This window comes from Pseudoalteromonas sp. BZK2 (genome assembly GCF_014349195.1).
Lineage (GTDB): Bacteria > Pseudomonadota > Gammaproteobacteria > Enterobacterales > Alteromonadaceae > Pseudoalteromonas > Pseudoalteromonas simplex.
This window is the reverse complement of the sequence record NZ_JACSOG010000003.1, coordinates 173,015-221,424: the sequence shown is the minus strand read 5'-3', so window position 1 is coordinate 221,424 and position 48,410 is coordinate 173,015. Positions and strand designations below refer to the sequence as shown.

Genomic DNA, 48,410 nt, shown 5'->3' with positions numbered 1-48,410 from the left:
CTGCGTTAAAAATTTCTCATTTAGAACAACTAAATAACGAAATTTTTGCCTTGTTATCAACGAGGTTTTATTGCCTCAAAATAGACTACTTAATTAAGCTGATTGGTATAATTCTGTGATAAACTGCCAGCAATTCGTTTTTTATTTTGGTTTTTTCTTGTGTCGTCAAATTCGTATTCTTTGTCTTTATTAGCGCATCCTCCTGTTGCAAAAAAACAGCCTCATCCATTAACTACTCATCAACTAACTCGCACCGATAACTATTATTGGATGCGTGATGATGAGCGTGAAAATAAAGATGTATTAGCGCACTTAAACGCCGAAAACGATTATTGCGATGAGCAACTCGCCGATATAAAACCACTGCGCGAACAATTATTTAATGAACTAAAAGACCGCATTGTAAAAGACGACAACACGGTACCCGTGAAAGATGGCCAATATTGGTATCACTCAGAAGTACGTGGCGACGATGAATATGCACGCCATTATCGCAGTAGCTCAATAGAGGCACGCGACAAGCACTTGCTGTTAGATGTAAATCAATTAGCTGGCGATTACGAATTTTATGAATTAGGCGAAGTTGCAATTAGCCCTGACGAGCAGCTACTTGCATACTCTGAAGACACTGAAGGTCGTCGTATTTATACCGTGCGTTTTAAAAATATTGCCAGCGGCGAGATGTTTAGTGATGTGCTGGAAAACACCGAAGGCCAAGTGGTGTGGGCTAATGATAATAAAACGGTGTTTTATGTGAAAAAAGACCTGCAAACCTTATTGGGTTTTCAGGTTTACCGCCATGTTTTAGGCACCCCGCAAGCTGATGACGTACTGGTTTATGAAGAGCAAGATAAAAGCTTCTTTATGGGGCTTGGCAAAAGCCGCGATGAAAGCCTGATCATAATTGACCTTGCGACCACAGAAACAAACGATACGTGGGTGCTTGATGCCAATAATCCAGAAGGTGGATTTAGCGCCTTAATGCCACGCGAAGAAGGCCATGAGTTCGATGTCGATAAGCTAGGTGATACCTTTTACATTGTGACCAACTGGCAAGCGACAAACTTTCGTTTAATGACCGCGACGCAAAGCACCATTGCCGATAAACATCGTTGGCAAGAGCATACAGCACATCGCGAGAACGTATTGTTAGAAGGGGTCGAGATTTTCGATGACTACCTTATCCTCACCGAGCGAGAGCTTGGCCAAACACGTTTTGTAGTGGTGGATCAGCAAGCCGAGCGTCTTACTTTAGAGTTTGATGACCCTTGTTATTATGCTGCAATTGCCATGAATCCAGAGCCGAATGTGAGCTCTGCGCGTATTTACTATTCAAGCTTAACTACGCCAGGTTCTTTGTATGATGTTGATTTAAAAACAGGTAACAAAACCTTATTAAAACAACAGCAAGTGCTAGGGGATTTTAACCCAGAGCATTATCGCTCAGAACGTTTAATGGTTACTGCAAGAGATGGCGAGCAAGTGCCGGTATCTTTGGTTTATCGTATCGACCAATTTAATAAAGATGGAAGTAATCCGCTGTTGCAATATGGCTATGGCGCGTATGGTATTACCATCGATCCTAGTTTTTCAAGTAGCTCACTAAGCTTGCTTGACCGCGGTTTTGTTTATGCGATTGCACATATTCGTGGTGGTGAAATGCTAGGGCGTCACTGGTATGAGCAAGGTAAAAAGCAATATAAGCAAAATAGCTTTAGCGATTTTATTGATGTTACGCATGCGCTTACTGAGCAAGGTTATGCACACCCAGAGAAAGTATTCGCGTCTGGTGGCAGTGCTGGTGGCTTATTAATGGGCGCTGTGGTTAACCAAGCACCTGAGCTTTATTTAGGTATTGGGTGTCATGTGCCATTTTTAGATGTGCTAACCACCATGCTTGATGAGAGTATTCCACTGACGACCAATGAATACGACGAATGGGGTAATCCAAATGATCCTGCGTTTTATGATGTGATTCAGGCTTACTCACCGTACGATAATATTAAGCCACAGGCTTACCCTAATATTCTTGTTACAACCGGGTTTCATGACTCTCAAGTGCAATACTGGGAGCCAATGAAGTGGGTTGCTAAGCTACGTGAGCTTAAAACCGATGACAACATTTTGGTATTTAAAACCGACATGGATGCAGGCCATGGTGGTGCATCGGGTCGCTTTAAAAGCCTTGAAGAAAAGGCATTAGAAATGGCCTTTTTTATTGCTTTATTATCGAATTAAGGCTTAGATAAATAGGTAAATAAATTTTATAAGCGTAAACTTAAGTTGTATTTCAAAGGGGTAAGCATGTTTAAAGCCCATGGTGATTGGCGTTATTTTGTTGAGCCGCCGGTGATTTATGTGGAAATGAGTGGCAGTTTTAATAAAGAAGCCGTTGCTTCATTTAGTATTGAAGTTGCTCAAGAAATCATGAAGTACCCAGAGTTTTCAATTCAGTATGCTGTGGTTAATTTGGAACAATTTGAATTAGCAACTGCCGATAGTATTGAAATTGCTAAGGTATACTTTCAGGCTGTCAAAGCACGAGGCTACAAACGCGTTGATTACATCAAAGCGAATATCATTGCCCGCAATTTATTAGAAACAGTTTGGTCTGGTGTCGAAATGGATATTAACTTTCACCAAGACGCTGAAAGCTTTTTTCAAATAAGACCCGAGTACGATAATTTAAGAAAGTGGTTAAAATAATACCTTCTGAATATAAAAAAGCCCTCAAGAGAGGGCTTTTTCGTGTCAATTCTGAATATTAACCTAGGTAAGCTTTTAACATCCAAACAAGTTTCTCTTGTTCTTTAATGTAGTCGCCCATTAATGATGCTGTACCTTCGTCATCTGCATCACCAGCTTGTGCTAAGATTTCACGCTGCATTTGAATAAGCGTGCTGTAACCTGCTAAAAGGTTTTCTACTGCAGCAGTGCCTTCAGTGATATTTTTAGCTTCACTGATCTTACTTGCTTCAATGTATTCAGAGAATGCATGTACCGGTGTACCACCTAACGTTAAAATACGCTCTGCAATCTCGTCTACTTTCTCAAGTAGTAAGTTATAAATTTCTTCAAATTTAAGGTGTAATTCAAAAAAGTTACGACCTTTGATATTCCAATGAAAGCCGCGTGCGTTCATATATTGAATTTGGTAGCAGCTTAGTAAAGAGTTTAGTGAATTTACGATATCTTCACTTTTTGCGCTGTTTAAACCAATTGCATTTACCTGTGACATAGATTGCTCCTTAAAAAAACCGTTAAGTGTTTACTTGCTAGTGCTTGGTGTTAAGTATTAGCCATCTTGGTTAATCTGTAAAATGGTTTAATTCGAACACAGTGATAGGTTTTACCTATCAAAGGTTGGTGTTGTCCATTTATGCACTATCAATATAACTTTGAATTACTTTTAATAGACTTGGGGCAACTGAGCAAAAAATCTACCTTATTTTACGAATATTTTAAAATTAGGCAGAAAGTATGATCTAAAACAAGGTTTGCACCTGCTGAGAAACACGCTGATTTAGAACTTGATTTAGGTCAAAAAAACAACGAACCAGAAGCGCATAATGACTTTACCGCATTTAACCAGGAGAAGAAAAATGGACGGTAAAACAGTTAAAGAAAACAAAGCTGAAATAGTCGTTGTCGTGATCGCATTACTTGCATTTGTTATCGGTTTGGTAGGTCATCTAGCAGGTGCTAGCTTCGCAAACTTTGATACCTTTGGCTATATTGCAGCACCTGTACCATTGATCTTAGGGATCATTGTTTTAATCTCATATAAAGTGGCTGCAAGTGCTGAAGATTAAAGTGTCACTCACTTTGATTTATAAGCTTAATAATGTAATCCATCACTTGGCGTGAGTAGATCATACTGGTGTGACTCAAATGAAACACCTTATGTTCTGCCATGCCATTGAGTTTGGTTTCATCTATCAAAACTGTACCATCAGAGACACTGCCTTTAGCAATCAGTGGCATTAGCCCTATGGGTAAGTCACCAGCAATACTATAAAGCTTGGCATCAAACGGCCAATCGCCATTTTTAGGTAATAAAAACTCCACGCTATTTTTTAACAGCATTTCAAAGCCCTTCTGCTGCATTTGTTTGGCAATATGGCTGCCTTTATGCGGGGTGCCTAAGGTGATCACCTTTTCGACATGGCGGCTTTGAAGAGAATTGGCCTCTAAGTAAGCGCGAGCAACCAAGCCGCCCATTGAGTGGCAAACTAAGGCGGTAGGTTTACCACCAATAAAGCGATCAATCTTATCGAAAATCGCCGCTCTATCGGGAGAGAGCGTGTTATAGGTCAAATTGAGTATTTTTAGTCCTGACTTTTCAAGACGCGCGCACAGTGGGCGCATCACAAAGCCTGACATATATAGTCCGTGTAATACTACAACTTGCCTAATTGCCATCGCATTCCTTACATTAACTGTTGCGGTTTAATTTCGATATTTGCTGTGTCTGAGCTAACCCATACTTCACCGTCTTGAATGGTAATAGTGAGCTTAATATTACGATCAGCTAAGTCGGCTAAAGCCTGAGTCGCAGCATAATCGAGACTAAAAATACTTAAGTTTTTAAAATCATACAACTTAGGTTGATGTTTTTGCCACCAAATCGCTTGGTTATTTTCACCATAGGTATATAAAACAACTTGCTTCGACTTATTGCAGGCTTTTTTCAGGCGTTTTTCATCAGGTAAACCAAGCTCAACCCATAATTCAATTTCTTCGCTATAGTTAATGTGCCAAAGCTCAGGCTCATCATCGGCGCATAAGCCTTTAGTAAACTCTAAGCCTTCACGGGCATTTAGTGCAAAAGCCAACAAGCGGATCATCAAGCGTTGTTCGGTTTCTGATGGGTGTTGTGCCAGTGTTAAATTGAAATCTTGATAAATGTGGCGATCCATATCGCTTAACGATAATTGCGCTTTAATAATGGTTGATTTAAGAGCCATAACTGCTTACTTGAAAAAATTTGCGTCATTATAGCGCAATTCGTTGCCGAGCCAGTTAAAATACCGTGAAATTATCTTGTAGGAGTTAAAAATGGCCATCCAGTGGTTCCCGGGTCACATGAACAAAGCCCGAAACGAAATTAAAGAAATCATGCCACAGATGGATGTGATCATTGAGGTACTTGATGCCCGTATTCCTTACAGTAGTGAAAACCCAATGGTTACTGCGCTGCGTGGCGATAAGCCGGTGATCAAAATCATGAACAAGGCGGACTTGGCTGATCCTAAGTTAACGCAAGCTTGGAAAGACTACTTTGAGCAGCAAAGTGGTGTGAAAGCGATTGATTTTGGTAATGATAAAGCAGGTGAAGTGCACCGTATTAATGAGCTTTGTAAAAAATTAGTACCGCATAAAGTAGGCGCTGATAAACAAATTAAAGCCATGATCATGGGTATTCCAAACGTTGGTAAATCAACGCTTATTAATACTTTGGCCGGCCGTATCGTGGCAAAAACAGGTAATGAACCTGCGGTAACCAAAGCGCAGCAACGTATTAAGCTTGACGATGGCATTATGCTTTACGACACGCCGGGTATGTTATGGCCTAAAGTAGAGAACGAAAACTCTGGTTATCGTTTAGGGGCAACCGGTGCTATTCGTGATACCGCTATCGACTACGAAGAAGTGGCAAGTTACACCGCTGAATATTTACTGCATGCATACCCAGAGCTTTTAAAAAGCCGCTATAAAATTGATGAGCTACCAGAGTCTGACTGGGAGTTTGTTGAAATGGCAGGTAAAAAGCGTGGTTGTATCCGCGGTGGTAATCAAATCGACACTTACAAAATGTCTGAAATTCTTATCAACGAATTACGCGATGGCATTATTGGTCGTATTACCATGGAAACACCGGCCATGCGTGAAGAAGAAGAGCAAATGGTTGCACAGCTTCGCGCTGCTGCAGAGGCGAAAAAAGCCGCTAAAGAAGAAGAGAAAAAACAACGCCGTGCACGTGCACGTAAGAACCGTCGATAAAGTTAACGCATTAACTTTTAGACATAAAAAAAGCCCTGCAAGGGCTTTTTTAGTTTCATATCTACCGTCACCGATATGAGCAATGTAGCAAGTAAAATAAGTAGGGTCGCTTATATGTCGCCAATATCAAGGGGCGTTGCGATTAGCAACATATAAGCTAAAGCTTTAACGTGGCGACACGCGTTTCTGGGGAGAAACAAATTCAATCTCAACAAGTCATCATACTTCGCTTGGCTTGTTGAGATTAATTATCAATTAGGTTTGTGATGCTGTCAATACTTTTTTTGAAAATAATTCTCATTTAGTTTTGTGACAGGTTTTGTACGAATTTCAGACATAAAAAAAGCCCTGTAAGGGCTTTTTGAGTTTCATATCTACCGTCACCGATATGAGCAATGTAGCAAGTAAAATAGTAGGGCGATCACCTGTTGCCAATATCAAGGGGCGTTGCGATTAGCAACAGGCGATCTTAGCTTTATCGTGGGCCACACGTGTTTCAGGGTCGAGAAACAAATCAGTTTATTCCGAACAAGTCATAACACTTTATTGTCTTGTTAATAGTGATTATCAATTAGATTTACGTATCTGTCAATACTCAATTGAAAATAATTCTCATTTCTTTGTGTTTGTTTTTTAAACTTCCGTAATACAATGCATTAGCACTAAAGTTAGGCTGTAAATTACGTGCAATAAAAACTATGCTGGGGCTATAACAATTAAAATAATCACATGCGATGTTCTCAATTTGGTCAATAAGCCTTCTTGCAATTGTGTATCTGGCAATTTTATTTGCGGTTGCAGGCTGGGCTGATAAAAGAAAAGTATTGCCTTTTAAAGGCTTAACCTATGGTTTATCACTTGGGGTGTATTGCACCTCTTGGGCGTTCTTTGGCACTACAGCACAAGCTGCATACAACGGCTGGTGGTTGGCTCCGACCTATGCTGGCACTATTTTGTTATTCATTTTTGGCTGGCAAGTCTATTGCCGCATAGCGCATATTTGTCGGCAGCAAAAAATAACCTCAATGGCAGATTTTATTGCGACTCGGTATGGTCAGTCGTCGAGTTTGTCTGGACTCATTTCATTGATTTCAGTGATTGCCATTGTGCCCTATATCTCTTTACAGCTAAGTGCAACTGCACAAAGTATCAACTTACTTACCGACCGCGCTGCCACACAAAGCCATGAAGTATGGGCCGATAGTACTTTTTACATCACGATTGTATTGGCTCTGTTTGCTATTTTATTCGGCGCGAGGCGGTTAAAGCCCAGCGAACATAATCCAGGTTTGATAGCCAGTATTGCCTTCGAGTCTGTGGTTAAGTTGTTGGCGTTTTTAGCGGTGGGTTTGTATGTATGCTTTGCTCTATTCGACAGCCCAGTGGCGCTGTTTGAAAAAGCGCATGACCTAAATATTGATCAGCAAGTGGCGGCCACACAAAGTCCAACCTATGTGTATGTTGCTCATACTTTGCTTGGTATTTTGGCGACCTTATGTTTGCCAAGACAATTCCACATGAGCTTTATCGAAAAAAATAACGATAAAGAGCTGGCCTCGGCGCGTTGGCTATTTCCGATTTACCTCTTACTTATTAACCTATTTATTTTACCTATTGCATATGCCGGATTAATTTACTTTCAAGGTCAAGAAGTCGGCTACGACACCTTTGTATTGGCTTTACCTATGGCGGCTGATGATGCCTTTGTGGCGTTATTAGCCTTTTTAGGTGGCTTTTCAGCGGCAACCAGTATGGTGATTGTGTCATCAATTGTGCTTTCAGTGATGATCACTAATGACTTTATTAACCAGTTTATTTTACGCCGCTCGCAACTTACATCGAGCAGTCGCGGGCTTGATAAAAATAACCTATTACATGCGCGAAAAATCGTTATCGTATTGATTTTATTGCTTAGTTACTTCACTCACCGAGTGCTAGGCGAAAGTACAACCCTTGCCAATGTGGGTTTGATGTCGTTCACCTTAGTCGCGCAATTTTCGCCAGCCATGATTATAGGCTTATGGTGGCGACAAGCCTCGTGTCGCGGTGCGCAATTGGGGATTTTAAGCGGCTTTATTATTTGGGGATACACACTTTTACTACCGAATATCGCTGGAGGTTTAGGAAGCGATAGCTTATGGCTTGTGAATGGACCGTGGGGAATAAGCTGGTTAGCGCCAACCGACTTATTCTCACTAGGCATGGAAAGCATTAGCCAAGCTCTATTGCTATCGTTAGGTGCGAACTGTTTAGTGTATTTCTTAGTGCCTTTATTTAGTCGAGCAACCTTAGCTGAACGCTTACAGAGTAATAAGTTTGTTTCCCAGCTGAATGATTCGAAGGTAAGCAATCATCTACAGCCTTTGAGCTACCATGACCTAGGTGCACTATTGCAACGATTTGCCGAAAAAGAAGCGGCACAGTCTTTGGTAAATCATTACTTTCCGGATGATAAAAGTAAGTGGAAACGTCCTGCCAATGTTGAGTTAGAACTATTAGTTGAGCGTGAGATGTCTGCGGTGATCGGCGGCGCATCGGCACGGCTTATTTTAGATGTGGCTAAGAATGAGCAGCGCCAGCCTCTAGAGCAGGTTGCTGAGTTTGTTGACGAAGCAAGCCAAGTGCTTAAATTTAATCGTGACTTACTGCAATCAACAATCGAAAATATTCAACAAGGGATCAGTGTAGTTGATAGTGAGCTGCGCTTGGTAGCTTGGAACCAAGGCTACAAAAACATGTTCGCCTACCCAGATGATGCGCTTTACATAGGCCGCCCGGTTGCCGACATTATTCGTTTTAATGCCGAACGCGGTTTATTTAGCGGCGAGAGCATGACCAGCGAAGTTGAAAAACGCTTAGCCTATTTACGCCAAGGCAGCGCTTATAAATACCAGCGCTCGCACAATGATGGTCGCGTGTTTGAAATGCAAGGTAACCCACTGCCAGGTGGCGGCTTTGTAACAACCTATACCGACATTACCGAGTTCGTAAAACAACAAAAAGCGTTAACCGAAGCCAATGTTAGCCTTGAAGAAAAAGTCGCAGCACGCACCTTGGCATTGACTCAAGCAAACCAAGAGTTGTCGATGGCAAAGCAAGTGGCGGAGCAAGCAACGGTCAGTAAAACGCGCTTTTTTGCCGCTGCTAGCCATGATTTACTGCAACCTTTCAATGCTGCGAGCTTGTTTTGTTCTTTAATGAATGAAAAAGCCCAAGACACCGAACTTAAAGAATTGGCGATGAATATTAAGAATTCATTGGGCAGCGCCGAAGAGTTATTATCGAGTATTTTAGAGTTAACTAAGCTCGATTCGGGCTCGTTTAAAGTACAAATGAGCGAGTTTGCTGCCAGCTCGTTGGTTGAACCATTGCGTAATGACTACGAAGCCCTTGCCCGCGAAAAAGGCTTAAAGTTTATTATTGAAACCTGCGATGTGCGCTTGCATACCGACAAAGCACTGCTGCGACGAGTGCTGCGTAACCTTTTGAGTAATGCGATTCGTTATACCGAGCAAGGTGAAGTGCGCTTAAAAATGCAGTACGACGACGACCATGTATCCTTTATTGTTGAAGACACAGGGATTGGGATTGCATCGAGCGATCAACAAACTATTTTCCAAGAGTTTAAACAGCTTGGTGCAAAGCCAAGCGCCGAGGGGTTAGGCTTAGGGTTGGCAATCACTAAACGTATATGTGACTTACTTAAAATACCCTTAGTGATGGGGTCTGAACTTGGTAAAGGCACGCAATTTACCCTTACCCTGCCTTGTAGAGTGAGTACTGCGCCTGCGCAAGCGAAAGGCGCTGAAGCATCACAAGAAACAGAGCTGGGGCAATTGCGTATTTGGTTGCTTGATAACGACCGCAACGTGTTAGAGGCATTAAAGCAGCTACTCGAAAATTGGGGCTGTGAAATTTCAATAGCCACTAACTTAGCGGAGCTTGAGCAGTTAAAGGCAAGTCAAGCCCTGCCGCAATTGTTGATTATTGATTATCAGCTTGATGATGGAGTAACGGGACTTGAAGTGATTGAGCAAGCGGCACTAACACGCTTACCAGCCATCGTTAATACCGCGAATCATGATGAAGGCATACGTGAGTTAGTGCTCGATGCGGGCTATCCATTGCTTTATAAGCCTCTGAAAGCGCCCGCCTTAAAACGCATGATTAAGCGACTGACTTAATCTGCGTTTTGCTCAGCTGCTAAGGTTGACTCTTTGAGGCGTTGCTTAACCTTGGCAACAAAGCGTCTATCTAGGTCGTCTTCATTGCTTAAGAATAACAGCATCTCATTACCGTCATGATCAATAACGGTAAGTGAAGATGTTGTTAGAGGACTTTTTGCATAGTCTGCTTTCACTTCTTTTATTTCATTAAAGTAGAGCAGATCTTTTTCAATTACACCTTGTTCATTTTTCCAGTAACTAAAAAGCGTATTTTTCGTCATGCCATTGCCATCATCTCTGAAATCAAAAAATGCATCGCTATAAAAATACTCCACATTTTCATCACTAGGCATAATCTCTTGACGCTTTAAAAAGTTAACCTGATAAGACCAAAGTTTGTCACCTGTAACTATGGTTGAATTAGGCAATAAGTATAATTCAGCAATTAGCCCATAAAGTAGTAAAGGCGTCGCGAATACAGAAATTAGCAGCTGTCTTGCACGCCATTTTGAGTTGTACTCTAACGCATCTTTAGGTTGGTTAAGGTTTTGAATGTAGTTAACAATTGGTAGCCACAATAAAGGAATGATTAAGAATAGCCACATACCATAGTCACCTAGTGAACTTGCTATTTCACATACAATAATCATTAGCCAAATTACAAAAGCAACCGCAGTTGGTAATATTTTATTTTTGTTAAAGGTTTGTTCGCTATGTTTTATAAGTTGAAGAAACAGTGCAAAAAAGAATAAAGGCGCAAAAATACCTCGGGCAATGGGCATCATATGGCTGTTTTGTTGCTGCTTAATAAACTTCCAATTGCGATAACTCCAGTAATTAATAAATATGCCCAAGCTGAATAAACTATAAAGGTAAAATTTACTGTTGCTTACAGGGTAAAACTGCGCACCTTCAAATTCTGGACGTTTTCGAACTTCAAAACGCCAAGCCGCGATGAAAAAGATGATTGCCGCTAAGTAACTTAAAATAAAAACGCTATACCAGTTGGTTTCGTCATCTACTGGTGTGGTTGTGGCCCTATTTGTGCCGTATTTAATGATGCCGTAATGGGTCGCGTTATTGAGTTTTTTGCGCTCGCTTAGGTAAAGGTCTATTTGATCGGCTGGAATATGATCCTGCTTAGCACTGTAATCAAAGTATAAGGTCAACACTGAGTCTTTAAATGTTACGCGCTTTTCGAGATGAAAAAATGGGTTGTCGACTGTGACCTGCTCATCATCAAACTGCCAATTAGAGTCCGTAAACGTAACCTTTATGGTTGTTTCGATATTATTTGGGTAACGAAACCACATTGGTGCATTGTTACGCTCTCGCTGTTCCGGCTTATAAACTGAGTTTTGAATTTCACTGGCGTAAAAGTCATTTTGAAAATTATTACCCTCAGGTCGCCAAAAGTCATCAATAGTATAGTGCTCATTGGTAATTAGCTGACCGGTGTCCTCTGGGGATTCAACCAGCATAGGTTTGGCAGTTTTTAAGCCCTTGTAGGTATCTTGATAATATTCGCGGTAATCATCTTCTATGCTTTTTAAGCTGTTTTTAGCGATTGAACTGCGGCGGCTAATTGCTTCAAAATCACCGTATTTATATTGAGTTGAGAAACTAACTGGCTCATCAATACCTTCTGGGATCTGATAATTATCAGAAACCTGTATGCGTTTTAGGGCAGGCTCTGTGAACATATCTGTAAAGCCTGTTTCACCTTGCTTTATTATTAACGCTACATCGTAGTTCGGTTGAGCTAAATTTTCTAAATCGCCGCGCTGATACGAAATGGTCGGATCAAGCCAATAACGCTTACCTTGATGCTCTAAGGTGACAATGACATGGTCAAATAAGCTAGGAGAGACCGGTAAGCTAGCAGTACGTTTTCGGTCTTCAGTGTTAACTAAAGCAGGATGAGCCTCTACCCCGAGCGCTTTAAGTAAAGAAATGAGCAAGACGGTTTTGTCTTTACAGTCGCCATAGCGCAGTGCCAGAGTTTCTGATGCTGGAGTAGGCTGGTGTGAGTTGGTGCCCATTTCTAGGCCCAAATAACGTACTTCGTCTTGGCTAAAGCGCAGGGCAGCCACAATTTGAGACTCTAAATCGGCATGTTGAAACTTAATTTGACGAGCCATTGTTTCAATAGCAGGGCTCACTTCGATGGCAGATTGGTACAAAGGTAACGACCAATTGACTACCTCTTGCCAATTATTTACTTCAGAAAAGTATACTTCCTTGTAAGGCGAATACCAATGCGGTACTTCGCTTGCAGAGCTAAGGGTCGGCTCATTGTGTTGGCTAATCTGGTAGTCAAAGCCCGTATCTAACTTGGTTTTAGTAACTGGCGACTCGCCATTTATAAAGTTGATATATAAGGGCGTAGGCTTTTGCCACTTTACCCGCATAAATTGCTGCACTATCGGCACCGACCAGTTCAGTGTGCGCTTGGTGCTGAAGTGCTGATAAACCGGGTTACTGCCCGAAACCGTATAGCTGTAATCTAAAATATCCATGACCCGCATATCATCAATAATGACATTTAGGCTTAAGGTGCCATTGTATATACGACTTGCTAAGTCAGTCTCGCTTTGTAACACCTGTAGCTCGGCACTATTTAGTTTATCTATATATTGGCCGTCACGAATAATGCCTAAACTATTGAGCGTAAGAGATTGATAATTTGGGTCAAAATCAATATTCAGCTGGCTAATATAATCAACCCCAGACTGATTGACCGCTTGCATTACAGTACGATTAAAGCGTTGCTGTGGGGCTTGCTCAGATACCTGAAGCTGAGTGTCGAGCATCAGGTAGAAAGTCCCGTCTCGTATTTGGTCTCGAGGTATCTCAGGGGTAAGTAACTCATGGTGTTTTACCCAGTTAGCTGCGGGCGCAACTTGATACTCTTCAGCGGCTGCAAAGCAGCTCACAAAGAATAAAAAAACAGCCAGTAGCTTAAGTTGTAAGTGCATCCATTTCATTGTTATTTTCTAATTACGTTTAGCTTTATATGACAAATTACTGAATTTCGCTGCATGAGCCAAATAAAGTTCAATATAAATGCTTCTTTTTAGGTCCAATGCTAAATAAGCGTTAGTTTTCAGTGCCTTCTTTGTCAGGTAAATCTGTGATTTCAACGCGGCTATTTACTTCATAGTATTTTTGCGTGATTTTTTTCAAAATCTCGCGGCGCAGTGGGCTTACCTGACCTATTATTTTACTTGAATTATCACCATAGGTCGTAAAGGCCGTATCCCAACCAACTGCCACAATACTTGGATCGATAACTACTGCATTACCGCCACCGTATGGAATATCGCTACCTAAAATATCGGTAATATCGTAATTATCGATACTAAAAGAGAGGTTTTGCACAACTTGGTTTTTATCTGGCTCTGGAATCACTAATGACTGAAGATGAGCAGCTAAATCTTCTTCAAAATTAGGAAAATAGTTTTTCTTTTCAAGGTACAAAGAAGAAACGCGTGTGCTGTGAGTATCAATAACACTGCCTCGATTTGAATTTACAAATTGCACAGCATTGGTGGTCAGAGCGGTAAATACATTTTTTGCTGTATATGGGTGATCTAGTAAATTTGGGCTGCCAATGTAGCCACGGTAATAGCCGTACATTAGTAGTGGATCGTTGTTAAATAGAGGTGCCACAATGTTGTATTCAATGTCGTTCAATGAATACTGGTTACCATTAAAGTTAAAACGCGGCTTATCAAAAAAACTTGGCTCTTCGTTTATTAGCTTAGATAAGTTTTTTACTGGGTACTGCTGAACTAACTCATTGAGTACCGTCACGTTATAAAGATTGAACCAGTAAGCGAGCAGTTCAGACTTTGGCAAGTTACTCAAGTTAATCTTATTTGGCAGGTCGGCCATTTTTTTTTGCACAACTTGCAAAGCTTGCTTCATTTTAGGGTTTTCTTTATAAGAATCATAATAAAAGCGGTTTGCTTCTGTTGCTGTTGAAGGTTTAGGGTTAGATGACAACCGTGTACCTATAGCAGTGGTGTGTGAGGTGATGCGGTAGCGGTCAGACACGCCTAAATCAATCACCGAAGCACTTAATATTTGCCCATAGCTAGCGTATTCAAGTGTGGAATTTGAGTTTTCATTATATTGATGAAATTGACTGAACTTCTCTTGGTTAATTGCTGTGGCGGCTGTTTTATTAATAGGTGCCGTTGAATTACAGGCCGTTACCAAAATAAGTGACGTTGCTAATGCGATGGGTTTTATGGCGTTTTTCATTTTCACCACCTTCCTTAGTACAAAAAACAAACATATTACTTTTACTTTAAATTGGCAATATCCAGAAAATTAATACAGAAAAAACCAAACTTAAAGCTGGCTATTGCGGCTTTGCTAAGAGTTTTAGTTGGAATTTCAGGGAGGTTAAAGCGGCTCATGGCGAGCCGCTTTAGGATACATTATTTATCTTCAGGTTCTTTAGCGGGTAAGTCTTTTATTTCAACGCGGCTATTTACTTCATAGTATTTTTGCGTGATTTTTTGCAAAATCTCGCGGCGTAACGGGCTTACATGACCGACTTCTTTGGTTAAGTTATCACCATAGGTCATAAAGGTTGTATCCCAACCCATTGCCACAATACTTGGATCGGCGACTATCGCATTCCCTCCACCGTATTCAATATCGCTACCTAAAATATCGGTAATATCGTAATTATCGATACTAAAAGAGAGGTTTTGCACAACTTGGTCTTTATCTGGCTCTTGAATAACTAATGATTGAAGATGGTCAGCTAAATCTTCTTCAAAGTTTGGGAAGTAGTTTTTCTTTTCAAGGTATAAAGAAGAAACACGAGTGCTATGGTTACCTATCACACTACCACGGTTTGAATTAACAAATTGCACCGCATTGGTGGTCAGGGCTGCAAACACATTTTTCGCTGTATATGGGTGGTCTAGTAAATTTGGGCTGCCAATGTAACCACGGTAATAGCCATACATTAATAGCGGGTCATTGTTAAATAGCGGTGCAACAATGTTGTATTCAATGTCGTTCAATGAATACTGGTTACCATTAAAGTTAAAACGCGGCTTATCAAAAAAACTTGGTTCTTCGTTTAATAGTCTCGTTAGGTTTTTAACAGGGTACTGCTGCACTAACTCATTGAGTACTGTCACGTTATAGAGGTTGAGCCAGTATGCGAGTAACTCTGATTTTGGTAAATTACTTAAATTCACCTTGTTTGGCAGGTCGGCCATATTTGCTTGCACTATTTGCAAATCTTGTTTCATCTGAGGATTCTTTCTGTATGAATCATAATAAAAGCGATTTGCTTCTGTTGCGGTAGACGGTTTAGGGTTAGATGATAATCGTGTGCCTATTTTGCTCGTATTATTTGAAATGCGATAGCGGTCTGACATACCTAAATCAATCACCGAGGCATTTAATATTTGCCCGTAGTCAGTGTACTCAAGGGTGATATTTGATTTTTCATCATATTGATGAAATTGGCTAAATTTTTCTTGGTTAATGGCTGTCGTTGCTGTTTTATTAATAGGAGCCGTTGAATTACAGGCGGTAATTAGAATAAGTGATGTTGCTAGTACGATGGGTTTGATGGCGTTTTTCATTTTTATGACCTTCCGTAGTTTAAAAATTAAACATAGCGTGGTTTTTCTGAAAGCGCAACAATCTGTTGTTTTTGTTAAAAGTACTAACTTTTGTGTTTCTCAGGTGGGCACAGTAATTATAGCTTGTGTGCCTTGCTGGGGTTTTGAATTTATCGATAACTCAAAACCTTGGTTGCGCACAAGTTCTCGGGTGATCACAAGCCCGATGCCTGTGCCATTTGCTTTGGTTGAGTAAAATGGTACGAACAAGTTATCGGGGTTTTGAATACCACAACCTTGGTCGCTAATTGCAATATTTAAGTTATCACCTTGCCTTGACCAAGTGAGGGTTGGGGCAGAATTGCTGCCTGCTTCAAAGGCATTTTTTATCAAGTTGATCAATGCTTGTTCTAGCTGACCAAAGTCGGCATTAACATGTAACTCTTCGCTGCTATTTATTACTAGTTCAGGAAAGATAGCGTTTAAACGTGTGTTTAGTTGCTCGCTACTGATTGTTTGTTTTTGTGCGGGTGGTAGCTTGGCAAATGCACTGTAACTGGCTACAAAATCAAGCAAGTGTTGAGCGCGTTTTTCTATTACTTGCAGCATATCTTGGGCGAGATCATCGTGACTGCTAATTTGCCCTTGGCGCTTAAGGGTTTGCAATGACTGACTCATTGAATAAATCGGCGTGAGTGAGTTACGCACTTCATGATTTAACACGCGAATTAAACGTTGCCAAACAAGTTGTTCGTTTTCGCGAAGCTGTTGCTCAATTGAAAAGAAGGTTAGTAATTCAAAGTTTCTGCCGGTCCGCCAAAAAGTCTGCGATGAGATTTGAAAGCGTTGTTTAAACAGCGAGTCACTGTTTTGTTGCCATTCGCCATCATGCAGTGCAATGCCTAAGTCGCTGGCTGATTTACCTTCAATCTGGCGATGACTAATACTGTTTTTAAACGCTTTATTACTAAAGTAAATCAAGCCATGGGGGTCTAGTATAACGATGGGTAAGTCCAGCATGCTGGCAAACTCAAAAACAAACTCTTCTGTTTGCATATAATGGCGTTTGTTCTTGGCTATTTTATTGCTGAGCTTGGCAAAATCTTGCTTAAGCGCTGCGACTCGTCCAGTTTGATAAGACGCTAAATGCCAACTATTACTTTCGTCATTTGCCAATGCATCTAGTTGCAGGCCAAAGCGTTCAACCACATCGGTGATCGCACGGTAGCTTTTAATTAAAGCAAAAGCGCTTATCCCGATAAACGGCAATAATAGGCTGATACTGGCAAACCAATCTAGTTCTAAGCTGAGCGAAAGGGCAATACCAAGTGCTAATAGCACCGCTATAACCATATAAAAATAGCGTCGAACACGCTGCTCTAACGACAACTTGCTACTCATTTAGCGTTCTACTTCTTTTAAATCGAGCTGATGTTTATCAATGCGACGATAAATCGCTGATTTACTTAACCCTAAAAACTCTCCTGCGGCGATAACATTGCCATTAAATTGCAGCAGTGCTTTTTGAATCATTTGTTTTTCAAGCTCTTCAAGGGGCAATAGTGGCAAAGCCTGTTCGGCATTACTATTTGTTTGCTCGCAACTTGGTTGATCTAAAATGAGGTCATTGGCTTGAACATTGTTGTTATCGCTCATGATCACCGCGCGTTCAATGCAGTGACTTAGCTCACGAATATTACCAGGCCAGCTGTAATTTTTTAGCGCCTTTAGGGCATCATTACTGAGCGCCATATTCGCGCGTTGGTATTTTTTACCATGCACCAACAATAAGTGTTCTGCCAAGGGAGCGATGTCGTCTTTTCTGTCGCGAAGCGGTGGAATGTGTAGTTCAATGGTATTGAGTCTAAATAATAAGTCACGGCGGAATTCACCCTGCTCAATGGTCGTAGCTAATTCACTATTGGTAGCAGAAATAATGCGAACATCGGCGGTTTTGGTTTGGCTTGAGCCTAGCACTTCAAATTCTTTGCTTTCTAGCACACGGAGCATTTTACTTTGCAGCTCAAGGCTTAAAGTCGCAATTTCATCTAAAAATAAGGTACCGCCTTCGGCAATTTCAAAACGCCCTAGGCGGTCTTCTTTGGCATCAGTAAAAGAGCCTTTCTTATGGCCAAATAATTCGCTTTCGAATAGCGTCGGCGCAATGGCGCCAACATTCACGCTGACATAGCGTTTATCAGCTCTGAGTGAGTGCTGGTGAATATAATGTGCCAATAAGCTTTTGCCAGTGCCATTTTCGCCGGTAATTAAAATGCTGGCATCGGTTTTAGCTGCGCGCTCAGCTTTGGCAAGCAACAGTTGCATGATTTCTGATTGAGCTATGTAATGTGCTTGTGTGTCACTGGTAAGCGCCTTTAAGCATGCGTTGTCGTGATTACTTTGCTTGAGCTTGAGTTGTTGTTGTACAACGGCGGTTAAGCGCAAGTTATTCCATGGCTTTTCAACAAAGTCGACTGCCCCTAATTGCATGGCTTTAACAGCGACGTCAATGCTGGCCCATGCGGTCATGACAATGACAGGTATGGTCGAACCTAATTGATTTAGTTGCTTTAAAAAGCGTAACCCTTCTTCACCTGAGGTGGTGTCGAGCTTGTAGTTCATATCAAGCAAAATCAGGCTAATATGCTCTGATTTTAATAATTCAAGAGCATGTTCAGGGCCTTCGGCCTCAAGGCAGTGTAAGCCTAATTGTTGTAATGCAACAGTAGCAGCCAGACGTACATCAGCTTGATCGTCTATGACTAAGATTTTGTCCATGATGTTTTCTTATTATCCTGTTGAGGTGGCTTAAATTTAAGCCACCATTTTGTGCTGTTAATCGTTACGTAGTGCAGCCATAGGTTTTGCTTTAAGCAGTAAAACCAAAGGTCTAAAGCAAGCGAATAGCGCAATACATAAGGTTATACTCCAAGCGAGTAATTGCAGTCTTACATCAAGTATCAGCCAAGACATTAGCTGTCCTTGTAACATGTAAAAACCCACTATTACTGCGGCGAGAGCAAACGCAAAGCCAATGAGCACAGGGATAATAGCTTCAACACTCATCAGCTTAAATAAGCGCGCTTTTTTCGCACCTAATGCCATACGAATACCAAACTCATAGCGGCGCAGACCCAGGTTGTAGCTCAGTACCCCAAAAATACCGATTGCTGCTAATAATAGAGTAAATAGCGCTAAGGTACTACACAGAACCACGGTCAGTCGGCTCATGTACAGTAAATTGTCGTACTCTTGTTGCAGGTCATTAAACTGCCACATGGTTAGGTCGCTGTTTTTTTCTTTTAGCGTATTAAGTATTTGTTTATTAGTCAGCTTAACGCCTTCAGAAGCTTTGATAGTAAACATGTAGCTATACGGTGTCGCAGGCCACCAAATGTGACGACCAAACGACTCATCGTAGTATTTAGGGTGATTAAAATCTTCGGTTACACCCACCACTTCATACATCTTTTCTTCTAAGCCTTGGTAGCTCTTGCCGATGATATTTCGATAGTCTTGGCCTGGTAATAAGTTTTCAGCCACGCTGACCGATACCAGTATCTCGTTAGTTTCACCGCGTATTGCTTGTTCAGTAAAGGTGCGGCCAGCGAGAATTTTGGTGTTAACTAACGCAAAGTAATCAGGCCCTACCCACTGACTAGGGAAGAAAACTGAGCTTTTACCGTTTACATCAGTCAAGGTGTTGGCGTTTTGTCTTTGCGAAACCGGGCTATGACCCAGGGCAACATCATCAATGCCTTGGCTATCAAGCAAAACCTGCTTGTATTGCAGCATATGTTCGTAGCGCTCAGCCAATGACATCTGATTATTTGGCTGAAAAAGGTTGGCAAAATATAGGTTTTCGGTATCACTGCCGAGTGGGCGGTTAATCGTGCCCATGGCTTTACTCACTACCATCACTGAAAAGCTAACAAGCAGCGCGGCAACAAACATTTGTGAACCAATTAAAATACGCACTGTACGGCCAGATACCTGTGAAACCCCGCCTTTACCACTGTTCTGCATTTGCGTATTTAGGGTTTTGTAATTCACCAAACGCGCTGTAATTACAGAGAAAATATAAGCAAGAGCAATACACAGTATGATGGCAACAATGACCAACGTGCTATCCACGGCCAAGCTATTAACCAGTGGCAGTCGGCCTTCTGCTAGTACTTTAAATAAACGTATGCCCCATACCGATAAAAACAGCGCAATGCTTACCGATAAGGTCATTAAAATCAGTGACTGTAAAAAGATACTTTTAAATAATGTGCTGCGTTTTGCACCTAACACCGCCTGCAAAGCGAGGGTTTTATGTTGAGCAAGAGCGCGCGAGAAGAATAAAGTGCTTACATTAAGTACTGCAATAATCAGTAGCCCTACTGCACCGGCTAACATCATTAAGCTTAAGTCATCGTTATTACCCAGCTCAACGTCACGATACGGGGTTACTTCAGGTTTTACATCGGTGATCCCCCCGTTGTTTAGCCACTCTGATTTAACCGTATCAATTTGCTGTTTTAAATCGACTTTAACTTGATCTATGGTGACCCCAGGCTTTAAAACTGCAATCAGTTTTAGGTTTTTGAAAGTGTTTGTCCACGGGCTTTGCCAATCGTCATTGTGAAAGAAACGGCGGTCCGCACTGGATGGAAACCACACTTCAACGTCACTTGCTTTAAACATGTAGGGTGGGCTGAATGAGTCATCAACAACACCGACGATACGGTGAACGTAATCGGTTTCACCCGCCATGACTGAAAGTGTTTTACCAATAATGTTCGGGTCGCTGTTGTAATGCTTGCGCCAAAAATTGGCAGATATAACAACGCGGTCATCAGGAGTTTCCAGCGTTTCTCCAAGATCAAAACCTTGTCCCATTAAAAATGGCGTGTTTAATAAGTCAAAATAGTTGCCGCCAACATACAGCACTGGTTCTTTCGGTTCGCCATCTAGGTTTGCAAAGATTTGCTCACCCGCATTGATCATCATACTTTGTTCAAAGCTTTGATTATGCTTAAGCCAATGCACCATCGACTGATAGCTTTGAAAGCCGGTAGCATCGTAGTCATCATAAGTAAGTGATTGCTCAACCACCACCATACGGCTTTCATCGTACACATCAAGGGGCTTTAAAAAGTAGCTGTTAACAAGGCTAAGCACCACAAACAAGGTGGCAAGAGTTAAAGCAAGCGTTGCGATAACCGCAGTGACAAAGCCCGGTGCATTCATTAATGATGCCCACGCTAAGCTTAGTTGGGCGCGTGTTTTGGTTAATTTCATTACATCACCTCGGCGCTTTCGAGTACTTGCTCAGCAGTGTCGCTGCTAGGTGCTTGGCGAGCTTCAGAGTAGGAAACAATTTCACCATCTAGCAATTTAAGTTGCGTTTTAGCACGTCCGGCATAACGTAAATCATGGGTCACCATGCAAATGGTGGTGCCTTTTTTATTCAGCTCATCAAGCAAGTCCATGACGGCATCACCATTTTTTGAATCTAAGTTACCGGTTGGCTCATCCACCAATAAAATGCTTGGCTTGCCAGCCAGTGCACGGGCAATGGCAATACGCTGTTGTTGACCACCAGACAATTGATTTGGTTTATGCTGAGCACGGTGGCCCATTTCAACTTCATCAAGGGCCTGTTTTACCGCAAGCTCTATTTCATTTGGGCTCATGGCTGGCTCTCGGTAAGTGAGCGGCAGTGCCACGTTGTCGAACACCGATAATTCATCAATTAGGTTAAACGACTGAAATATAAAACCAATGTGAAGGTTTCTAAGTTCAGCTTGCTGATCCATATCAAGGGTTTTTGTGTCGACTTCTTTAATGAAATAGTCGCCAGCAGTTGGGCTATCGAGTAAGCCTAATAATGACAGCAGCGTCGATTTACCACAGCCAGATGGGCCGCTAATGCAGATATAGTCACCTTGGTTAATATTCAGGCTGATGTCTTTTAATGCATAGGTTTCAACATTTTGGCCGCGATAAACTTTGGCGATTTTGTTTAATGAGATAAGCGTGTTGGTTTTCATAAACTGTCCTGTTCGATTTTTATTGTTGCCAAATGCTGCCATTTAGAAAGGTCTGAAATGATCAGCTGTTCGCCCACGGTGGCACCGCTCAAAAGTTGAATTTGATTGTCACTGAGTGTACCAAATTCGATATTGGTTGGCGTTGCTAACTGGGTATTTGGATTAAGTTTAAACAGCGTGGCTTCGCTGTGAGCTTGTGCTTTTTGTGGCACGTTAATGGTTAACGCATCAGGAATAATGTTGCTAACGACATAGCCTTCAATGCTTAAATCGGGGCGGGCATTGGCAGGCAGTGTGCCCTGTAAATCAAGTTCGATAATAACTCGACCATCGGTAACAATAGGGTCAATTCGGGTGACTTTGGCATCAACTTCATTGTGGTCTGCTTGGCTAAAAGTGTTTACTTTCGCTGCCATATTGAGTGCCACTTTTTCGGCATCAGCTTGCTTAACGCTTAGCTCTGCTTTGAGTGCTTTATTTGAGCCAACCACCGCAAGGCGGGTACCCGGCACGAGATTTTGGCCAAGTTCAACATTCAATTCTTGTAGCATGCCATCGATGCCTGCTGTTATCTGCAGCTGATCAAAAGCGCGTTGTTCAACCTGATAATTAAGCTCAAACTGGCTTAATAGTTCTTGCTGTATTTTGCTACGTTGTAAGTGCATTGCTTTGAGCTGAGCGAGGCGTTGCTGCTCGATACTTACGCGCTCTGTAAGCTGTGCAACGTTTAGCATGCTTCGTTTGTAATCGAGGCTTGAAACAATTCCTTGCTCGATCAGTTTGCTTTCGGCATCGACTCTAAGCTCTGCGCTTTGCAGCTCACTTTTTAATATGGCGAGATTCGCTTGGCGCTCAAGTAGCTCACTTTGCTGGTTAATTTTTTGCTCATTAACACTGGCTTTTTGGCGAGCAAGTTCTAGCCGAGCGACCGATAAACGCTGCGCTTGTTGTGGGTTGACGAGGCTTAAAATCACTGTGTCTTTTTTAACGATAGTGCCGGGGTATACATGGATAGCTTCGACCATTGCGGTGTCGGTATTGGTTAAATAACGTTGATACTTTGGCTTTAAACGGCCAAAGCCACGTATTTTTACCACAAAATCGGCTTGTTCTACGGTTGCTATTTGCAGCTGGCTTGCAGCAACCACTGTGGGGGTTGTCCATTGATACACCATTAAAGCGCCAAGAGCCGACACGCCAATGGCTGCAACAGCCAGCCATTTTTTAGCTTTTGATTGCTGAGGTTTGCGTTTTAGTGTGCTGTCTAAATCCATGATACTGATAAATTTAAATAATCATGGAATAGCTAAGGCGAATTTTGTGCCAAAAATTAAGGTATTGAAAATCAATAACTTTTTGTTTTTTGGAACGTGAGCTTTTCCCACTACTGGGAAAGCGAGTTTTAAAACTGGGAGTGAATGCTTAAATTAGCTTTCTTCGATTTTGCCAACCTGCGAAAGCTGATTAAACAAAATGCCCGCTTGAGTACGATTATAAACATTGAGTTTGCGTAAAATCGCTGACACATGTTGTTTGATTGTGGTTTCTTGAATCGACATTTCAAAGGCGATTTGTTTATTCAATAAACCGTCGGCAATCATTGCAAGTACGCGGTATTGCTGCGGAGTTAGTTTTTCGAGGTTACGAGCAAATTCGCTTTGTTCGTCGTTGATCACCACATCGGTTAAATCTACTTCAGGTGGTAACCAAGTGTCGCCATTGAGTACATGACTAATTGCTTCACTAATAACATCTAAAGAAGATGACTTAGGAATATAGCCAGCAGCGCCAAGGCTCATCGCTTGTTTGATTATGGCGGGTGTCTCATTGGCAGAGACCATGATTACCAAGATATCAGGGTAGTGGTTACGCAGTTGCGAAAGGGCTTGCAGGCCATTTGCACCTGGGATCGTAAGGTCTAAAAATATCAGTTCAATCTCAGGGTGAGCGCTTAACAGTGCAAACAAACCATCAATGTCACTGGTTTCTTTAATATGTTCTTCTGGCACTGATGTCGCGGCAGCTTGACGCAGCGCACTTCTAAATAACGGGTGATCATCGGCGATTATGGTGTTCACAGCTAAAGACATTCCCTCGATTCTCCAATGCGTTATGTTATAAGTGATTTTGCCTTTTGAAACAAGGTTTGCCTGAGGGGAAGTTTCAGACAAACCTTTCTCACACAAGGATTTAGATTCTATTTTAGAAACGGTAACCAACAGTGAAGGCTACAGTGCGAGGGTCGCCGTAGTAACCAATCAGGGTATTATCACCACCTAAACCTGGGGTGTATTTGCTGGTATCTGTTGGATCTGTTGGATCAGGTGCTACGAACTGGTAACCACCAATCATGTACTCTTCATCCGTTAAGTTTTTACCGTAAAGACCAGCCGTCCAGTGACCATCTGTGCTGTACCAAGTAATACCCATATTAAAGATACCGTAAGCATCTTGCGTTAATAGGCTATCTTCTTCGAATAGCGCGTAGTCGCCTCTGTGGTAGTAGTTACCATTGACAACAAAGTCACCCATTTCTGTGTACATACGGTACGTTGCACCCAGATTAAAGGTTAAATCTGGTGTGTTTGATACCGTAAAGCGGTCTGATTTATCGAATGCTTCACCGGTTTCTGGGTCGTAATCAATTACGTTATCGAAGCTACTATCGATGTAACCCACTGACGCATCAAAGCTGAGTGATTCTGTTGCAACATAGTTTAGTTCAAGCTCGATACCATCTGATGTTGACTCACCAATGTTACCTAAGCGTTGGTTTAGATCTGCTGCGCTGTCACCCGGTAATACCGAAATATATTGACGGTCTTTATGGTCAAGGGTGAATAACGTGACGTTTGCACGTAAGTTGTTGTTCCACTCACTCTTCATACCGATTTCGAATGAATCAACGATTTCTGGTTTTGCGGCAGGCTCTGCAGTGGTTGCACGAGGGTTGAAAGTACCTGACTTAAAGCCTTGCGCGTAACTTGCAAAGAACATGATGTCACGATTGTACTGGTATTCAACGCCAGCACGTGGTGTGAAGCGTGACCATTCTTCTTCATCATCGAGTACAGTTGGTACAAGCTGACCTTCTGGGCGAGTGTAACCTGGCACCCAACCTGATTCTGGGTAAACAATGTCAAAGATTAGGCCATTGTTAACCTGTGCTTCTTTTTTGTCTTTGGTGTAACGTGCGCCGAGTGTCATTGACCATTTATCTGTTAAATCAATCGAGCTTTGGATATACGCTGCTTTACTGTTTGAGTTACTACAGCCGCTTACTTCACGAGTCAGACCCGGAGCACCTAGACTTTGACCTAAGATACCTAAAATAGCCTCAAATTGACCGCAAGATTCACCATCATAGTAGTAAAGACCTGAAACCAATTTGTAGTTATCGCCTTGATGATTTAGCTGCAACTCGTGAGTCGTTTGCTCATCATCGTAAATAGCAGGTACGTCGAAAATTTGCAGTGACGTGTTATCAAAGTCGATATTGGTTGGTGAGTAGCTCTCACGGCTTGAACCGATATATTTAATGCTAGTGCTGTCAGTCATATCCCAACGAGCAGTTAAGCTGTAACCTTCGAGTTCAACTTTATTCCATGTTGGTAAGCTGGTGTAAGAGTCATACACGCTGTCTGGAACTGGTGCATCAGTAAGAATACTTGGTAGTAAACGGTAACCACCTTTTGCGTTTGATTTGTCTTCTGTTTTATCCCACGCGAGGCGGAAGAATAAGTCATCAGTCGGTGTGTATTCGAGTGTAACACGAGCTGCGGTTACGTCTTTGTTGTAGTTTTCGCGGTCTTGGTTATCAAGAGCCGATGTTAAAAACTCACCAAAGCCATCACGGTTAAGCGTTGCAAAACCAAAACCCACGTAAAGTTTTTCGTCAACAATCGGTAATTGGCCAGTGATTTTTAAATCTTTTTGGTTATAGCTACCTACAGTGCCTTGAATATTTAATGTTGCATCACCGCTCATTTCTTTGGTGACGTATTTAATGGCACCACCAATGGTATTTTTACCGTAAAGCGTCCCTTGCGGGCCGCGTAATACTTCGATTTGTTGAACATCAAGTAGATCAAGCACGGCACCTTGAGGGCGAGCAAGATAAACATCATCAATATAGATACCTACACCCGGCTCATAACCCCAAAGTGGATCTTGTTGACCTACACCACGAATAAACGCAGTAATTGTAGAGTTAGTACCACGGCTTGCTTGCAAGGTAGTATTTGGCGAGAACTGCTGAACTTCGGTCATAACTACAATGCCATTTTCAGCCAGCTCTTCAGCACCAATTGAAGTGACTGCGACTGGCACTTCTTGCAGGTTTTCAACAGTTTTACGTGCTGTTACCTGAATACGTTCAAGTTCACCTTTTTTTGCTGCAGGTTCGGCTTGTTCTGCCGCTTGAGCACTGACACCTGCCAAAGCAAGTGATACAGCCAGAGTAAGTGGCGCGACTTTTGGGTTAAGCTTTATCATGTTGTATTCCTTGTTATTGTTGTCATTAGTCTTATGGCCACTCACATCGATGTTGCCGAAGACTGAATAAGATTTGCCCGTGTCACCTGTCAATTAATGTAGAAGATAGTTGCAAAAATTGAATTAGTACCATAGTGCTATACCCGTCACAGCCCTTTATTTATCAAGCAATTAAGCTATTTTTAAAGCAGATAGTACCTTAGTGTTATGTATTTTTTGAACGCTTAGGGTAAGACTGAAAGCATTATTCCGATGTCACCTCATCTGTGTAATAACAATAATTATAGGAATGTCTATGCTGAGCATGATAGGACTGTTAGGCGGTTTAATACTGCTGATCATTTTAACGCTGCGTGGGGTAAATTTATTTATCGCTGCGCCAATCTGTGCACTGTTAGTTGCACTTAGTAGTGGCATGGCCATTTTCCCTGTATCGGCAGATACAAACTTTATTAACGCCTATATGGATGGCTTTGCAGGCTTCTTAAGTGCGTGGTTTTTTATGTTCTTACTGGGGTCGTTGTTCGGTAAATTCATGGAAGACACCGGTGCTGCAGACAGTGTTGCAAGCTACATTGTGGGTAAACTAGGTATGAAGCACGCCGTTCTTGCGGTTGTGATTGCCTGTGCTGTTTTAACCTACGGTGGCGTGAGCGTCTTTATTGTTGCGTTTTCCGTTTATCCAATGGCATTAAGTCTGTTTAAAGATGCAAACTTACCGCGCCGCTTTATTCCAGCAACGCTGGCATTTGGTTCGGTGACCTTTACCATGACTTCGGCAGGCTCGCCAGAAATTCAAAACTGGATCCCGGTTAAGCACCTTGGTACGTCACCCTATGCAGCGTGGGAAGTGAGCTTAGTGGTCGCTATTTTCATGGCGACAGCAGGTTACTTTTGGTTGAACAAGATGATCAAAAAAGCCGTTGCTAATGGCGAAACCTTTGAAGCGCGTGATGATGATCCTGTCATTATTGAACGTCGTCGTCCGCATCCAATTACGGGTGTGATCCCACTGATTGTGGTGCTACTTTTATCATTTACGCTACATGATGTACTGCAGCAAACCGCGCTTATTGTCGCTTTGCTTGGTGGTGTACTGAGTATTGTGATTATCAATTTTAAGCATTTTCACGATATGGGTAACGCTATTAATGTTGGTACAACCGGCGCTTTAGTGGCAATCGGTAATACCGCTGCTGTGGTTGGTTTTGGCGCTGTGGCGAAAGTATCACCGGCATTTACCGCCGCTGTCGATGTGATGACCCATATGCCGGGGAATGAGTTGGTTGGTGCTGCCGTGGCTGTGAGTGTGATTGCCGGCTTAACAGGATCTGCTTCTGGCGGGCAAGCCATTGCATTACCGCTTGTCGCACCGGGTTATTTAGACATGGGTGTAAACCCTGAACAACTGCACCGAGTAGTGGCAATTAGCTCTGGAGCCCTCGATACCTTGCCGCATAATGGTTATGTGGTCACAACAATACGCGCTATCTGTAAAGAAACGCATCAACGAGCGTATTGGTCAATGGCAGCGCTGACGGCGGTCATTCCGCTTATCGGTGTCGCATTGGCACTCGGACTCTTTATTTTCTTTTAAGGAACAGCAATGAAAACCAAATTAATAATTTTGATATGGCTGGTTGTATTTAGTAGCACCGCGTTTGGCGCTGCAAACAAAGCCGACACCATGCTGGTGGAAAAACAGCATTTTACGACAAAAGATTTTACCACCGTGTCTGGTGTGACATTAGAGCAAGTTGATATTGGCTGGGAAAGCTACGGTAAACTAAACGCCAATAAAGATAACGTGATTTTAATCACTCATTACTTCTCTGGTACTTCTCATGCCGCAGGTAAATATAAAGCAGATGATGCCCTACCGGGTTATTGGGATGCGATTATCGGCCCAGGTAAAGCTATCGATACCAATAAATATTATGTGATTAGCTCAGATACCTTAGTAAATGCCAACTGGCATGATGAAAATGTCATTACCACAGGCCCTGCGTCAACTAATCCAAAAACAGGCAAACCTTATGGTTTAGATTTTCCTGTGGTTACGATTACTGACTTTGTGAATGTGCAAAAGCGTTTACTCGACAGCCTAGGTATCACTAAGTTACATGCTGTGATGGGTGCATCAATGGGGTCGTTTCAAGCACTTGAGTGGGCTACTCGTTACCCAGATAAAGTAGAGCGTTTAATTCATGTGATTGGCGCTGCAACGATGGATGCATGGACAGTCGCTGCACTTGAAAAATGGGCGTTACCAATTCGTCTAGATAAAAACTGGCAGCAAGGTAATTACTACGGCAAAGAGCGCCCGTTAGATGGTTTAGCGGCAACCATGCTTAATATTACGCAAGATGCGATGCATCCAATTATTTATAACGCGAGCTTCCCTGACTTTAATGTATTGGATGAAGGTGCATTAAAAGATATTCGTACCTTGCCTAAGTTAAACCAAGTACTCGCTCAGCGCGCAATGGCACGAGCTAAAACCCAAGATGCAAACCATGTACTTTATTTGGTCCGGGCATCACAACTATTTACCGCTGGTATGCAAAGCGATTTAACAACGGCACTTAAAAATGTCTCTGCCAAAACATTATTACTACCCGCAACGAACGACTTACTGCTTCGCCCTGAAAACATGCGCACCGTTTTTGACACCATGAAAGCGGCAGGTAAAGACGTTGAGATTTCAGAAATTGAAGGGGGCTGGGGACACCTTGATGGCATTTTCTCAATCGCCCCGAAAGCGCAGCTTATCAGTGAGTTTTTAGAGGAGTAACCCGATGAGCAAAACAGTTTTAATTACCGGTGCAGCCAGTGGGATTGGTCTATATGTTGCTCAGCAACTGGCGATGCAAGGTCACACTATTATTGTGACTGATTTAAATCAGCAAGCTGCACAACAAGCGGCGGCAGGCATTGTTGAGCAAGGTGGTAGCGCCGAAGGGTATGCGCTTAATGTGGCTGATAGTGATGCAATAGAGCAGTTTTTCACTGAGCTTAATCAGCCAATTGATGTACTTATTAATAATGCGGGTATTCAGCACGTTGCGAAGCTTGAAGATTTTCCTGCTGATAAATGGCAGTTCTTACAGCAAGTTATGCTCGTTGGCCCGGCGATGATGACCAAGGCGGTACTCCCTCGCATGCGTGAGCAAGATTTTGGTCGCATCATTAATATTGGCTCAATTCATGCCATGGTGGCGTCTAAATATAAGTCGGCTTATATCGCTGCAAAACATGGCTTAATCGGCTTTGCTAAAACCATGGCACTCGAAACTGGTGATGCCAACATCACGATTAATACTGTGTGCCCAGCCTATGTAAAAACGCCGCTTGTGGAGCAACAAATTGCCTCGCAAGCCAAAGAACATGGCATTTCTGAGCAACAAGTGATCGACACAATTATGCTAGCACCGATGCCGAAAAAAGCATTTATCGGCTTAGATGAGATCCTGCATACCGTTAGCTTTTTAATGGCCGATGCAGCACGCAATATTACCGCCCAAGCAATCGCCATTGATGGCGGTTGGACTGCACAATAGGAGGAGCCAATGGCAGGTTTTGATAAAGTAGTTACAAGTTATAGCGAAGCAATGGCTGGCCTTGAAGATGGCATGACAGTGATAGCCGGTGGATTTGGCTTATGCGGTATTCCTGAAGGCTTGATTACGCAAATTAAACGTCAAGGCACCCGAGATTTAACCGTGGTATCGAATAACTGTGGTGTTGATGGTTTTGGTTTAGGGGTGCTACTTGAAGACAAGCAAATCAGCAAGATGGTTGCCTCTTACGTTGGTGAAAACGCGTTATTTGAGCAGCAACTATTAAATGGTGAACTAGAAGTTGAGCTGACACCGCAAGGCACCTTAGCTGAAAAAATGCGTGCTGGCGGCGCGGGTATTCCTGCATTTTATACCGCAACGGGTGTCGGTACACCGGTGGCTGACGGTAAAGAAACCCGCAATATTAATGGTCGTGACTATTTATTGGAGCCAAGCATTACTGGCGACTTTGCGATAGTTAAAGCGTGGAAAGCAGATCGTTATGGTAACTGCATTTATCGTCATACGGCGATGAACTTTAATCCGATGGCAGCAACCGCTGGCAAAATTACGGTTCTTGAAGTTGAAGAAATTGTTGAGCCAGGGGAGCTAGAGCCAAGCCAAATTCACACGCCGGGTATCTATATTGACCGAGTGATTAAAGGTGAATTTGAAAAGCGCATCGAGAAAGTTACCACTAAGCAAGAGAATCAATAAGGAGCACGCTGATGGCATTATCACGAGAACAAATCGCTAAACGCGTGGCGATGGAACTACAGGATGGTTACTACGTTAACTTAGGTATAGGTATTCCAACCTTGGTCGCTAATTATGTCCCTGATGGCATCGAAGTGATGCTGCAATCAGAAAATGGTTTACTCGGTATGGGGCCATACCCAAGTGCAGACCAAGTTGATGCTGATATGATCAACGCAGGTAAAGAAACGGTCACCGCTGCAACGGGGGCGGCTATATTTAGCTCCGCAGAAAGCTTTGCCATGATCCGCGGCGGCCACGTTGATTTAACCGTGCTGGGCGCGTTTGAAGTAGACCAAAACGGCAACATAGCCAGTTGGATGATCCCGAAAAAGCTGGTTAAAGGGATGGGCGGTGCGATGGATTTAGTGGCCGGTGCTAAAAACATTATTTGTACCATGACCCATGCCAACAAGCATGGTGAATCAAAACTGCTGACCGAATGTAGTTTGCCGTTAACGGGCGTTGGTTGTATCAATAAAGTGATCACCGATTTGGCACTTTTAGAAATTAAAGACGGTGCATTTCATTTATTAGAGCGTGCTCCGGGTGTTTCGGTTGATGAGATTATTGCTAAGACACAGGGCAAACTTATTGTCTCTGAAGACATTCCTGAGATGACTTTTAGCTAGTTTTGCGATTTTTAAGCAGCTAATTAGCCTAGATTTTATACTAGCCCCCAGTAATGTGCTTTTTGTTCATGGGTTTTATGAACAGAAAGCCATTTATCACCATCAATGCAACTTACCCCCTAAACATTTCGTTAATCTATCGTTAACACTATGCTCCAAACCAGATCGCCATTTGCAGTAGGCCGATCAACGACAACAAATAATTATAATCTGGTGTGGAGTAATTCATGAAAGCAAGTAACACACAGCTCGCTTTAGCCGTTGCAGCGGCGTTAGCAAGTACATCAGCATTCGCACAAAGCGACACTGAACAACTACAGCAACAACTCGATGCACTTCAAAAAGAAGTGGATTCATTAAAAACATCTAGCGGCTTCAACCTAGAATTTGGTGGTCGCGTGCAACTTGATTACAACTATTTCGACGGTGCTTACAATGCCGACAATGATGGCGCTGGAGGCAGCGACTTCTTCCCACGTCGTATCCGTACTTATGTTGAAAGTGAACATGGCAACTGGGATCACAAATTACTACTCGAATTTTCTGAAGGCACGGCTGAAATCGTGTTAGCGCGGGTACGTTATGCATTCGACAACGGCTTAAAAGTAAAAGCCGGTAAAATCCGTGAAGACATGTCGCTCAATGCGCTAACCAGTTCTAAACACATTAATACCATTGAGCGTAGCACCCTTGCTAACACCTTCTCGCCTTTCTTCCGCTGGGGTATATCGGCTTATCAATACTTTAAAGATTCAGGCTTACGTTACGCCGTGGGTGTTTACAAAAACGATGCGTTTGGTGCATCGGGCCATGACGAAGATGACAAACTGACATTGGCTGTAACAGGTCGCTTAACCTGGTCAAGTGCAGCGCCGGGTGATGTGATTCATTTAGGTGCTTGGCACTCTTATCGTGATATGGGCGACAATGATTTAAGCGCTCGTTTTGCCCGTGGTGAAGTGCGTGAAACCAATGTTCGCTTAGTGGATTACGCAGTCGGTGGTGAAGCCGCAGCGCTAAATAGCATGTCGCAAAGCGGTCTTGAGTTTGCCTACCAAGCGAATGCATTCACTCTAGAGGCTGAATATGCCAGCCGTTACCTTGATACGGTTGATAGTAGCAACGAACTTGATGGTGAACGTTTTGATGGCTTTCATGTATCGGCAAGTTACTTCTTAGGCGGTGAGCAGCGCCGTTACAAAGCAGGCTCTGCATTATTTGTACAACCAAAAGGGATTAAAGATGCATGGGAGCTGGTTGCACGTGTGTCACAAATGAACGCTAGCAGCAAACAGCAAGGTACCGACGTAACCACTTATACATTAGGCACATCATATTACCTAAGCAGCGATATCAAATTTATGGGCAACCTGATTTACAGCGATGTTGATGGTGCCGGTGCTTCTACGCTGGTAGGTGATGAAGATTCAGGTATGGGCATCAGTGCTCGTATGCAGTACTTATTTTAGGAGTCGTGCATTATGACTATGTTTAAATCATTAAAAAGATCTGTTTTAGCAGCTTCATTATTAGTAGCCAGCCCACTGGCATTAGCAAACTTACACTTTTTGGTACCGGGTGGCCCAGGCGGCGGCTGGGATACCACAGCACGTGGTGTTGGTGAAGCAATGGTAAAAGCGGGCATTGAAGATAATGCATCGTTTCAGAATATGTCGGGCGGCGGCGGTGGCCGTGCAATTGCTTACTTGATTGAGTCGGGCACCAAAAAAGGCGATATGTTGATGGTTAACTCAACGCCTATCGTACTGCGCGCATTATCAGGCAAAATTCCTTACAGCTATCGCGATTTAACGCCAGTTGCCAGCATGATTGCTGATTATGGTGCGTTTGTTGTGCGTAATGACTCGCCATTTAAAACATGGCAAGACGTTATTGATGCAATGAAAAAAGACCCAGGCTCAGTAAAAGTAGCAGGTGGCTCTGCGCGCGGCAGCATGGATCACTTAGTGGCTGCACAAGCGGTGAAAGCGGCGGGTCTTGATGGTCGTCGATTACGTTACATTCCTTACGATGCCGGTGGTAAAGCGAAAGCTGGTTTACTGTCGGGTGAGGTCAACTTACTTTCAACAGGCTTAAGTGAAGCACTCGAAGTCGCTAATGGTGGTCAGGCACGTATTTTAGCGGTGACTTCTGCAGAAACATTGCCAGATTACCCAGCAATTCCAACCTTAAAGTCGCTAGGTTACGACATGGAGTTCGTAAACTGGCGCGGCTTTTTTGCAACCCCAGATTTACCAGCAGACAAACTAGCCGAGTACACAGAAAAACTACGTAAGCTGCAGCAAACTCCTGAGTGGGAGGCGGTTCGTGCTCGTAATGGTTGGCTAAATCTATTTCAAGAAAAAGAAGCGTTTATTAAATCGCTTGAGCAGCAAGAAGCGCAATTACGCGTTGTAATGAAAGAACTTGGTTTTATCCGAGGTTAAGGTTAGACGATGTTAAACCGTGAACTAATTGGACCAAGTTTATTCTTGGTCCTCTTTACCCTCTACGCCCTTGTGGCTTGGCAAATTCCACTTATGCCATTTGAAGAGTACGAAAGCGTTACTTCTGCAACCTTACCAAAAGTGTATGCAGTATTCGGTATCGTGGTGTGTGTACTATCGATTGGTGCCAACTTATTAAAGCAAGCGCCTGCAGAAAAAGCAGAGCTACTCAGTAAGGGTAACTTACTACGTACCTTTGCGCTGTTGGTATTAATGGTTGCTTATAGCGCCATGCTTGAACCGTTCGGCTTTTTAATTGCCACCAGTGCCTTTTTAATTACGGGCTTTTTTATCATGGGCGAACGCCGTAAGGCAGTGTTGTTGTTTGCTTCTGTGCCTGTGGCCGTGGTTTTTTGGTTTTTAATGACACAAGTACTGGGCATTTACTTAGTACCTGGCAATCTGTGGAGTTAAGTTATGCTTGATGGAATTATGTTAGGTTTGTCGACCGTACTCGACTGGAACAACTTGTTATATGTGATCGTTGGCTGCTTTGTTGGCACGTTCATTGGTATGCTACCTGGCCTTGGTCCAATTACCGCGATTGCGTTGATGATCCCGATCACTTACAGCATCGGTGCTGATTCGGGCATGATTTTAATGGCCGGTGTTTACTACGGGGCTATATTCGGTGGCTCTACTTCTTCTATTTTGATTAATGCGCCGGGTGTAGCGGGGACAGTAGCGTCATCGTTTGATGGTTACCCACTAGCAAAACAAGGTAAGGCTGGTAAAGCCCTTGCGATTGCAGCTTATTCATCCTTTATAGGTGGGACGATTGGCGCCATTTTATTGATGGTGGCTGCGCCATTATTAGCGAAAGTGTCATTAAGTTTCCAATCGCCTGATTATGTTGTACTGATGTTTTTAGGCTTAACGGCGATTGCTGCGTTCTCTAATAAAGGGCAATTTTTAAAAGCCATGATGATGACGGTATTTGGTTTAATGCTGGCAACGGTAGGTATTGATCCCTCTTCAGGTACCGAGCGCTTTACCTTTGGCCAAGCTGATTTATTAGATGGTATTAGCTTTTTATTAGTAGCAATGGCAACGTTTGCGTTGGCTGAGGCACTGATTAATGTGGCGCGCCCAGAAGCTGAGCCAGATAAAAAAATTGACGATCCTGATACGCCAAAAATTGGTTCAACAAAACTGACTAAAGAAGAAGTCAAAGATATGGCTCCTGTGGTTGGCCGCTCATCTTTACTTGGCTTTATAGTCGGTGTTTTACCGGGCGCAGGGGCAACGATTGCCAGCTTTATGGCCTATGCTACTGAGCGTAACCTTGCTCCAAAAGCACTGAAAGATAAATTTGGTAAGGGTTCAATGCGTGGCTTAGCGGCACCTGAGTCGGCTAATAATGCAGCCTGTACGGGCTCATTTGTACCATTACTGACTTTAGGTATTCCAGGCTCTGGTACAACAGCGATCATGCTAGGGGCATTAATTGCTTACGGTATTCAGCCGGGCCCTATGTTAATGCAAGAAAACCCAAGCGTGTTTTGGGCAGTTATTGTCAGTATGTACTTTGGCAACATTGTACTGCTGATTTTGAATCTGCCGTTGATCCCATATTTCGCTAAAGTGTTGGCAATGCCTAAATCTGTGCTGACCGTGATGATTTTATTCTTCAGCTTAATTGGTGTGTATTTAGTGTCATTTAACACCTTTGATTTATTTATGATGGTGGGCTTTGCGCTGGTGGCCTTGGTGCTTCGATTGTTAGCTTTCCCGATGGCACCTTTATTACTTGGCTTTATCCTCGGTGATATGATTGAGCGAAACTTCCGCCGTGCCATGATGATTTCTGATGGTTCGCTGAGCTTTTTATGGGACCGCCCATTAACACTGAGTATTTTTGTGATTTCGATCTTAGTGTTGTTGTTCCCACTGAAAGACTATATTGTCCAACGTCGTAAAGAAAAAGCAGCTACGCAAGCAGAGCAACATGCGTAGAACAAGGCACTGATATGAGATACACCAATAAGCTAAACCCATTTCAGCATATGGTTAAAAAACCTAAGCGCTTAGAAACGCGACTCATTATTTGGGTTACCGGTCTATGTGTTTTACAGGCTGTGTTGTTTGGCGCATTGGTGTATCAGATCACTGCAGAAAGCTTACATAACCACATGGGTGATAAAGCGCTTGCGCTCGCAACCAGTATTGCCTCACGGGATGATGTGCAAAGCGCATTGCAAACCAAGCAAGGGCTTGATGAGTTAAATACGCAAATTGAGCATATTCGTGAACTCACCGCTGCCAGCTTTATCGTAATTGGCGATAAAAATACTCGCCGCATTGTTCACCCCGACTCTGACAAGCTCGGTAAGCCGATGGTGGGTGGTGATAGTAAAGCGGCGCTACGTGGTGAGCGGTATGTGTCGATTGCAAAAGGGAGTTTGGGCGAGTCTATTCGTGGCAAAGTCCCTGTGCTTTCAGAGCAGGGCGAAGTTATCGGCTTGGTTTCGGTTGGCTTTTTAGTGCAGTCAATTGAACCGCTTATTCGTGCTCGCAGTGCTGAAATTATGCTTTGGGGCTTGTTGTTAGTGGGCTTGAGCATTCTGGCTGCGGTATATATCGGTCAACGGGTACGTAACGCTATTTTTGGTTTACAGCCTGACGAAATAGCACGGTTGTTCTCGGAGCAAGATGCTATTTTGAACACTGTTCGTAGCGGCATTATCGCTCTCGATCCTGAGGGTAACGTGCGTAACTTAAACCAACGTGCTTGCGAAATTCTCGGTAAACCGATTAGCTGTATTCATCAGCCTCTTAAGCTTGCAGATTTGCTTCCTGAACATAGCGAGTTTTTGATGCATAACCAACAGCGTCCGATTGTAGGTTTTGAATTGTTTGCCGCCGATAAACGCATTGTGTTGTCGCGATATGCATTGCAAGTGCAAGGTCAGGCTGATGGTATTTTGTTGAGTATGCGCCCTGCGGATGAGCTTGAATATTTATCGCAGCAATTAACTAAAGTGCAAGCCTTTGCTGAGTTATTACGAGTGCAAACGCATGATTACTCGAACAAGCTAAACTTAATTGGTGCGTTAATTCAAATGGGGCAAACGGATCAGGCAATTGAGTTAATTGGTCAAGAAAGTAAAGGCTCGCAAGCGCAGATCCATCATTTACTCGAAAGGATCCAAGATCCGGTACTAGCAGGTTTATTGGTTGGTAAATACCACAAAGCCCGTGAATTAAACGTGATACTTGAGCTTAATCCAGATAGCTTATTAGGATCGATCACCCGTAAAGATATGCTTGAACGGGTTGTCTCGATACTTGGCAATTTGATTGATAACGCAATTGAAGCTGCTATTCGAGCTAGCGATACACGTACCCCTAAGGTTCGTGTTACGGTTGATGAAACCAGTAAAACACTATTGTTTGATGTTGAAGACAGCGGTTTTGGTTTAGGCGATGACAAGGATGTGATATTTACACCACAATACAGTTCTAAGTCAGGGGCTGAGCATGGTATCGGCCTTTATTTGGTCAAAACCAACTTAGATTCGTGTCGTGGTAGTTTAGAAATAGGTGAGTCTGATCTGATGGGGGCACGCTTAAGTGTCTACATTCCAAAATAATAAAAAATGATCAGCCTATAAATAAAAGGTAAAGAACATGACTTACTCAGTTGTCATTGTTGAAGACGAAGTTGAAGTAGCCCAATTATTGGCGCAATACTTATTACTTCCTCATGGCGTTGCTGGCCAACAAGGGGCACGGCAAACTCTACGTCAGGGGCAATATCAGGTTGTTGGTATTGCAGGCAATCTTGCCACCGCGAAAGCGTTATTATCGGCGATTAATGCCGATTTAATTTTGCTCGATATTCATTTACCCGATGGCAATGGCCTTGATTTACTTAATGAATTACGCCGCGAAGAAATGAAAAGCGAAGTAATGCTATTAACCGCAGCAAAAGAAGTAGAAACACTGGAAAAAGCCATGCAACTTGGCGCCTGTGATTTCTTAGTTAAACCATTAATGCTAAATCGCTTAGATCAAGCGCTGGCGCGATTCGAAGCAAGGCAACAATGTTTATCAGATGCCGATGAAGTAACCCAATCTATGGTCGATACTTTATTTGGATCGCAAGAACAGTTAAAAGCCCCGGTCAGGTTGCCAAAAGGGGTGGATCAGCTTACTTTGCAAAAGATCTTAAAAGCGTTTAAAGCGAATATTGGCACGGCTTTTACTGCTCAGCAAATGGGTGATTTAGTCGGCGTAAGCCGCTCAACAGCCCGTCGTTACCTTGAATACTTGCTTGAAGCTGAGCAAGTCAGTGCTGATCAGAGCTACGGAAGTATCGGGCGACCCGAGCGTTGCTATAAAATGACAAGTAGCTAATCACATCATTTAATAGCCAAATCAGCGCTAAATTAGCGATTTTAGTAGCATAAACTCACTGTTCGGCACGTTAAAAAGTGCCGCTTATCCTGAGCATAGAAAAATTTTATAAAATTGATTGCATTTTAAGCGACTTCGATGGTGATGTTCGCTTTAAGTAATGCTATACTCCCGCCGAATAATTTTTCGACTTTATTAAGAGTAAAATAATGGCAGATTTATCGAAGTACAGAAATATTGGTATTTTCGCCCACGTTGACGCGGGTAAAACTACCACCACTGAGCGTATCCTTAAGCTTACGGGTAAAATTCATAAGACTGGTGAGGTACACGACGGTGAGTCTACTACTGACTTCATGGAACAAGAAGCTGAGCGCGGTATTACAATCCAATCAGCAGCTGTAACTTGTGAGTGGAAAGGCCACCGCTTAAACGTTATCGATACTCCGGGACACGTTGACTTCACAGTAGAAGTATACCGTTCACTTAAAGTACTAGACGGTGGTATCGGTGTATTCTGTGGTTCTGGTGGTGTTGAGCCGCAGTCAGAAACTAACTGGCGTTATGCGAACGAATCAGAAGTTGCACGTGTAATCTTCGTAAACAAATTAGACCGTATGGGTGCTGATTTCTACCGCGTTGTAGGTCAAGTTGAGAAAGTACTAGGTGCTAACCCACTAGTTATGACTTTACCAATCGGTATCGAAGACCAATTCACTGGTGTTGTAGACGTACTTGAGAAAAAAGCATACGTTTGGGACGAGACTGGTCTTCCTGAAAACTACGAAGTACAAGACGTTCCAGCTGACATGGTAGACAAAGTTGACGAATACCATGAGATGCTTGTTGAGTCTGCTGTTGAGCAAGACGAAGACCTAATGATGGCTTACATGGAAGGTGAAGAGCCTTCTTTAGAAGACATCAAACGTTGTATCCGTAAAGGTACTCGTGATCTTGCGTTCTTCCCAACATACTGTGGTTCTGCATTCAAAAACAAAGGTATGCAGTTAGTATTAGACGCGGTTGTAGATTACCTACCTTCGCCTACAGAAGTTGACCCACAACCTCTAACTGATCCTGAAACAGGTGAGCCTACTGGTGAAGTAGCAACTGTTTCTGCAGATGAGCCACTTAAAGCGTTAGCGTTCAAAATCATGGACGACCGTTTCGGTGCACTTACGTTCATCCGTATCTACGCTGGTCGCATGAAGAAAGGTGACACAATCCTTAACTCAGCAACTGGTAAAACAGAGCGTATCGGCCGTATGGTTGAGATGCAAGCTGACGAGCGTAACGAACTTACTGAAGCACAAGCGGGTGACATCATCGCTGTTGTTGGTATGAAGAACGTTCAAACTGGTCACACTCTTTGTGATCCTAAGCATGAATGTACACTTGAAGCGATGATCTTCCCTGATCCAGTTATCTCAATCGCTGTTGCTCCTAAAGACAAAGGCGGTAACGAGAAGATGGGTATCGCGATCGGTAAGATGGTTGCAGAAGATCCTTCATTCCAAGTTGAAACTGACGAAGATTCAGGCGAAACCATCCTTAAAGGTATGGGTGAGCTTCACTTAGATATCAAAGTAGATATCCTTAAGCGTACTTACGGCGTAGACCTAGTTGTTGGTCAACCTCAGGTTGCTTACCGTGAAACTATCACGAAAGAAATCGAAGATAGCTACACGCATAAGAAACAATCTGGTGGTTCTGGTCAATTCGGTAAGATCGATTACCGCATCAAGCCAGGCGAGCAAAACTCAGGCTTCACGTTCTCTTCATCAGTTGTTGGTGGTAACGTACCTAAAGAATTCTGGCCTGCAGTTGAGAAAGGCTTCGCATCAATGATGCAAGAAGGTGTTCTAGCTGGCTTCCCAGTATTAGACGTTGAAGTTGAACTTTTCGACGGTGCTTTCCACGCAGTTGACTCATCAGCAATCGCGTTCGAAATCGCTGCTAAAGGCGCTTTCCGTCAGTCTATCCCTAAAGCGGGTGCACAACTTCTTGAGCCAATCATGAAAGTTGACGTATTCACTCCGGAAGACAACGTAGGTGACGTAATCGGTGACCTTAACCGTCGTCGTGGTATGATTAAAGACCAAGAAGCTGGCGCAATGGGCGTTCGCATCAAGGGTGATGTACCACTTTCTGAAATGTTCGGTTACATCGGCCACTTACGTACTATCACTTCTGGTCGTGGTCAGTTCTCTATGGAGTTCTCACACTACGCACCATGTCCTGCAAACGTTGCTGAAACAGTAATCGCTGCAGAAAAAGAGAAAAAAGCTGCTAAGTAATTAGCCTTTTAACTTCTTTAAAAAAACCCGCACTTGTTGCGGGTTTTTTATTGCCTAAAATAGACCGCTTATTAAATGAATTGGTGTGATACCAACCCGCAATAATACTTAATCATTTTGAGGTTCTATTGCCTCAAAATAGACAACTTAATTAAGCGGATTGGTATGAGTGGTATAAATTATAATATTTTAATTTAAATCTATGATAGGTAAAAAGTAGCGGTTTTATAATGAGTTGTGGTCCAGTTTCTTTTTTCTAGTACAAAAGTATTTTTTTTGTACCTTGTGTCCCTTTTTTAGACTCTGTAAAATAGCAATCGAATGATTCTTTAATCATTTTGTATTAAACGTCAGCTTATTATCATTAAAATTTTAAGATTCAGCCTCATGAAAACGATAAAGTTAAGTCCTAATTGGACTCTACAGGGAACCAAGATAGCGTTTGCTATTCTTGTTTTATTAAGCGTTACTTTTCTTGGAACATCGCTACTTTTGTTTCTTTTACCTATTTTGCTCTTTATAACTATTTTAAATTTCTTACAACTGCGCTTTTTACACTGTTATAAAGCGGGAATTTGTTATTCGCGTGGAATTAAAAAGCGTTATATTAACACTGAAGATATTGCTGCAGTTGAGTTCTCTCAGCTCGCATTTCTAACTATTTTTAAAGTAGATTTAGTAAATGGAAAAAGCTGCCAATTCTTTAATTGGCAAGTTAGCGATGAGCAAAAAATTGAGATTGAAAGACTCTATAAGGCAAAAGCCAACTCTAGAGTTGAATCAGTTTTAGAGTGTGAAATATAAAAAAGGCCGCGATAAGCGGCCTTTTTACTTAATGCGGTGTCGCTTATTTTTTCATGCGACGACGAAGTGCAAATGGTAAAGCAAGTAGACTTAACCAAGCAAATGAACCAGAATCATCATCTTTTGACTCTTCTTCAGTTTCATCTTCTTCAACTTCTTCGGTTACATCATCTGCCACATCATTGGTAATGTTGATGTATAGCAGTTGTGCTTCTGATAAGTTGCCTGCGCTATCTTCTGCACGGATCATTAATGTAAGCTTGTCTTCTTCTTCAAAATCGAGCTCTTTGGCTACTGTGATTTCACCTGTAGCACTGATTGCAATCGCGTCAGCATGCTCACCTTCAATGCTAAAGCTAACGACAGGTGTATAATCAGCGTCACCATCAGAGAAAACAAGTTGACCAATCACAGCGCCTACCTCACTGTTTTCAACGATTTCGAATGATTGCTGAACTTCGATTACTGGCGCTTGTTGTTCTGGAACAGGCTCTGCAGATTGGATATCAACAATCACTGGGTCGTGATCAGATGCACGGTATGCATCGTCAGCGTAAAGGCTAGCTTGTTGTGTCGATGATTTATACTCAAGGTTGTAGTCTAGGCTGATTGGCTCATCGGCATTGATATGCCAATCCGTAGCAGCAACAACTTTAGCAAGCATAGATTCAGAGACTAGTGCGTGGTCAAGGCTACCAATGCGGCCAGAGAAGCTATAAGAATAACCTAATGTGTCGCCGTCTAGTTCAGCAACCGCACTCTTCAGACCTTTATCTGCAAATGCACGGATAGGATCTTCCATCGCGTATGCGTTCATATCACCCACTAGGATGATATCTTCATCTTCAACTTCTGTTGGGTAAGTGGCTAACCAATCAGCATATGCATTTGCACCCGCAACACGGATTTCATTCCAACATGATTGACCATCGCCTAAGTCAGCATTATTACCTTCAGCGCTACCACAGCCGCCTTTAGATTTTAGGTGGGCAACGGCAACAGTGAAGATTTCTTTGCTTTCAAGAGACTGGAAGCTTTGTGCAATTGGCGGGCGATTGCTGTAATCGAAAGGTTCTACTGTGGTATGAGCAGCCTTACCAACTTCAGATACTTTATTTGAGCGATAAATAAGTGCTGTCGTGATTGCATCAGTACCAATTTGGTCAACGCCGAAATCAACGAATGCGTAGGTATTTTCTGCATCTTCATCATTAAGTGCAGATACTAGGCTAGCAATGGCGCTATTTTCACCGAAACCGTCATTTTCGATTTCCATTAAGCCAATCACATCAGCATTTATAGCCGTGATTGCGCTAACTAATTTAGCTTCTTGGCGAGTAAACTCTTCTTCGCTATCTGCACCACGGCTAGTTGGGAAGCCTGCACCTTGGCCGTCGCCATTAAAGTAGTTTAATACGTTAAAGCTTGCTACACGTAGATCTGCATCTTCGTTAAGCTCTGGTGCATCTGTACGAGGGTTAGTTGCAGTGAACTCAGGTTGTACTGTTGGGTGAATACGATAACGGTCGAAGCTGTAACCCATTACACCGGTAATCGTATTAACAGTATCGCCTAAACGTAATGTGTTATAGGCATCAAGGCCCGTACCTGGGTAAGCAATAGGATCAAGGTTTTGCTTTGTTGAACCATCGTCGATTAAGATTTGTTTTTTCAGGTTTTCAGCTTCAACAGCATTTGCTGCATCGCCTGGAAGCGCTACTTGAGTTCCTTGGTATAAACGCTCAGTACCTAAGTCAACTTCACCATAGCGACCAAGGCCGTAGTTGTTATTAACGACTAAAGGTTGCGCGATGGTTACTAACATACCTTCGTAAGCTTCAAGGTCTGCCACGTCAGTAACTGGTAAAGTGATAGCGGTTGCATCAGTAGATAAACCTGTCGCACAGATCTCAACTTGGCTAACATCGCCTAGTTGTGTTGCGCTGTAGTATTCAGCAACGCTACCTTTAACACGCACATGGTCACCAACTGCAACGTCGGTATCTGCGAAATAAACAAATACACCTTCAGAAGTTAGTGGGTTTGTATCAACATCAGCAGCAAGTGAGCTAATGAAGAAACCTTTTAGTTGATCATCACCTTGGAAGTCAGCTGTAACAACACCTTCAACTTCTACTTCAGTGTTAATAAGCGGGCTGTCGCCGCCTTCACCTTGAATTGCGCTGATTAAGGTTTTTGCTGCACCACACTCAAGGGGAGTGACAGGTTCTGGCTCAGGCGTTGGCTCTGTGCTCTCACCATATTGACCAATATTGCTGAAATCGTCTTGGTCGAATTGCTCCCACTCATCGCTTGGGTTGAACGCAGAGGTTGCATCAGTACGGCCTGTAGTAACAGTTGCTTTACGGCGCAGTGTTTTATTTTGTGTTGAAACGCCGCCTTCATCCCATGCTGAACCTGGATCAACGCCCAGTTGACCAAAGCTATCAACAATTGCACCATCTTTAGTTAGCACTAATGCGTCATCACCGTTGAAGTAAGTGATTGTTGATTCAGTATCTGCATTGGCTTTTAACTCATCAGCAGAGCCCGCATTTACAATAACGTAGGTTGCATTTGCTGCAAGAGTACCTGTTAAAGCTAAGCTGTTATTAGGGTCTGCTAGATCGCCATTACCATTTGAGTATAAAGAGATGGTGTAACCGTCAAGCGATAGTTCAGCACTCGATGTGTTGTATAGCTCTACCGCTTTATTGTTAGAGCTTCCTTCAACATATTCAGAGATGATTAGGTTGGCAGAAGCAGGCGCGCTCAGGCTTGCAATAACAAGCGCGAGCGGCGTTAATTTTGTATTTATCATTATTTTTCCCGTGTATGTATTATTAAAGTCCCAATATGGGACACAGTACTTTAAGAAAAATCTATGACAAATTAAATACAAAATGTTAATAAAATAGAAATAATGACCTATTTTAAGAACATTTTTTTAAGTTAGTTGTTTTTTAACCATTTTGCAGCTTGTTTTGCAAAATAAGTCAGGATGCCATCGGCGCCAGCGCGCTTAAATGCTAATAATGACTCCATGATTATTGCATCTTCTGCAAGCCAACCGTTATCAATGGCTGCTTTATGCATAGCATATTCACCGCTTACTTGGTATGCAAATGTTGGTACACCAAACTCATCTTTTACGCGGCGTACTACATCTAAATATGGCATACCTGGTTTCACCATTACCATGTCTGCACCTTCTTGCAGATCAAGGGCTACTTCACGAATCGCTTCATCAGAGTTGGCAGGGTCCATTTGATAGGTCTTTTTATCGGCACCTTTTAAGTTGCCTGCAGAACCTACCGCATCACGGAATGGGCCATAGTAGCTTGAAGCGTATTTAGCTGAGTAAGCCATGATACGAGTGTGGATATGGCCTTCGGCTTCGAGAGCTTCACGAATTGCACCAATACGTCCATCCATCATGTCTGATGGCGCAACTACATCAGCACCCGCTTCGGCATGCGATAGCGCTTGTTTAACTAAGATTTCAGTTGTTACATCGTTAATCACATAACCGTCTTCATCGATGATGCCGTCTTGACCATGAACAGTGAATGGGTCAAGTGCAACATCTGTGATCACACCTAATGTAGGAAAAGCTTCTTTCAGTGCGCGTACAGTGCGTTGTGCTAATGCATCTGGGTTATAGGCTTCTTCAGCAAGAAGGGATTTTTTATCGCTCGGTGTTACCGGGAAAATAGCGACGGCAGGTACACCTAGCTCTACAAGCTCTTTTGCTTCCTCAAGCAACAAATCAATAGAAAGACGATCTATACCTGGCATTGACTCAATGGCTTCGCGGCGGTTCTTACCTTCTAGCACAAATACGGGAAAAATAAGGTCATTTACAGTTAGTTGGTTTTCAGCCATTAGGCGACGAGAGAAGTCATCACGACGCATGCGGCGCATACGTGTATAAGGGAAAAGGTCGAGTCCTGATTGGGCCATGCTTTGTATACTCCTAGTCTGGTAGAGGATAACTCACTACGCGATTTCGACCTGTTTGCTTGGCATGATATAAAGCTTTGTCGGCATAGTCAGTGAAAAAACTTGGGTTATTAATGTCTTCAGCAATTGCGCTGTAAACACCTGCACTCAAAGTAAATTTAATCGTTGTTCCGGCAACTATTATATCAGTATTTTGGGCTGCTTTGCGTATTTGTTCGGCAATTTCTAATGCACCTTCTAGTGGTGTATTCGGTAATAACACTACAAATTCTTCGCCGCCATAGCGCGCCACTTCATCGAGAGGTCGTTTAAGATGCTGTTTGATGACATCTGCAGCTGCTTGAATGGTTTGATCACCGGTTAAATGACCATAGGTATCATTGATTGCTTTGAAGTGGTCAATATCTAACATGATGATAGCTAAAGGTGTTTGTTCACGTCGCGAGCGACGAATATCCATCAATAGTTTTTTATCAAAGTAGCGGCGGTTTTTGGTTTTAGTGAGGGCATCTTCCATATTGAGCTGTTCAAGCTCTCGGTTTTTCTCTTCAAGTTCGCGTAATGTCACTTGTAACTCAAAGGTACGCTCTTCAATATTAGCTTCAAGATCTTGGCGTGCTTGCTCTTGCAGTTCAAGGCGCTCACGCATTAAGGTATCTTGTGCTTTACTCTCTGCTAGTGCATTTTGTTGCGCTGCGACTTCAGCGTCGCGTTGCATCAAAAACAATTTTATTACCGCATAACTCAAGCTCAAGCTACAAACTAAAAAGCAAACGAAGGTGAGCGAAAGCATTCCGATATTTAAATCAAATGGATTAAATACACCGAGTGCACTGTAAACAATGGCACAGAAGAAAGCGAACAAAGCAACAAAAAAGCCAATGCACGGCTGCTTATATTCATGATTAAACTGCTTTAGAGCAATACCTGCAAAAATGATAAGCACCGCAGGTAAACTCAATAAGCAGAGTGTGATAGCAATATGAATAGGCAAAAACCACATTGTTATAGTGGCAAGCACAACTGCCCATGCTAGCCAGTACTGAAAACGGTTTAAGCGAGATTTGGTAAAGCCGAATATATAGCCTTGCAATGGTACAAATAACGCACCACAGATAAAAAATAGAGTTGGGATTGTCAGTTGTTGAAACGATGAGCCACTAGGTTGTAAATAACGATAACCAAAGCCATAAAGGTAAGCCAAAGAAAGCCACAGCAAGGTAAGTAATAATCCTGTATAGGCGAAATAGCGGCGTCTAGAAAAGCCATAAAGCACTAAATTAGTGAGTGCGAGTGATAATATAAAACCGACTAATAAACCGTACAATAAATTAAATTTACTTTTATGCTTTAGGTATTCTGAGGGTTTCCAAAGGCTTAGAGGTACTCTTAAACCCCCATTGTTTTTAACTTTAAGATAAACAACGGAGTGGCTGGCTTTTGGAATGGTTAATGAGACTAACAGAGACTCATTTTTGATTTGCCGATTAGATAATGGGACTGCATCCCCAATCTTTGTGTTAAATAATAATTGGCTACCTTGAAGATGAAACACGCTCACTTCATCGAGTAAAGGGTTATCTATCGATAATATCAGTGGAATAACATCTAATGAGGTGTTTCTTATCGATAGCTTGAGCCACATTGGTTTTAGAGTCATACCTAGATTTAGGGTTTCGCCTTGGCTTGAATGCCAAGTTACATTGTTACTGCTAAAGGCTTGCTGTTGAGTGATAGGATCAAGGGTGTACTCAACATTAAGCGTATGTTGAGATTTGAATTGTGAACTAACAACAATGGAGTTAGCCTGCAAGTAAGGAGTAAATAAAACAACGAAGATTACGCCACAAAGTGACCATAGGCGCTTCATCTTAACCCTTTATGGAAAATAATTGCTGAAAGTTTAGTGTAGTTTGTTTTGCCACTTCAGTAAATTCTGAGCCTTTTAAATCAGCAATTTGCTGACATACATAAGGAAGGTTCTGAGGCTCATTACGGCGAGTTTTAGGTCTAGGCCTAATATTTCTCGGCATTAAAAAGGGCGCATCAGTCTCAATTAACAAGCGATTTAAAGGGATAGTTGGTACTAAGGCTTGTAGTTGTTCACCACGGCGTTCATCGCAGACCCAGCCCGTAACACCGATATAAAGCCCCATTGCTAGGTAACTTTGGAGTGCGTTTTCGTCACCCGTGAAGCAGTGTAGTACGCCTCGTACCTTGTAATCACTCAAGATTGCGAGCATATCTTCGCTGGCATCTCGCTCATGCAAATACACAGGCATATTTAGTTGCTCAGCAAGCTGTAACTGGCGTCTAAAAACGCTGCGCTGAACATCGCGAGGAGAAAAGTCACGATTGTAATCGAGGCCACACTCGCCAATTGCAACCACTTCAGGGTGTTGGCTGAGAGTTGTTAAGTGTGCTTCAAGGTGATCATCTGCAGTTTTTGCATCATGAGGGTGGACCCCAGCTGTGCAAAATTGCTTAAACTGTTTGGCGAGTTTAAGAGAGGCTTGGCTACTTTGCAGATCGCAGCCAATAAGAAGCATCTGTGTTACATTTGCCTCTGCGGCACGTTGTAACACAGCTTGATGAATATCATCAAATTGATGATTGCTTAAATTGACGCCAGCATCAACTAGCGAATAGTTCATTAGTCAGTACGCTTAACACGAATTGAACGGTTTTGCCCTTCGATTCTTAACAAGAATGAATTGAAAACGCCTCGTTCAATTATGACTTTGTCGCTCACCTCTAGCTTCATTCTATCTGAGCCTACTTGGCGCCACTGTTGACCGTTTTCTAGCTCTATAATCAGCTCCCCGTAAGGCGCTTTTCTAACGCTCTTAACCACTGCGGTTATTTCGTCATCATTTTTTTTTGCAACTTCTTTGTGCTCTAAACCAAAGTCTTCATTTTTTGTTTTTAGAGCTTGTTCACTTGTTGCGGCTGCCGCGGCAACAGGAGCTGCTGAGCTAGTTACAGGTTGCTCAATTTGTTTTTTTGTAGCCGGTTTTGAAAGTGATTTACCTGCCATTACGTTGTCGTAACAAAGTAAGCGGTTAAAATCATTTTCAACAAAAGTACAGGCTTGCAATGCTTGTAAGTTAACTTCGTCTGCCTGTGCAGTACCAGCAATAGTTAAAAGAGCAACGAAGGGAATGAGTTGTTTTTTCATTTTATTCCTCGGATTCCTGTTGAGGTTTGGCGGTATAGAATGCAGCCAAAATTAAA

37 protein-coding genes (1 of these 37 cut by a window edge) are annotated in these 48,410 nt (G+C 42.6%); 18 read left to right on the top strand and 19 right to left on the bottom strand.

The features are described from left to right. Positions 1–159 precede the first annotated feature (159 nt). Together BIZ38_RS03350 and BIZ38_RS03345 are read left to right on the top strand one after the other, a co-directional pair. Positions 160–2,238 (top strand): S9 family peptidase, encoded by a 2,079-nt coding sequence (locus tag BIZ38_RS03350; RefSeq protein WP_187489549.1) that lies wholly within the window; start codon positions 160–162, stop codon positions 2,236–2,238. Positions 2,239–2,304: 66 nt separating this feature from the next. Beyond that, the gene (locus BIZ38_RS03345) at positions 2,305–2,706 is read left to right on the top strand and encodes a hypothetical protein (RefSeq protein ID WP_187489548.1); all 402 of its coding nucleotides are present in this window, start codon (positions 2,305–2,307) and stop codon (positions 2,704–2,706) included. Positions 2,707–2,764: 58 nt separating this feature from the next. On the opposite strand, the gene BIZ38_RS03340 is transcribed toward BIZ38_RS03345, so the two are convergent. Next, positions 2,765–3,238: a Dps family protein gene (locus BIZ38_RS03340; protein WP_054552310.1), complete on the bottom strand. Its 474-nt coding sequence runs from the start codon at positions 3,236–3,238 to the stop codon at positions 2,765–2,767. A 364-nt stretch (positions 3,239–3,602) separates the two neighbouring features. Here BIZ38_RS03340 and BIZ38_RS03335 point away from each other — a divergent pair, with 364 nt between their 5' ends. Further along, a complete protein-coding gene (locus tag BIZ38_RS03335) occupies positions 3,603–3,812 on the top strand; it encodes a hypothetical protein (protein ID WP_054552311.1) in 210 nt (69 codons plus the stop codon). A 4-nt stretch (positions 3,813–3,816) separates the two neighbouring features. Here the strand turns inward: BIZ38_RS03335 and BIZ38_RS03330 are convergent, their stop codons facing one another. Then, positions 3,817–4,422 (bottom strand): lipase/acyltransferase domain-containing protein, encoded by a 606-nt coding sequence (locus BIZ38_RS03330; RefSeq protein WP_187489547.1) that lies wholly within the window; start codon positions 4,420–4,422, stop codon positions 3,817–3,819. Between the two features lie 8 nt (positions 4,423–4,430). Further along, a complete protein-coding gene (locus tag BIZ38_RS03325) occupies positions 4,431–4,967 on the bottom strand; it encodes a YaeQ family protein (RefSeq protein WP_054552313.1) in 537 nt (178 codons plus the stop codon). Positions 4,968–5,058: 91 nt separating this feature from the next. On the opposite strand from BIZ38_RS03325, the gene ylqF reads away from it, so the two are divergent. Next, positions 5,059–6,003 (top strand): ribosome biogenesis GTPase YlqF, encoded by a 945-nt coding sequence (ylqF, locus tag BIZ38_RS03320; protein WP_054552314.1) that lies wholly within the window; start codon positions 5,059–5,061, stop codon positions 6,001–6,003. Between the two features lie 734 nt (positions 6,004–6,737). Next, positions 6,738–10,187 carry a PAS-domain containing protein gene (locus tag BIZ38_RS03315; protein ID WP_166341237.1) on the top strand — a complete coding sequence of 1,150 codons (3,450 nt, stop codon included), beginning with the start codon at positions 6,738–6,740 and terminating at the stop codon, positions 10,185–10,187. On the opposite strand, the gene BIZ38_RS03310 is transcribed toward BIZ38_RS03315, so the two are convergent. From BIZ38_RS03310 to BIZ38_RS03265, 10 genes are all read right to left on the bottom strand, one after another. Next, positions 10,184–13,156, bottom strand: a complete 2,973-nt coding sequence (locus BIZ38_RS03310; protein ID WP_187489546.1) for a DUF3857 domain-containing transglutaminase family protein — start codon at positions 13,154–13,156, stop codon at positions 10,184–10,186. The two genes, BIZ38_RS03315 and BIZ38_RS03310, sit on opposite strands and share 4 nt — an antisense overlap. 112 nt (positions 13,157–13,268) lie before the next feature. Continuing rightward, complete coding sequence (locus BIZ38_RS03305; RefSeq protein WP_187489545.1) at positions 13,269–14,438, bottom strand: DUF547 domain-containing protein; 1,170 nt, start codon at positions 14,436–14,438, stop codon at positions 13,269–13,271. A 179-nt stretch (positions 14,439–14,617) separates the two neighbouring features. Beyond that, positions 14,618–15,787, bottom strand: coding sequence for a DUF547 domain-containing protein (locus BIZ38_RS03300; protein ID WP_166341231.1), 1,170 nt, complete (start codon positions 15,785–15,787; stop codon positions 14,618–14,620). 99 nt (positions 15,788–15,886) lie between these two features. After that, positions 15,887–17,167: a sensor histidine kinase gene (locus BIZ38_RS03295; protein ID WP_187489544.1), complete on the bottom strand. Its 1,281-nt coding sequence runs from the start codon at positions 17,165–17,167 to the stop codon at positions 15,887–15,889. Further along, positions 17,168–18,544, bottom strand: a complete 1,377-nt coding sequence (locus BIZ38_RS03290; protein ID WP_166341227.1) for a sigma-54-dependent transcriptional regulator — start codon at positions 18,542–18,544, stop codon at positions 17,168–17,170. Positions 18,545–18,601: 57 nt separating this feature from the next. After that, positions 18,602–21,052 carry an ABC transporter permease gene (locus tag BIZ38_RS03285; protein WP_166341225.1) on the bottom strand — a complete coding sequence of 817 codons (2,451 nt, stop codon included), beginning with the start codon at positions 21,050–21,052 and terminating at the stop codon, positions 18,602–18,604. Continuing rightward, a complete protein-coding gene (locus BIZ38_RS03280; protein WP_105173892.1) occupies positions 21,052–21,804 on the bottom strand; it encodes an ABC transporter ATP-binding protein in 753 nt (250 codons plus the stop codon). Before BIZ38_RS03280 ends, BIZ38_RS03285 begins: the two co-directional genes overlap by 1 nt. Next, a complete protein-coding gene (locus BIZ38_RS03275) occupies positions 21,801–23,078 on the bottom strand; it encodes an HlyD family secretion protein (RefSeq protein ID WP_187489543.1) in 1,278 nt (425 codons plus the stop codon). The genes BIZ38_RS03280 and BIZ38_RS03275 overlap by 4 nt, the downstream gene beginning before the upstream one ends. 153 nt (positions 23,079–23,231) lie before the next feature. Beyond that, complete coding sequence (locus BIZ38_RS03270; RefSeq protein ID WP_054552322.1) at positions 23,232–23,894, bottom strand: response regulator transcription factor; 663 nt, start codon at positions 23,892–23,894, stop codon at positions 23,232–23,234. A 112-nt stretch (positions 23,895–24,006) separates the two neighbouring features. Next, positions 24,007–26,298, bottom strand: coding sequence for a TonB-dependent receptor (locus BIZ38_RS03265; RefSeq protein ID WP_166341221.1), 2,292 nt, complete (start codon positions 26,296–26,298; stop codon positions 24,007–24,009). Between the two features lie 295 nt (positions 26,299–26,593). Here BIZ38_RS03265 and BIZ38_RS03260 point away from each other — a divergent pair, with 295 nt between their 5' ends. The 13 genes from BIZ38_RS03260 to BIZ38_RS03200 all read left to right on the top strand — a co-directional run bounded on the left by BIZ38_RS03260 (position 26,594) and on the right by BIZ38_RS03200 (position 41,213). After that, the gene (locus BIZ38_RS03260) at positions 26,594–27,895 is read left to right on the top strand and encodes a GntP family permease (RefSeq protein ID WP_054552324.1); all 1,302 of its coding nucleotides are present in this window, start codon (positions 26,594–26,596) and stop codon (positions 27,893–27,895) included. 9 nt (positions 27,896–27,904) lie between these two features. Continuing rightward, positions 27,905–29,092, top strand: a complete 1,188-nt coding sequence (locus tag BIZ38_RS03255; protein ID WP_187489542.1) for a homoserine O-acetyltransferase family protein — start codon at positions 27,905–27,907, stop codon at positions 29,090–29,092. Between the two features lie 4 nt (positions 29,093–29,096). Next, positions 29,097–29,858, top strand: a complete 762-nt coding sequence (locus tag BIZ38_RS03250) for a 3-hydroxybutyrate dehydrogenase (protein WP_054552326.1) — start codon at positions 29,097–29,099, stop codon at positions 29,856–29,858. Positions 29,859–29,867: 9 nt separating this feature from the next. After that, a complete protein-coding gene (locus BIZ38_RS03245; RefSeq protein WP_187489541.1) occupies positions 29,868–30,575 on the top strand; it encodes a CoA transferase subunit A in 708 nt (235 codons plus the stop codon). An 11-nt stretch (positions 30,576–30,586) separates the two neighbouring features. Beyond that, positions 30,587–31,246: a CoA transferase subunit B gene (locus BIZ38_RS03240; protein WP_187489540.1), complete on the top strand. Its 660-nt coding sequence runs from the start codon at positions 30,587–30,589 to the stop codon at positions 31,244–31,246. A 227-nt stretch (positions 31,247–31,473) separates the two neighbouring features. Continuing rightward, entirely contained in the window at positions 31,474–32,715 is a 1,242-nt protein-coding gene (locus tag BIZ38_RS03235; RefSeq protein WP_175079423.1) for an OprO/OprP family phosphate-selective porin, read from the top strand. A 12-nt stretch (positions 32,716–32,727) separates the two neighbouring features. Continuing rightward, positions 32,728–33,693, top strand: a complete 966-nt coding sequence (locus BIZ38_RS03230) for a Bug family tripartite tricarboxylate transporter substrate binding protein (protein ID WP_370625277.1) — start codon at positions 32,728–32,730, stop codon at positions 33,691–33,693. A gap of 9 nt (positions 33,694–33,702) precedes the next feature. After that, the gene (locus tag BIZ38_RS03225; RefSeq protein ID WP_054562934.1) at positions 33,703–34,167 is read left to right on the top strand and encodes a tripartite tricarboxylate transporter TctB family protein; all 465 of its coding nucleotides are present in this window, start codon (positions 33,703–33,705) and stop codon (positions 34,165–34,167) included. Between the two features lie 3 nt (positions 34,168–34,170). Then, a complete protein-coding gene (locus tag BIZ38_RS03220; RefSeq protein WP_054552331.1) occupies positions 34,171–35,709 on the top strand; it encodes a tripartite tricarboxylate transporter permease in 1,539 nt (512 codons plus the stop codon). Positions 35,710–35,723: 14 nt separating this feature from the next. After that, positions 35,724–37,346, top strand: a complete 1,623-nt coding sequence (locus BIZ38_RS03215; protein WP_187489539.1) for a sensor histidine kinase — start codon at positions 35,724–35,726, stop codon at positions 37,344–37,346. Between the two features lie 37 nt (positions 37,347–37,383). Then, complete coding sequence (locus BIZ38_RS03210) at positions 37,384–38,112, top strand: response regulator (protein ID WP_054552333.1); 729 nt, start codon at positions 37,384–37,386, stop codon at positions 38,110–38,112. A gap of 209 nt (positions 38,113–38,321) precedes the next feature. Further along, complete coding sequence (fusA, locus tag BIZ38_RS03205; RefSeq protein WP_062566304.1) at positions 38,322–40,409, top strand: elongation factor G; 2,088 nt, start codon at positions 38,322–38,324, stop codon at positions 40,407–40,409. 387 nt (positions 40,410–40,796) lie between these two features. After that, positions 40,797–41,213: a hypothetical protein gene (locus tag BIZ38_RS03200; protein ID WP_138618514.1), complete on the top strand. Its 417-nt coding sequence runs from the start codon at positions 40,797–40,799 to the stop codon at positions 41,211–41,213. Positions 41,214–41,256: 43 nt separating this feature from the next. On the opposite strand, the gene BIZ38_RS03195 is transcribed toward BIZ38_RS03200, so the two are convergent. The 6 genes from BIZ38_RS03195 to tatC all read right to left on the bottom strand — a co-directional run. Continuing rightward, entirely contained in the window at positions 41,257–44,034 is a 2,778-nt protein-coding gene (locus BIZ38_RS03195) for an ExeM/NucH family extracellular endonuclease (protein WP_054552336.1), read from the bottom strand. A gap of 131 nt (positions 44,035–44,165) precedes the next feature. Further along, a complete protein-coding gene (gene hemB, locus BIZ38_RS03190; RefSeq protein ID WP_054552337.1) occupies positions 44,166–45,176 on the bottom strand; it encodes a porphobilinogen synthase in 1,011 nt (336 codons plus the stop codon). Positions 45,177–45,189: 13 nt separating this feature from the next. Further along, entirely contained in the window at positions 45,190–47,046 is a 1,857-nt protein-coding gene (locus BIZ38_RS03185; protein WP_054552338.1) for a diguanylate cyclase, read from the bottom strand. Between the two features lies 1 nt (position 47,047). Further along, a complete protein-coding gene (locus tag BIZ38_RS03180) occupies positions 47,048–47,830 on the bottom strand; it encodes a TatD family hydrolase (RefSeq protein ID WP_054552339.1) in 783 nt (260 codons plus the stop codon). Then, a complete protein-coding gene (locus BIZ38_RS03175; RefSeq protein WP_054552340.1) occupies positions 47,830–48,354 on the bottom strand; it encodes a hypothetical protein in 525 nt (174 codons plus the stop codon). Before BIZ38_RS03175 ends, BIZ38_RS03180 begins: the two co-directional genes overlap by 1 nt. Position 48,355: 1 nt before the next feature. Continuing rightward, positions 48,356–48,410: the end of a twin-arginine translocase subunit TatC gene (tatC, locus tag BIZ38_RS03170; protein ID WP_187489538.1), read on the bottom strand. The gene runs 686 nt beyond the window's last position; 55 of the gene's 741 nt are visible here — the last part of the coding sequence; its start codon lies off the right edge, out of view; the stop codon is at positions 48,356–48,358.

Excerpts from the sequence above, each read along its gene's own strand:
- BIZ38_RS03345 (WP_187489548.1), top strand. The coding sequence starts at position 2,305 with ATGTTTAAAGCCCATGGTGATTGGCGTTATTTTGTTGAGCCGCCGGTG.
- BIZ38_RS03340 (WP_054552310.1), bottom strand. The coding sequence starts at position 3,238 with ATGTCACAGGTAAATGCAATTGGTTTAAACAGCGCAAAAAGTGAAGAT.
- BIZ38_RS03335 (WP_054552311.1), top strand. The coding sequence starts at position 3,603 with ATGGACGGTAAAACAGTTAAAGAAAACAAAGCTGAAATAGTCGTTGTC.
- BIZ38_RS03330 (WP_187489547.1), bottom strand. The coding sequence starts at position 4,422 with ATGGCAATTAGGCAAGTTGTAGTATTACACGGACTATATATGTCAGGC.
- BIZ38_RS03325 (WP_054552313.1), bottom strand. The coding sequence starts at position 4,967 with ATGGCTCTTAAATCAACCATTATTAAAGCGCAATTATCGTTAAGCGAT.
- ylqF (WP_054552314.1), top strand. The coding sequence starts at position 5,059 with ATGGCCATCCAGTGGTTCCCGGGTCACATGAACAAAGCCCGAAACGAA.
- BIZ38_RS03315 (WP_166341237.1), top strand. The coding sequence starts at position 6,738 with ATGTTCTCAATTTGGTCAATAAGCCTTCTTGCAATTGTGTATCTGGCA.
- BIZ38_RS03310 (WP_187489546.1), bottom strand. The coding sequence starts at position 13,156 with ATGAAATGGATGCACTTACAACTTAAGCTACTGGCTGTTTTTTTATTC.
- BIZ38_RS03305 (WP_187489545.1), bottom strand. The coding sequence starts at position 14,438 with ATGAAAAACGCCATAAAACCCATCGCATTAGCAACGTCACTTATTTTG.
- BIZ38_RS03300 (WP_166341231.1), bottom strand. The coding sequence starts at position 15,787 with ATGAAAAACGCCATCAAACCCATCGTACTAGCAACATCACTTATTCTA.
- BIZ38_RS03295 (WP_187489544.1), bottom strand. The coding sequence starts at position 17,167 with ATGAGTAGCAAGTTGTCGTTAGAGCAGCGTGTTCGACGCTATTTTTAT.
- BIZ38_RS03290 (WP_166341227.1), bottom strand. The coding sequence starts at position 18,544 with ATGGACAAAATCTTAGTCATAGACGATCAAGCTGATGTACGTCTGGCT.
- BIZ38_RS03285 (WP_166341225.1), bottom strand. The coding sequence starts at position 21,052 with ATGAAATTAACCAAAACACGCGCCCAACTAAGCTTAGCGTGGGCATCA.
- BIZ38_RS03280 (WP_105173892.1), bottom strand. The coding sequence starts at position 21,804 with ATGAAAACCAACACGCTTATCTCATTAAACAAAATCGCCAAAGTTTAT.
- BIZ38_RS03275 (WP_187489543.1), bottom strand. The coding sequence starts at position 23,078 with ATGGATTTAGACAGCACACTAAAACGCAAACCTCAGCAATCAAAAGCT.
- BIZ38_RS03270 (WP_054552322.1), bottom strand. The coding sequence starts at position 23,894 with ATGTCTTTAGCTGTGAACACCATAATCGCCGATGATCACCCGTTATTT.
- BIZ38_RS03265 (WP_166341221.1), bottom strand. The coding sequence starts at position 26,298 with ATGATAAAGCTTAACCCAAAAGTCGCGCCACTTACTCTGGCTGTATCA.
- BIZ38_RS03260 (WP_054552324.1), top strand. The coding sequence starts at position 26,594 with ATGCTGAGCATGATAGGACTGTTAGGCGGTTTAATACTGCTGATCATT.
- BIZ38_RS03255 (WP_187489542.1), top strand. The coding sequence starts at position 27,905 with ATGAAAACCAAATTAATAATTTTGATATGGCTGGTTGTATTTAGTAGC.
- BIZ38_RS03250 (WP_054552326.1), top strand. The coding sequence starts at position 29,097 with ATGAGCAAAACAGTTTTAATTACCGGTGCAGCCAGTGGGATTGGTCTA.
- BIZ38_RS03245 (WP_187489541.1), top strand. The coding sequence starts at position 29,868 with ATGGCAGGTTTTGATAAAGTAGTTACAAGTTATAGCGAAGCAATGGCT.
- BIZ38_RS03240 (WP_187489540.1), top strand. The coding sequence starts at position 30,587 with ATGGCATTATCACGAGAACAAATCGCTAAACGCGTGGCGATGGAACTA.
- BIZ38_RS03235 (WP_175079423.1), top strand. The coding sequence starts at position 31,474 with ATGAAAGCAAGTAACACACAGCTCGCTTTAGCCGTTGCAGCGGCGTTA.
- BIZ38_RS03230 (WP_370625277.1), top strand. The coding sequence starts at position 32,728 with ATGACTATGTTTAAATCATTAAAAAGATCTGTTTTAGCAGCTTCATTA.
- BIZ38_RS03225 (WP_054562934.1), top strand. The coding sequence starts at position 33,703 with ATGTTAAACCGTGAACTAATTGGACCAAGTTTATTCTTGGTCCTCTTT.
- BIZ38_RS03220 (WP_054552331.1), top strand. The coding sequence starts at position 34,171 with ATGCTTGATGGAATTATGTTAGGTTTGTCGACCGTACTCGACTGGAAC.
- BIZ38_RS03215 (WP_187489539.1), top strand. The coding sequence starts at position 35,724 with ATGAGATACACCAATAAGCTAAACCCATTTCAGCATATGGTTAAAAAA.
- BIZ38_RS03210 (WP_054552333.1), top strand. The coding sequence starts at position 37,384 with ATGACTTACTCAGTTGTCATTGTTGAAGACGAAGTTGAAGTAGCCCAA.
- fusA (WP_062566304.1), top strand. The coding sequence starts at position 38,322 with ATGGCAGATTTATCGAAGTACAGAAATATTGGTATTTTCGCCCACGTT.
- BIZ38_RS03200 (WP_138618514.1), top strand. The coding sequence starts at position 40,797 with ATGAAAACGATAAAGTTAAGTCCTAATTGGACTCTACAGGGAACCAAG.
- BIZ38_RS03195 (WP_054552336.1), bottom strand. The coding sequence starts at position 44,034 with ATGATAAATACAAAATTAACGCCGCTCGCGCTTGTTATTGCAAGCCTG.
- hemB (WP_054552337.1), bottom strand. The coding sequence starts at position 45,176 with ATGGCCCAATCAGGACTCGACCTTTTCCCTTATACACGTATGCGCCGC.
- BIZ38_RS03185 (WP_054552338.1), bottom strand. The coding sequence starts at position 47,046 with ATGAAGCGCCTATGGTCACTTTGTGGCGTAATCTTCGTTGTTTTATTT.
- BIZ38_RS03180 (WP_054552339.1), bottom strand. The coding sequence starts at position 47,830 with ATGAACTATTCGCTAGTTGATGCTGGCGTCAATTTAAGCAATCATCAA.
- BIZ38_RS03175 (WP_054552340.1), bottom strand. The coding sequence starts at position 48,354 with ATGAAAAAACAACTCATTCCCTTCGTTGCTCTTTTAACTATTGCTGGT.